The organism is Actinomadura verrucosospora (genome assembly GCF_039540335.1).
GTDB lineage: Bacteria > Actinomycetota > Actinomycetes > Streptosporangiales > Streptosporangiaceae > Spirillospora > Spirillospora verrucosospora.
On the sequence record NZ_BAABEV010000001.1, the window covers coordinates 164,948 to 220,396 of the forward strand.

At 71.0% G+C, this 55,449-nt stretch carries 53 protein-coding genes, 1 tRNA gene and 1 pseudogene (1 of these 55 running past the window's edge); 22 read left to right on the plus strand and 33 right to left on the minus strand.

Features of this window, described 5'->3' with window-relative positions; genetic code table 11:
- Positions 1-273: 273 nt before the first annotated feature.
- The gene (locus ABD944_RS00860) at positions 274-540 is read left to right on the plus strand and encodes a hypothetical protein (RefSeq protein WP_345171248.1); all 267 of its coding nucleotides are present in this window, start codon (positions 274-276) and stop codon (positions 538-540) included.
- Between the two features lie 209 nt (positions 541-749).
- On the opposite strand, the gene ABD944_RS00865 is transcribed toward ABD944_RS00860, so the two are convergent.
- Entirely contained in the window at positions 750-1,343 is a 594-nt protein-coding gene (locus tag ABD944_RS00865; RefSeq protein ID WP_345171250.1) for a pyridoxamine 5'-phosphate oxidase family protein, read from the minus strand.
- A gap of 289 nt (positions 1,344-1,632) precedes the next feature.
- Between ABD944_RS00865 and ABD944_RS00870 the strand changes: the two genes are divergently transcribed.
- Entirely contained in the window at positions 1,633-2,550 is a 918-nt protein-coding gene (locus ABD944_RS00870; protein WP_345171252.1) for a hypothetical protein, read from the plus strand.
- A gap of 319 nt (positions 2,551-2,869) precedes the next feature.
- On the opposite strand, the gene ABD944_RS00875 is transcribed toward ABD944_RS00870, so the two are convergent.
- Positions 2,870-3,013: a hypothetical protein gene (locus tag ABD944_RS00875; protein WP_345171254.1), complete on the minus strand. Its 144-nt coding sequence runs from the start codon at positions 3,011-3,013 to the stop codon at positions 2,870-2,872.
- 335 nt (positions 3,014-3,348) lie between these two features.
- Here ABD944_RS00875 and ABD944_RS00880 point away from each other — a divergent pair, with 335 nt between their 5' ends.
- Positions 3,349-4,059 carry a helix-turn-helix domain-containing protein gene (locus ABD944_RS00880; RefSeq protein ID WP_345171256.1) on the plus strand — a complete coding sequence of 237 codons (711 nt, stop codon included), beginning with the start codon at positions 3,349-3,351 and terminating at the stop codon, positions 4,057-4,059.
- Here ABD944_RS00880 and ABD944_RS00885 read toward each other — a convergent pair.
- Together ABD944_RS00885 and ABD944_RS00890 are read right to left on the minus strand one after the other, a co-directional pair.
- Positions 4,041-4,619, minus strand: a complete 579-nt coding sequence (locus ABD944_RS00885) for a dihydrofolate reductase family protein (RefSeq protein WP_345171258.1) — start codon at positions 4,617-4,619, stop codon at positions 4,041-4,043. The two genes, ABD944_RS00880 and ABD944_RS00885, sit on opposite strands and share 19 nt — an antisense overlap.
- A gap of 255 nt (positions 4,620-4,874) precedes the next feature.
- Positions 4,875-5,345 carry a nuclear transport factor 2 family protein gene (locus ABD944_RS00890; protein WP_345171260.1) on the minus strand — a complete coding sequence of 157 codons (471 nt, stop codon included), beginning with the start codon at positions 5,343-5,345 and terminating at the stop codon, positions 4,875-4,877.
- A gap of 245 nt (positions 5,346-5,590) precedes the next feature.
- Here ABD944_RS00890 and ABD944_RS00895 point away from each other — a divergent pair, with 245 nt between their 5' ends.
- Positions 5,591-6,115 (plus strand): hypothetical protein, encoded by a 525-nt coding sequence (locus tag ABD944_RS00895; protein ID WP_345171262.1) that lies wholly within the window; start codon positions 5,591-5,593, stop codon positions 6,113-6,115.
- A gap of 39 nt (positions 6,116-6,154) precedes the next feature.
- Here ABD944_RS00895 and ABD944_RS00900 read toward each other — a convergent pair whose 3' ends face one another.
- The 4 genes from ABD944_RS00900 to ABD944_RS00915 form a co-directional block, all read right to left on the minus strand.
- Entirely contained in the window at positions 6,155-6,607 is a 453-nt protein-coding gene (locus ABD944_RS00900; RefSeq protein WP_345171264.1) for a MerR family transcriptional regulator, read from the minus strand.
- Entirely contained in the window at positions 6,604-6,957 is a 354-nt protein-coding gene (locus tag ABD944_RS00905; protein WP_345171266.1) for a hypothetical protein, read from the minus strand. The genes ABD944_RS00900 and ABD944_RS00905 overlap by 4 nt, the downstream gene beginning before the upstream one ends.
- Positions 6,958-7,073: 116 nt before the next feature.
- A complete protein-coding gene (locus ABD944_RS00910; RefSeq protein ID WP_345171268.1) occupies positions 7,074-7,631 on the minus strand; it encodes a dihydrofolate reductase family protein in 558 nt (185 codons plus the stop codon).
- 228 nt (positions 7,632-7,859) lie between these two features.
- Positions 7,860-8,639 (minus strand): alpha/beta fold hydrolase, encoded by a 780-nt coding sequence (locus ABD944_RS00915; protein ID WP_345171270.1) that lies wholly within the window; start codon positions 8,637-8,639, stop codon positions 7,860-7,862.
- Between the two features lie 258 nt (positions 8,640-8,897).
- Between ABD944_RS00915 and ABD944_RS00920 the strand changes: the two genes are divergently transcribed.
- Positions 8,898-9,632 carry a class I SAM-dependent methyltransferase gene (locus ABD944_RS00920; protein ID WP_345171272.1) on the plus strand — a complete coding sequence of 245 codons (735 nt, stop codon included), beginning with the start codon at positions 8,898-8,900 and terminating at the stop codon, positions 9,630-9,632.
- A gap of 374 nt (positions 9,633-10,006) precedes the next feature.
- Here ABD944_RS00920 and ABD944_RS00925 read toward each other — a convergent pair whose 3' ends face one another.
- From ABD944_RS00925 to ABD944_RS00965, 9 genes are all read right to left on the minus strand, one after another.
- Positions 10,007-11,209, minus strand: coding sequence for a cation:proton antiporter (locus tag ABD944_RS00925; RefSeq protein ID WP_345171274.1), 1,203 nt, complete (start codon positions 11,207-11,209; stop codon positions 10,007-10,009).
- A gap of 449 nt (positions 11,210-11,658) precedes the next feature.
- Complete coding sequence (locus ABD944_RS00930) at positions 11,659-11,871, minus strand: hypothetical protein (protein ID WP_345171276.1); 213 nt, start codon at positions 11,869-11,871, stop codon at positions 11,659-11,661.
- A 584-nt stretch (positions 11,872-12,455) separates the two neighbouring features.
- Positions 12,456-12,842: a barstar family protein gene (locus tag ABD944_RS00935; RefSeq protein WP_345171278.1), complete on the minus strand. Its 387-nt coding sequence runs from the start codon at positions 12,840-12,842 to the stop codon at positions 12,456-12,458.
- A 285-nt stretch (positions 12,843-13,127) separates the two neighbouring features.
- Positions 13,128-13,712: a Uma2 family endonuclease gene (locus ABD944_RS00940; RefSeq protein ID WP_345171279.1), complete on the minus strand. Its 585-nt coding sequence runs from the start codon at positions 13,710-13,712 to the stop codon at positions 13,128-13,130.
- 471 nt (positions 13,713-14,183) lie between these two features.
- Positions 14,184-14,942: a methyltransferase domain-containing protein gene (locus ABD944_RS00945; protein WP_345171281.1), complete on the minus strand. Its 759-nt coding sequence runs from the start codon at positions 14,940-14,942 to the stop codon at positions 14,184-14,186.
- The gene (locus ABD944_RS00950; RefSeq protein ID WP_345171283.1) at positions 14,942-15,292 is read right to left on the minus strand and encodes an ArsR/SmtB family transcription factor; all 351 of its coding nucleotides are present in this window, start codon (positions 15,290-15,292) and stop codon (positions 14,942-14,944) included. The genes ABD944_RS00945 and ABD944_RS00950 overlap by 1 nt, the downstream gene beginning before the upstream one ends.
- 63 nt (positions 15,293-15,355) lie before the next feature.
- Entirely contained in the window at positions 15,356-15,775 is a 420-nt protein-coding gene (locus tag ABD944_RS00955; protein WP_345171286.1) for an arsenate reductase ArsC, read from the minus strand.
- Positions 15,772-16,848 carry an ACR3 family arsenite efflux transporter gene (gene arsB / locus ABD944_RS00960; protein ID WP_345171827.1) on the minus strand — a complete coding sequence of 359 codons (1,077 nt, stop codon included), beginning with the start codon at positions 16,846-16,848 and terminating at the stop codon, positions 15,772-15,774. Before arsB ends, ABD944_RS00955 begins: the two co-directional genes overlap by 4 nt.
- Positions 16,849-16,886: 38 nt before the next feature.
- Entirely contained in the window at positions 16,887-17,264 is a 378-nt protein-coding gene (locus tag ABD944_RS00965; RefSeq protein ID WP_345171288.1) for an ArsR/SmtB family transcription factor, read from the minus strand.
- A 139-nt stretch (positions 17,265-17,403) separates the two neighbouring features.
- Between ABD944_RS00965 and ABD944_RS00970 the strand changes: the two genes are divergently transcribed.
- A complete protein-coding gene (locus ABD944_RS00970; protein ID WP_345171290.1) occupies positions 17,404-17,916 on the plus strand; it encodes an ArsI/CadI family heavy metal resistance metalloenzyme in 513 nt (170 codons plus the stop codon).
- A gap of 810 nt (positions 17,917-18,726) precedes the next feature.
- Here the strand turns inward: ABD944_RS00970 and ABD944_RS00975 are convergent.
- Positions 18,727-18,797: transfer RNA gene (locus tag ABD944_RS00975), tRNA-Gly, on the minus strand.
- A gap of 82 nt (positions 18,798-18,879) precedes the next feature.
- Between ABD944_RS00975 and dcd the strand changes: the two genes are divergently transcribed.
- The 4 genes and pseudogenes from dcd to ABD944_RS00995 all read left to right on the plus strand — a co-directional run bounded on the left by dcd (position 18,880) and on the right by ABD944_RS00995 (position 22,734).
- Complete coding sequence (dcd, locus tag ABD944_RS00980; protein WP_345171292.1) at positions 18,880-19,455, plus strand: dCTP deaminase; 576 nt, start codon at positions 18,880-18,882, stop codon at positions 19,453-19,455.
- Between the two features lie 182 nt (positions 19,456-19,637).
- Entirely contained in the window at positions 19,638-20,882 is a 1,245-nt protein-coding gene (locus tag ABD944_RS00985) for a quaternary amine ABC transporter ATP-binding protein (RefSeq protein ID WP_345171295.1), read from the plus strand.
- A gap of 163 nt (positions 20,883-21,045) precedes the next feature.
- Positions 21,046-21,801 (plus strand): annotated as a pseudogene (locus tag ABD944_RS00990) (ABC transporter permease); the annotation flags it as partial.
- A 48-nt stretch (positions 21,802-21,849) separates the two neighbouring features.
- Positions 21,850-22,734, plus strand: coding sequence for a glycine betaine ABC transporter substrate-binding protein (locus ABD944_RS00995; protein ID WP_345171299.1), 885 nt, complete (start codon positions 21,850-21,852; stop codon positions 22,732-22,734).
- A 53-nt stretch (positions 22,735-22,787) separates the two neighbouring features.
- On the opposite strand, the gene ABD944_RS01000 is transcribed toward ABD944_RS00995, so the two are convergent.
- Positions 22,788-23,525 carry a ZIP family metal transporter gene (locus tag ABD944_RS01000; RefSeq protein ID WP_345171301.1) on the minus strand — a complete coding sequence of 246 codons (738 nt, stop codon included), beginning with the start codon at positions 23,523-23,525 and terminating at the stop codon, positions 22,788-22,790.
- Between the two features lie 121 nt (positions 23,526-23,646).
- Positions 23,647-25,794: a (Fe-S)-binding protein gene (locus ABD944_RS01005; RefSeq protein WP_345171303.1), complete on the minus strand. Its 2,148-nt coding sequence runs from the start codon at positions 25,792-25,794 to the stop codon at positions 23,647-23,649.
- A 274-nt stretch (positions 25,795-26,068) separates the two neighbouring features.
- Between ABD944_RS01005 and ABD944_RS01010 the strand changes: the two genes are divergently transcribed.
- A complete protein-coding gene (locus ABD944_RS01010) occupies positions 26,069-26,668 on the plus strand; it encodes a TIGR03086 family metal-binding protein (protein WP_345171305.1) in 600 nt (199 codons plus the stop codon).
- Here the strand turns inward: ABD944_RS01010 and ABD944_RS01015 are convergent.
- The 3 genes from ABD944_RS01015 to ABD944_RS01025 all read right to left on the minus strand — a co-directional run bounded on the left by ABD944_RS01015 (position 26,665) and on the right by ABD944_RS01025 (position 29,130).
- Positions 26,665-27,366 (minus strand): hypothetical protein, encoded by a 702-nt coding sequence (locus tag ABD944_RS01015; RefSeq protein WP_345171309.1) that lies wholly within the window; start codon positions 27,364-27,366, stop codon positions 26,665-26,667. The genes ABD944_RS01010 and ABD944_RS01015 overlap by 4 nt on opposite strands.
- A gap of 36 nt (positions 27,367-27,402) precedes the next feature.
- Positions 27,403-27,837: a hypothetical protein gene (locus tag ABD944_RS01020; RefSeq protein ID WP_345171311.1), complete on the minus strand. Its 435-nt coding sequence runs from the start codon at positions 27,835-27,837 to the stop codon at positions 27,403-27,405.
- Between the two features lie 84 nt (positions 27,838-27,921).
- Complete coding sequence (locus ABD944_RS01025; protein WP_345171313.1) at positions 27,922-29,130, minus strand: acetyl-CoA C-acetyltransferase; 1,209 nt, start codon at positions 29,128-29,130, stop codon at positions 27,922-27,924.
- Between the two features lie 160 nt (positions 29,131-29,290).
- Between ABD944_RS01025 and ABD944_RS01030 the strand changes: the two genes are divergently transcribed.
- The gene (locus ABD944_RS01030) at positions 29,291-30,832 is read left to right on the plus strand and encodes a 3-hydroxyacyl-CoA dehydrogenase (protein WP_345171315.1); all 1,542 of its coding nucleotides are present in this window, start codon (positions 29,291-29,293) and stop codon (positions 30,830-30,832) included.
- A 41-nt stretch (positions 30,833-30,873) separates the two neighbouring features.
- Here the strand turns inward: ABD944_RS01030 and ABD944_RS01035 are convergent, their stop codons facing one another.
- Positions 30,874-32,370 carry an MFS transporter gene (locus ABD944_RS01035; RefSeq protein ID WP_345171317.1) on the minus strand — a complete coding sequence of 499 codons (1,497 nt, stop codon included), beginning with the start codon at positions 32,368-32,370 and terminating at the stop codon, positions 30,874-30,876.
- A 109-nt stretch (positions 32,371-32,479) separates the two neighbouring features.
- Here ABD944_RS01035 and ABD944_RS01040 point away from each other — a divergent pair, with 109 nt between their 5' ends.
- A complete protein-coding gene (locus ABD944_RS01040; protein ID WP_345171320.1) occupies positions 32,480-33,193 on the plus strand; it encodes a TetR/AcrR family transcriptional regulator C-terminal domain-containing protein in 714 nt (237 codons plus the stop codon).
- 38 nt (positions 33,194-33,231) lie between these two features.
- Here the strand turns inward: ABD944_RS01040 and ABD944_RS01045 are convergent, their stop codons facing one another.
- From ABD944_RS01045 to ABD944_RS01055, 3 genes are all read right to left on the minus strand, one after another.
- Positions 33,232-34,464 carry a CU044_5270 family protein gene (locus ABD944_RS01045; RefSeq protein ID WP_345171322.1) on the minus strand — a complete coding sequence of 411 codons (1,233 nt, stop codon included), beginning with the start codon at positions 34,462-34,464 and terminating at the stop codon, positions 33,232-33,234.
- Positions 34,461-35,099: an RNA polymerase sigma factor gene (locus ABD944_RS01050; RefSeq protein ID WP_345171324.1), complete on the minus strand. Its 639-nt coding sequence runs from the start codon at positions 35,097-35,099 to the stop codon at positions 34,461-34,463. The genes ABD944_RS01045 and ABD944_RS01050 overlap by 4 nt, the downstream gene beginning before the upstream one ends.
- 67 nt (positions 35,100-35,166) lie before the next feature.
- On the minus strand, positions 35,167-38,577 hold the full coding sequence (locus ABD944_RS01055; protein ID WP_345171326.1) for a S8 family serine peptidase: 3,411 nt from the start codon (positions 38,575-38,577) through the stop codon (positions 35,167-35,169).
- 291 nt (positions 38,578-38,868) lie between these two features.
- Here ABD944_RS01055 and dnaK point away from each other — a divergent pair, with 291 nt between their 5' ends.
- From dnaK to clpB, 5 genes are all read left to right on the plus strand, one after another.
- Positions 38,869-40,734 carry a molecular chaperone DnaK gene (gene dnaK / locus ABD944_RS01060; RefSeq protein WP_345171328.1) on the plus strand — a complete coding sequence of 622 codons (1,866 nt, stop codon included), beginning with the start codon at positions 38,869-38,871 and terminating at the stop codon, positions 40,732-40,734.
- Positions 40,735-40,807: 73 nt separating this feature from the next.
- Positions 40,808-41,461: a nucleotide exchange factor GrpE gene (gene grpE / locus ABD944_RS01065; protein ID WP_345171330.1), complete on the plus strand. Its 654-nt coding sequence runs from the start codon at positions 40,808-40,810 to the stop codon at positions 41,459-41,461.
- Between the two features lie 84 nt (positions 41,462-41,545).
- The gene (gene dnaJ / locus ABD944_RS01070; RefSeq protein WP_345171332.1) at positions 41,546-42,715 is read left to right on the plus strand and encodes a molecular chaperone DnaJ; all 1,170 of its coding nucleotides are present in this window, start codon (positions 41,546-41,548) and stop codon (positions 42,713-42,715) included.
- A gap of 5 nt (positions 42,716-42,720) precedes the next feature.
- A complete protein-coding gene (locus tag ABD944_RS01075; RefSeq protein ID WP_345171334.1) occupies positions 42,721-43,167 on the plus strand; it encodes a heat shock protein transcriptional repressor HspR in 447 nt (148 codons plus the stop codon).
- 59 nt (positions 43,168-43,226) lie between these two features.
- Positions 43,227-45,824: an ATP-dependent chaperone ClpB gene (clpB, locus tag ABD944_RS01080; RefSeq protein WP_345171336.1), complete on the plus strand. Its 2,598-nt coding sequence runs from the start codon at positions 43,227-43,229 to the stop codon at positions 45,822-45,824.
- 51 nt (positions 45,825-45,875) lie between these two features.
- Here clpB and ABD944_RS01085 read toward each other — a convergent pair whose 3' ends face one another.
- From ABD944_RS01085 to ABD944_RS01110, 6 genes are all read right to left on the minus strand, one after another.
- Positions 45,876-46,247, minus strand: a complete 372-nt coding sequence (locus tag ABD944_RS01085; protein WP_345171338.1) for a hypothetical protein — start codon at positions 46,245-46,247, stop codon at positions 45,876-45,878.
- 64 nt (positions 46,248-46,311) lie between these two features.
- Positions 46,312-46,773, minus strand: a complete 462-nt coding sequence (locus tag ABD944_RS01090; protein WP_345171340.1) for a roadblock/LC7 domain-containing protein — start codon at positions 46,771-46,773, stop codon at positions 46,312-46,314.
- A 46-nt stretch (positions 46,774-46,819) separates the two neighbouring features.
- Positions 46,820-47,491: a hypothetical protein gene (locus ABD944_RS01095; protein ID WP_345171342.1), complete on the minus strand. Its 672-nt coding sequence runs from the start codon at positions 47,489-47,491 to the stop codon at positions 46,820-46,822.
- Position 47,492: 1 nt separating this feature from the next.
- Entirely contained in the window at positions 47,493-47,912 is a 420-nt protein-coding gene (locus ABD944_RS01100) for a hypothetical protein (protein WP_345171344.1), read from the minus strand.
- 165 nt (positions 47,913-48,077) lie between these two features.
- Positions 48,078-49,319 (minus strand): RNA polymerase sigma factor, encoded by a 1,242-nt coding sequence (locus ABD944_RS01105; protein ID WP_345171346.1) that lies wholly within the window; start codon positions 49,317-49,319, stop codon positions 48,078-48,080.
- Complete coding sequence (locus ABD944_RS01110) at positions 49,316-49,666, minus strand: YciI family protein (protein ID WP_345171348.1); 351 nt, start codon at positions 49,664-49,666, stop codon at positions 49,316-49,318. Before ABD944_RS01110 ends, ABD944_RS01105 begins: the two co-directional genes overlap by 4 nt.
- Positions 49,667-49,792: 126 nt before the next feature.
- Here ABD944_RS01110 and ABD944_RS01115 point away from each other — a divergent pair, with 126 nt between their 5' ends.
- From ABD944_RS01115 to ABD944_RS01130, 4 genes are all read left to right on the plus strand, one after another.
- Positions 49,793-50,779 (plus strand): NAD-dependent epimerase/dehydratase family protein, encoded by a 987-nt coding sequence (locus ABD944_RS01115; RefSeq protein WP_345171350.1) that lies wholly within the window; start codon positions 49,793-49,795, stop codon positions 50,777-50,779.
- Between the two features lie 68 nt (positions 50,780-50,847).
- A complete protein-coding gene (locus ABD944_RS01120) occupies positions 50,848-52,473 on the plus strand; it encodes a DUF7800 domain-containing protein (RefSeq protein ID WP_345171352.1) in 1,626 nt (541 codons plus the stop codon).
- 182 nt (positions 52,474-52,655) lie between these two features.
- Positions 52,656-53,999: a sigma-70 family RNA polymerase sigma factor gene (locus ABD944_RS01125; protein ID WP_345171354.1), complete on the plus strand. Its 1,344-nt coding sequence runs from the start codon at positions 52,656-52,658 to the stop codon at positions 53,997-53,999.
- A 276-nt stretch (positions 54,000-54,275) separates the two neighbouring features.
- Positions 54,276-55,449 carry the 5' portion of an NYN domain-containing protein gene (locus ABD944_RS01130; protein WP_345171356.1) on the plus strand. Its footprint extends 161 nt past the window's final position, so the window shows 1,174 of its 1,335 coding nt (coding positions 1-1,174); it begins with the start codon at positions 54,276-54,278; its stop codon lies off the right edge, out of view.

Below are 55,449 nucleotides of genomic sequence, written 5' to 3' on the forward strand. Positions count from 1 at the left end.
CAGTAGCCGACGCGCCTGCAAGGCGCGTGGTCCAGCGCCGCTAGTTCTTTCACAGTTCTCGAAATCGACCAGGTGGTGCCCGGCCGGCCGGAGCGAGGGGCGCCCCGCAGGCCCTGGCCCGACGGCGCGCGGCCACCGGCGACTTCACCTCCGGTTTGGTCGTCACAGTTGCCGTCACCGCCGAAAACCTGACGGTCTTCCCCAACGCACGTCCTAGGGGCGTGCGTCAAGGAAGACGCCTTCGAGGCGTAACTGCAACCGAAAGAGTCCGCCATGAACGTTGCACTCATCGTCCTTATCCTGCTGGGCTTCCTGGCAGGGGACGGCGTGAAGAAGAACGAGAAGGGCAAGAGGAACACGCGGGCCATCGCCCCGGCCCTCGCGGCCACCGCGATCTTCTGGGTCACGGGGATCCCCTTCGTCCCGCTCGTGCTCGCCGCCCTTGCGGGAGGTGCGGCAGGTCGGATCGTGAAGAAGGACGGGTGGGTCATCCTCCTGTCCATCGGCGCGGTCATCGTCGCTCTCTCGCTGGTCTCCTGACCAGCGGGAGGACCTCTGAGGACCAGTAGTCCCATGGTCCATTCCGGTCCGTGATCACCGCGGACCGGGCGTACCGGGTGTCCCGGCGGAGAGGCTTCGCGCCTCCTGCCGGGACATTTCGTCGTTAAGCCCGGCCACCACCTCAGCGCGGGCGTGCGCCGGGGTGTTCGGTGTACATCGCGATCGCCGGGAGACCGTCCGGCTCCGTCCTACTCGACCGAGGGAAGCGGTGGCAGCGGCAGGGGCAGCCCTGGCAGCCCGTCGATGCTGGCCGCGATGTGCTCCTTCTTCTGGAAGTAAGCGTCGAGCGACTCGTCGGTCTCGCGCGCGAAACGCGATGCGTGCAGCGGGCGGTCCTGTTCGTAGGTCATGAACGGGACGCCGTATCCGCAGGTGTCACGGATCTTCTCGGCGGTCACGACGATGATCGCTCGCAGGCCGTGCAGGGTCGGGTCGATGTCGGGGAAGTGGCCCATCAGCTCGGCCCAGCGCGCGTCGTCGCGGAAGATCGGCTCCCCGCGGCCGTGCACGCGCACGATGTTGGGCGGGCCGTCGAAGGCGCACCACATCAGGGTGATGCGGCCGTTCTCGCGCAGATGGGCGATGGTCTCGGCGTTGCTGCCGGCGAAATCGAGGTAGGCCACGGTGAGTTCGTCGAGCACGGCGAACGAGCCGTCGAGCCCCTTGGGCGAAAGGTTGACGGTTCCGTCGCCGGCCAGCGGCGCCGTCGCGGTGAAGAAGATGTGCTGCGACTCGATGAAGGTGCGCAGCCTGCCGTCTATCCGCTCATAACTCTTTCCCATGGATCGAGTATGACCGCACGGTGATCCTCCCCCTTGCCCGGCGTCCGTCCCTGTCACGGGGGACGGGGCAGCGAGGGCGCGCGTTCAGAAGTCCTCCCGGCGAACATTGCTGATCTTGGTCTGCCGGGGACTGTAGGGAGAAAGTGGCCCAAGCGGCCATGGACTCTCGACCAGGAAGTCCATGGCCTCGCTCGGCCATGGACTGTCCCGGCTAGGCCAGGACCAGGAGAATCAAATGAGAAGGACCAAATTGCCCACCCTTGCGGGCCCCCGGAAGGGTGCTTTCCTGATGGTGGGCTCGGTCGTAATCGTCGGGGTGGGCTTCGTGTTCACCCGGGTGCTGTCGGCCCCTCTCCAGGGGACGATGGGGATGACCGTCTTCGGCGGCGGCATCCTCGTCGCCATCGCGCTCGCGCGAGACGGCGTCCAGGGGCTGGACCCGCGCAGGCTGACTCCGCGTCAGCGGAGGGGCATGCTCCAGCACGCGCTGACCAGCTCGCTGATGAAGATCGGCGGGCCCATCGCGTTCGCCCACATCGGTGCGGGCCCCTACGCCAGCATCACCGCCCTGGGGAGCCTCCTCGCGGGGCTTCCCAAGACCACGTGGACGGGCCGGGCCCTTCGTGTCCCGATCTTCCTCGCCGTACTGATCTCGACCGGCGCCCTGATCGGCGTACAGAGCGTCAGCTATCTGGGGATCGGTGCCGCACTCGCCGCGGCGACGCATCCCTTCAACCTGCCGAGCCAGGCCAAACTGCTCGGCGACAAGCGCGACCAGGGTGTCGCACAGGCCAACGTCATCTGCATGCTGGTCGTCATCCCGGTGTGCTTCCCGTTGGCCGAGTACCTCGGGACTCCGGTCGGGACCTGGACATGGGGTCCCACCGAACTCGTCGCGATGCTGGGCGCGGGGCTGTTCGCAACGGCTCTCGCCGCCGTCATGCAGACGCGGGCAGGCATCTACCTGACCCGTGGCGGCATGGGGGTCTGGGCCGCGACGGCCCCGGCTCTCCAGCCGATGGTGGCCGTGGCCCTGGCGCCCGTCCTCCTCAGTCTGTTCGGCGTCGCGACGGTGATCCCGGATGCCATCCAGTGGGCGGCCTTCGGAATCGTCACCTCCACGTCCGCCATCACTGCACGGCTGGACGCGGAGGCGGCCGAGGCCGAGGCCGCACAGAAGGCGAAGGCACCGACAAGGCAGGAGTGATCCCGCCCTACCTGTTCTGGTGGCGCCACGACGACTCCGTCGCCGCGCCACCCGGATGACCGCAACACGAGAGCCCGGTCCCGCCGGGCTCTCACGTTTTCGCCCCGGACCTGAACGCCGGCGCGCGGTCTCGTCCATGACATCCGGGCCGCGGGAGCCCACGCGTTCAGGTACGTAGCGGGCATGACGGGCAGCGAACGAAAGAACCCCGCCCGCATGAGCAGTGCGCCTGCTCAGGCGGGACGGGGCTCTGGTCAGTGTCGACGAGCGGCCCCCCTTGGGGGAGGGCCGCCGACTTTACGGCCGAGAAGACCGCGACTCAGTTCTCCGGAAGGATGGCCTCGGAAGCCTCGATGGCCGCCGCCTCGGAGCCCTCTGGCGATGCCAGGACCTCCCGGTAAATCCGGTCACTCTCGTCGAGGCGCGCCAGTCGCGCCTGCTGCTCTTTCTCACTTTCGGACATACGCCCTCCTGGTTTGCGAATAAACCTGCGCGTTCGTGCTACAGGTCGCAGGAGACCGTCCGCGCTTGCGCGATCTCCGCACCCCTGCGGCGTGGTCCGTCGCTTCACGAAAGCGTGCAGATGGCCTCGGACGCGCTCGGAGCGCCTGTCGCAGGGGGCCCAAGCGAGCAGCCCCAGAACGGGCACGGCGTGAAGGGAAGGGATCGGGCACGTAGCGGGGCCCGGTGGTCGAGGAACGAGAGCGGTCGGCGTCAGCGATTCGTCGCTGACGCCGGCCGTTGTCGCGGGGAGCGGGTCGCGGAGATCGAACTGCCGACGCGACGTATGCTGCGCCCGTGAAGCTGCGCTTTGAGACGCGCCGGTCCGACTCGCCGTGGATCGACACCGTCTGGACCTGCGTGAATGAGCAGGTCCAGACGATGACGTCAGTCGCGGGGGTGCGCTGGGGCCTGGTGTTCTGGGAGCAGGACGGCCGGGCGTACACGGGGATCACCGGTCCCGGGACCCGGACCGGCACGGCGCCCGTGCCAGAAGGCGCGGCCTTCACGGGCATCGAGTTCGCCGTGGGCACCTCGTTGCGGGCCGTCCCCACGTCGACGCTGGTCAACGGCGGCATCGAGCTCCCCGACACCACGCGCCGGACGTTCCGGCTGGACGGCGGGCGCTGGGAGACGCCCGGACCCGACGACGCCGAGAACCTCGTCGGACGTCTCGTCCGGGCAGGGGTCGTGGTCCGTGACCCGCTCGTCGCCGAGGTGCTGCGGGGCCACCGCCCGGCCGTCTCGGGGCGAACGGTCGAACGCCGGTTCCGCGCCGTGACCGGGCTGACGCGGGGCGGCGTCCGGCAGATCGAACGGGCCCGCAGGGCGGCGGAGCTGCTGGCGCTCGGCGAACCGGTCGCCGACGTCGTCACCAAGCTCGGCTACTTCGACGAGTCGCACCTGGCCCGGGCGCTGCGCTCCTACGTCGGACGCACCGCCGGGCAGCTGCGCGAGGGCGCCGGCGGCGCGATCGCCCTCGACCTGGATCAGCGCTTGACGTCGTAGACGAGCTTCAGGATCCCGTTCGAGTAGCTCTCCGACTCCCGCAGCACCAGCATCTGCTTGTCGCGGTCGGCCCGGCCGAACAGGCTCTTCCCGGCACCGAGCAGCACGGGGAAGACGAGCAGGTTGTACTGGTCGACCAGACCCGCGTCCGACAGCCGCCGGGCCAGCTCCGCGCTCCCGTGGATGAAGATCGCGCCCCCTTCGCCCTCCTTGAGCGCGGCGACGTCCTCGGTCGAGCGCAGGATCGTCGTCGGGCCCCACCCGTCGACGAGGGCGTCATCGGACAGCGTGGTCGACACCACGTACTTGGGCAGTTCCTTGTAGTCGGCGTGGTCCTCCGAGCCGGGCCAGACCTGCGCGAACGCCTCGTAGCTGCGGCGGCCGAACATCAGCGCCGTCGTGTCGGCGAGCTCCTCGCCCTTCAACGACCAGGCTTCCGGGACGAACTCGAGGTCCTTGAACACCCATCCGCCGCTGCGGTGCTCCTCCCCCGGCCCGCCGCCAGGCGAGTCCACGACACCGTCGAGCGACATGAAACCGGTGTAGACCAGGTCACGCATTGTGTTGTCTCCTCATGTTCGGATGAGTCGCTGGGGCCACGCTAGTTCGTGACCGCGGCGGCCGTCTTGGACGGAAACGACAGCGGTCTCACCTTGGGGAACAGTGTGACGCCCCAGCCCCTCCGCGAAGGTCCTGGGCGCGACGGCCACTCCAGGCTCTCTGCCCATATGAGTCCGGCGGCCCGGCGGCGAGGCGTTTGTCTGGCGCCGCTCGCCCTGCGAATGATCAAGCCGCGAGTTCGGGGGTCACGTCCCTCACTCCGGTGTTCCGTGGTGCTCCCTGACGGCGGCGAGGACATCACCCAACTGACCACGTGCTCGGGCAGAACGCAGGTGGTCCAGGTAATCACGGGATTCGATGATCTTTCCGTCGCGGACCCGCATGACGAAGACCGCCGGAATGATGAACGGCTGACCGGTCTCCACCACAGTGCCCTCGTACCGGAACTCGGCCACGATGACCTCGGGATCTGCGGTCTCATGAACATTGATTCCGGCCGGACGACGGCGAAGCGCATGCCCTTTGTAGGTGCCAGGTGGCACGCCGATCCCAAAGTGCGCACGCAACTCTTCAGGCGATCGCAGCGGGGGCGCCGCGAGCGGATGGAAAGGGTGCTCTACGTGAGTCTGCTCGGCGTAGAGCTCGATCACGTCCTCCCAGCGTTCTTCGCAGACGCCGTGCACCAGCCTCAGAAAGACCTCGTGCGGAGTCAGGGGGTCGGGCATGAGACTTCTCCCATCAGAGATCGCCTTCGTCGGCCGCCCGCACGTCCACCGGTGGACGAGTGTGGACAGGGGCCTCAATGTAGTTCGCTGAGGAATTATTCGTCAAGGAACTACCCGTGCCCGCTCCTTCGGCGGCCCGGCTGCCTCCACCTCAGGCGCGCGGCCCCGAGCAATCGAACCCGCGCCGGCGGCGTAGGAAGTGCACACTCCGCACTACCGCAGCCGGGAATTGATATTGTCAAACGGTGTCATCATTCAGCGGCTGGGCCGTTATCGACCTGAAGGACGGGCGGGACTCCGAGGAATTCGCGCTAGCGCTCGCGGCCGCCCACCAGTCGGCCGTCGACGTCGCCACTCAAGGGTCGAGGGTTTTCGTTTTCTCCGACTTCGGCGTGACATTGTCGTCGGTGGTGGGAGACCTGCTGCCGGAGTGGGGTGTCCGGGCGATCGCGGCCTCCGATTTCGACGAACACGGCGTGATCAACGAGGTTCTCGGCCCCGACGGCGCGGCCGTGCACGTCGCCTCGATCGATGAGGAGGGCGATGGCCTTCCGGACAACGACACGGTGGAGAGCCGACGGGCTGCGGCCGCGCTGTTCGGCGCGGAGCCGTCCGCCCTCGACGAGGTGTCGGAGACCTGGAGCGACGAGGGCGCTCAACCGTCGGTGCTGGGCGTGCCTTATTTGAAATGGTGGACGGCCCTCGGCGCCCCCTGGCCGCACCCGTTCGAGTCGACCACGATCGACCCCCGGACGGCGTCCAGCTCCTGAACTGCGCCACCACTCAGGCGGCTGTCCTGAACTCGGACTTCACGGGCGATCCCCTTCGGGGCCGGGCCGGACGAGTTCCGCGAACGGCAACGGGCAGCATGGCTGGTCGGCGCACGTCATCAGGTCGTCGCACCCAGCATTGATCGCTTCGTGCAGAGCCGAACGGATGACCTCAAGGTCGGCCATACGCTCCTCGACCTCGATCACCTTGAGCCGTGCCCGCTCCCTCAAGCCGCCGTCGCGTCGCCCGTGCCGGTGCTGGGCCGCCTCCAACAATTCGGCGACCTCGTCCAGGCTGAATCCGAGCCGTTGCGCAGTCTTGATCACCCGCAGGACCGTGACCGCCTCGGCGGGATAGAGCCGATGCCCGCCCAAGGTCCGCTCGGGCTCGCCCAGCAGGCCGCGCCGCTCGTAGTAGCGCAGGGTCTGCAGGTTCACCCCGGCCGCCTCGGCGACCTGGCCGGATCGCAGTCCCTCGTACTGACCGCTCATCCCGTCCAGCCCACTGCCACGACTTCCGGCGGGGCGGTGCGCTCGGCCAAGGCCTGCATCCCGTCCAGCATCGGCCCCGCCTCCGGCGGCGCGGTCACCTCCACCCTCAGACCAGCTCCAGTGCGCTCGAACGCGAACCCCAGGAACGCACAGCACTGCTGTTCGGCCTCGAACACTTCGCGGAGTTGTGCCTCGCGCGCCTGGTCGGCGTCGAACATCAGGCACAACCGCAGCGGCTCACGTTCCACACCGGTCAGTGACTCGGCGAACAGCGACTCGAACTCTGCCAGCCGATCCACCATCTTGTTCGGCGACAGTGTGCACACGATCGGTACTTCAGAATCGGGCATCCCAGCTCCCTCATCACGGTGATTGCTGCCCCGGCGGGGCCACACCTCGACGGTAAGCCTGTATCCAGGTACAGGATGCAACCCCTATGAGGTGACTGAGCGTCGCCTGCTGGGCCCTACTTGTCGGCTGCCGCGTACACCAGTTCGAGGGTGCCGGACGGGAAGGCCGTGCTCTTCAGCAGGCGCAGGTTCGCGGGCTGCTCCAGCTCGGGGAACAGCGGAGCGCCCTTGCCGGTGGCGGCGGGCAGCACCCACAGCCGGTACTCGTCGACCACGCCGAGTTTGATCAGGGAGTGCAGGAACGCGGTGCCGCCGGCGGCGACGAGATCCTTGCCGGGCTCGGCCTTGAGCTTGGCGATCTCTTCCGCCGTGTCACCGCCGGCGATCCGGGTCTCGGGCCAGTCGTCGGCCGACTCCAGGGTGCGGGAGAACACGACCTTGGGAATCTCGTTCATGGCCTGGGCAGAGGGGTGGTCGGAGCCGGGCCAGTATCCGGCCATGATCTCGTAGGTGGTGCGGCCCATGAGGAAGGCCCCGGCCTCCCACAGCCGGCTGACGAAGTACTTCTCCTGCTCGGGATCGTCGATGCTCGTCATGACGTCCCTGATCCCGTTGTCCCCGTCAGCGCTCTTGCCGTCGAGTGAGACGTAGAAAGACAGAATCAACTTGCGCATCCGGTGCCTCCATGTGCTTCTTCCGCGCCGGGACGTTCTCAGCGTCCACCGCTCGGGTCGCTCGTGCTCAGTGGCCGACCATTCACACACTCAGACCGCCGGTCCCACCAGAACTCATCGCGCTCCGGGCGTGGAAACCTCTCACACTTTCGCCCACGGCGACGACGGAGGAGTTTCCGCAGGTGAAGAAGGTGGCGTTGTGAGGCTCCGCAGGCAACGACCGTCCTCTCACCCCGGCCCGCACCGCCAAAGGTCGCGCAGTGCGTCGTTGACCGTGCTGGGCTGTTGTACCTGCGGGTAGTAGCCGGGCACCTTCAGGTACCGGGCGCCGATCCGGTCGGAGATGAACTCCGCGGCGGCGATCAGCGGCTCGCCCGCATACCGGCGGTAGAGCTCGGGGGCGTCCTCCCAGGTACCCGAGATCACCAGCTTGGGCCACGGCGCGGCGGCGAGCCGGTCCAGCGGGATGTCGGCGTCCCAGCAAGGCCGCTCGCGCATCGCGGCGCGCACCGCCCGCAGGCGATCCGGCGTGGCCTCCGGCACGGGCATCCCGATGCCCTCGGTGGCCGCCCGCAGGTACTCCTCCGGGGTCATCTCCGGTGGCAGTCCCGCAGTGCTGGCGCGAGCGCGTTCCAGTGCCTCGTCCACCACCGGATGCCCGGCCGCGGGACGCAGGGTGCCGGGTTGGATCAACGTCAGCGACCGCACCAGGTCAGGTCGGCGCGCGGCGGCCAGCATCGCACCCGCACCGCCATAGGAGTGGGCCACCAGATGGGCCCCGTCCCCGAGCAGGGCGGTGATGTCGTCCGCGTCCACCTCATAGTCGCTGCCCTCGATGTCCGGGCTCGCCCCGTGACCGCGCCGATCCATCATGACCAGCCGGAACTCATCCTCCAGCGGCCGCTGATTGCCGAAGCCGTACACCTCGTCGGCGCCCCAACTGAAGATCCCGTGAACGAAGACCGCTGAGACCGCACCATCTCCCCACACCGTCGCCTGCACTGCCATTAACACCCCTCACCGCCAGACCATACGCCGCCATTTATCTAACCGTTTGAGTCCCACGAGACGGCCAGGCCCCGGGGGCGTGACAGAGAGCTTCACGCAGGCATGACCTCAGCCTGCGGGGGCTAGGGAGCCCGGCTTCGCGCACGATTGGTTGCCGCAACGGTGGTTGGGCGCACCGTGAGTGCTGAGAAATAACGGCGGTGGGCCAGTGTTTTGTAGCCACCCCCCGAGCGGCCGGTTCGTGGCAAAGTGGCGGGTATGCCTGGCGCGCGGTACGGGATGGATGCGCCCTACGGATTCGGCTTCGTGGGCTTGGTGGTGTTGGGGTTCTGGGTGACCGGGCTGGTGATGGCGGTCACCGCCGATCTGGCCGCCGCGCTGCCCGCGCTGGTCTCCGGCACGCTGCTGGCGGGGTGCCTGGCCCTGAGCCTGCACGCCACCCTGCGCGGCAAGTTCCTGGTCTGGCGGGACGTGCTGGACGAGCTGGACCTGCGTGGCGACGAACGGCTGCTCGACCTCGGCTGCGGACGCGGCGCCGTCCTGTTGGCCGCAGCCCGGCGCCTCCCGCAGGGCCGGGCGGTCGGCGTGGACCTGTGGCGCGGACTGCACCAGTCCGGCAACACCCCGGCGGCGACCCTGCGCAACGCCCAGGCCGAAGGGGTCGCCGACCGCGTCCATGTGCAAGGGGGTGACCTGCGCAAACTCCCGTACGCGGAGGGAAGCTTCGACCTGGTCGTGTCCAGCCTGACGGTGCACACCATCTTCAGCGCGGACGCCCGCGCCCAAGCGATCACCGAGGCGTACCGGGTGCTGCGGCCGGGCGGCCGCCTGCTGATCGCCGACCTGGCGCGGACCCCCCGCGAGTACGCCGCGGTGCTGGCCCGGCTGAACGCCCAGGACATCCGCGTGCGCGGCCTCGGCTGGCGCGTGTGGTGGGGCAGTCCGTGGGTCCCGACCCGCCTACTCACCGCCCGCAAACCAGCCACCCCCTGAACGCAGGTCATCCTCCGCCTCGGCGGCAGGACCACCATCATCGCCATCGCGGTGTCCACTTTGGGGAACTCGGAAATCGAACCCGCGCTGTCAGCTTGGGAAGCATGGCGCACCCGGTCGGCACCCTCACTGACCACCCCTAATGGCACGCTAATGGCACGGCACCCGTGCCGGGCCTGGGTTGTAGACGTCCTCGACGGCACATGCAGCACGTGTGCGCGACGCTCCGGGGTGCTTATTTGCGCGAACGGCGAACAAGGTGCGACAGACCGTTCGCGCGGATGAGCGCTCGGGCCCGCACGGGTCCAGGGGGCGGTTCGAGGCCGTCAGGGCAGCCGTCCCGCAGGGTGTGCCCAAGATCGGGATCTCCCACTTCAACTCGCGGCGCGGACGACGTGCAGCCGGCGGGCCACCGGGGTCGCGGTCAGGCCGTACAAGGTCACCGTTGCGACGATCACCAGGAAGGCGACGGGCAGGATCTTGGCGGCGCCGCCGATCCCCTGCGCGGCGAGTTGGACGGAGAATGTCGAGGCGGTGGCGGCTGCGACTATGCCGCGCGGATCCATCCAGCCGATGAAGCACCACTCGCCGGTCGTCAGGTCCGTTCCACGCGTGGACAGGTAGGCCAGGAGGGGTCTGACGATCAAGACCAAGGCGGCGACCAGCCCCAGGGCGGGGAGCGCCACATCGGCGACCGACCGTGGTGTGATCGTGGCCGAGATGGAGATGAAGAGCAGGCCGATGATCAGCTGGACGAGCGTCTCGGAAACGGGCCTGTGTTCGGGGAGGTCGAAACTCTTCAGGTTGGCCACCGCCAGTCCCATGATGACAGCCGCGAGCAGACCGGCGTCGTCGCGGGCGATGTCGCAGGCGGCCGCCACGACGACCACGACGGCGAGTTGCGCGGTGCTGGCGAGTACCTCGCCGAACCGGAGCCGTCGCATCAGCAGCCACAGCAATCCTGCCCCGATTACGCCGCCGCCCAGGCCGACTCCGATGCTGAGAACGAACTGCAGCACATGCTCGCCGGAGCCTAGACGGGCCCGTTGCACCACGCCGCCGAACACCACCGCGCCCAGGATGCCGCCGATCGGATCGACCAGTGAACCCTCCCACAGAAGGATTCGCCCCACCCGCTCCGCGGGCCGGACGAAGCCGAGCAGCGGGCCCACCACCGTCGGACCGGAGACGACCAGAATGGCCCCCAGCATTACCGCCGCGCCCGCCGACATACCGAGCAGCGGCACCGCGAGCAGCGCGGTGCAGGCCATCGTGAGCGGCACACCGAGCACGATCAGCCTGACCACAATGCGACGGGTATCTCCCCTGAGCTTCCGCATGTCCAGTCCCAGACCGGAGTCGTAAAGGATCAGCGCGACCGACAGTGACACCAAGGGCTCGAAGGTCGCTCCTAACAGCCGATGGGGATCGATGTCATCGGTCAGCGCACCCGCGACGAAACCGGTCGGGAGCAGGACGATCAAAGCAGGGATGCGCAACCAGCTCGCCAAGAGCTGGGAACCGACCGCGAGTGCGACGGTCAGCCCCAGCCCGAAAAGGAGCTGATCGGTTGTCATGGCGCCCCTTGGCCTCGCGTCCACCAGCGGAGACCCCACCCGACCCCGCCGCGGTCGCAATCCCGCGCTGTGGACTTGGCGATCCCTGTGCCCAGTGACCACACCAGTACCCGTGACGATCCGAAACTTGGCCGCGACTAAACGGAGTAGCGGCAGAACTTGCGCGGACACCCCGAAACGTGGATCCGAGGTGGCGAGTCATAGTGACGACCGGCCTCAGGGCCAGCCACCGACCGCTCCCAACCGGCTGCGGTGCCGTGAGCATCTCCAGCGCTGGCATCTCTCCCGTGCACCGTTGAGCCCAGATGAAGCGCCTGCGACCCCGCCCCGCTACCCAGCGCGTACTCCGATTGAGGCCCGGACGGCGCGAGACCCTGCTTACAAGCAAGATCGGCACTGTCCAGACCGTCCTCATCCATCCCCTGACCCGGGCCACGCTTGGTCCTCGTTCACCGATCGCTGTACGAGTCGTACGCGAGGTACTCACCGAACTCGTCCGGGAGCCATGTGGGAGTTCCCCATCGCCCGCCATGTTCCAGCGAACCCTTGTACTCGATCTCCAAAACGCTGCCATGCATATGGTCCATCATCCCGAGTCGCCGGTTCCTGCTGTAGAGGAAGAGCGAAACGCTGGTGTGAGGCTTCCCGTTGATGAGCTCCATCCCCAGCACTCCTTCCCAGCAAAACTGGAAGCCGTTGCCTTGTGGGGGCGAGCTACGGATGGGGCAGGAGAACGAGAACCCCTCGTCGTCCAGCAAACACTTATCCAAAGGCTCCGCAAGCGTAATCTCTTCCTGCAGAAGCGTGCTCAACTCCGTGACGAGCCGACTAATCCATCCCGGTCGGGGGTCATCTCTGCCGACCACCTGGTAAGCCTCCGATCCACTACTGAAGCTCAGGGCACCAACTGTAAGAGTTGGGCGGCGGCGGCCGGGCTGCGAGACGGGACCGGACGAAACAGGCCGCATGCCCGACGCGCCGAGGTGGGCGGCCGCCGACGACCGCGGGACGGGCCCCTTGAAGACTTAAGGAACTTCTCATCCGCCCCGGAGCGCGAGGTGTCAGGTCTCATGACCAGCGGGACAGATCGTTCTCAGGACCTGTGTGAAGTTGCTGGCCGCCGGGGCAAGGATCCCCCATCGCCCGGTTCAAAGCCCGCAAGCCAGAGGGGCCCAGGTAGCTCCGCAGCTCCGGCGGTTCTGCACCGTCGCCTCCGGCAATCAAGGCCACCGCAACACGATGACCGTCAACACAGGCGGAGCTTGCCGGGTTGTTCCTGCTCGAAGATCTCAATGAGCCAATCGAAGACCGTGGGGCCATGTTCTGCACGAGCGGCTTCGAGCTTCGCTCGGACCGATGGCCGGTTCGTCGGATGACAGCGCGCCAGTCTCAACTCCAACTGCCGCACCGTCTCGGCAAACCCCAGGCATCGCCGGCACAGTTCGTGATCACGCCACTCGACCACGAAGTCATCGTCATCGGGCGTTCCAAATCCGCCACGCAGGCAATCCGTGAAAGCGTCGACGTTCCGGCCGAAGTACCCGCCAGGGCCGTTCACCGATTCGCCCATGACCCGCCAGAAGTCCTCCAGATTCTGGATCTTCGTGCCGTCCACGACATAAACCACCGTCATCAGACGCACGATAGTCGACCTCGCAGTTCGGCCCTCACCGCAGTCCCTGCCGACCTCCGCCGCCGCACGCATCACGCTCAAGCCGCAGCATTATCCTCAACCCAACAGGATAAAGATCATCTAGTTGGAGCTCACCCACGTCTCGAGGCGGATCTGTCACACACCTCCTGAGCCCTGAAACCCCGGAGCGCGGGGCTGACCTCGGGCTTTGGCTGAGTGGAAGCCGCGCGGCAGCGATCATCGCTCGCCCAAGCGGCTGTCCTGGCTGCCACGCGCTACACGATGTCAGCGTTCGCGAACGGACTTGAGGTCGATGTCGAGGGCGAAGGGCTGAGTCGAGTTGATCCGGTCGTGGTGCACGCCGGTGGCGACGTATGCGCCGGTGGAGTCGTCCAGCTCATAGGTGTAGACCGCGAACGCTGGTGCGGTCTGGTCGGTCTCCACGCGCCAGTAGTGCCTGATGCCGGCTCCGGCGTACAAGGCCGGTTGCATCCGCCGGTCCTTACGCTTGGTCGACTGGAATACGACCTCGGCGACGAGGGTGACCGACTCGGCAAGGATGGGACGGTCATAGGGGTCGTGCTCGGTTGAGTACACGACGATGTCAGGGGCGATCTCGACCGGTTCTACCTCGTCGTCGTCCAGGAGCACATCCACATCCGTGTCCACCTGCCACGCGTCGGGAGCAGCGTCTTCGATGCGGGTCGCCAGGCGCCGCGCGATGCGCTGGTGGATCGGGCGGGGCCGTGGGCTCACGACAAGATCTCCGTGGATGAGGCTCACGCGTACTGGAAGGTCTTCGGGCAGCGCCTCGTAGTCCGCCCGGGTCCAGGTGTCACCGGACGGCAAGGGGAGCGTCATCGCGGGCATGGCTCCTGGTGCCTCCGGTCGGGTCGGTACGGATACTCACGCAGAGTACCTTCGGCACATCTCCCCAAGGCTTCGCCGTGGCAGCTGCCCCGGCGCCAGTCTCGGGCTTCGCCTTCGCCCAGGGGCGGGAAGGAGGCTGGCCATGAGGGGTGAGACGGTGGCGGGGACGGCCTCTGGTGCCGGTGGCCTAACTGCACGTTTAATTGCCCGGCGGCGTTCTGAGGCGAAAACGATCAAGTCCCAGGGACGGGGATCATGTCCCTGGGCTGGGCCTTCTGGGTGGAGCGGGTGACGGGAATCGAACCCGCGCTGTCGGCTTGGGGATAGTCCCGACCCTGCCTCTTGGTGCCCCTGACCTGGCGTAGCGCCGTACCGCAAGTGACCGTGAATGCCCTTCGATCACCCTGGTTAATGGCCCGCCGCCGCGGCCGCTGACCTGCGCCACGTCGCCTTGATCCGAACGGCGAGGGGCTAGCCGGCGGGCTTGGCGGCCTGGACGATGGCGGCGTGTAGCCCGTCCCCAGTGTCGGCAGTGGGGGTGATGGTGATGGTGGTGAACCCAGCGGCGCGCAGCTCGCGGCGGTACTCCTCGGCGCTGAGGGTGGAGGCGGCACATCCGATGCGCTGCTCTGCGGCGGCGCGCTCGTCGGGGTCGAGGCCGGGCTCGGCGATGATGTCGCTGACGCCGAATCGGCCGCCGGGACGCAGGACGCGGAAGGATTCGGCGAGGACGCGGGCCTTGTCGGTGGCGAGGTTGATGACGCAGTTGGAGATGACCACGTCCACGCTTCCGGCTGGTAGCGGGATGTCGTCGATGTGGCCGCGCAAGAAGTGGGCGTTGTCGGCTCCGGCCTGGGCGGCGTTGGCGCGGGCGAGGGTGAGCATGTCGTCGCTGGCGTCCAGGCCGTAGGCGGTTCCGGTCGGGCCCACGCGACGGGCCGACAACAGCACGTCCAGGCCGCCGCCTGAACCGAGGTCGAGCACGGTCTCACCGGGGTGCAACTCGGCGACGGCGAGGGGGTTGCCGCATCCCAGGCTCGCGCGTAGGGCGGCCTCGGGGACCTGGTCCTCGGCCTGGTAGGCGGCGGCGCCGAAGCAGGATTCGCCGCCCTCGTCGCTGTCGCCTCCGTCGTGCGGGGTGGCGCCGGCAAGGGCGGCTCGGGCGAGGCCCGAGTAGCGGGCAACGATCTCGTCGGTAGTGGGCGTGCCGGTGGTGTGGGCCTCGGGCATCACTCGTCTCCTTCGGGTGGGCAACTCGGCGCGGCCGGTGCGGGGCGTCCCATGACCAGGTCGGCGGCGGTGGGGAAGCACTCCACGCACGCGGTGTTGATCCGGTAGAAGCGCGAGGTGCCGTGCTGGTCGACCAGCACGAACCGGACTTCGGCCAGCACCTTGAGGTGCGCGGACACCGTCGACTGCCCGACGTGGACGGCGTCGACGATTTCTCCGACGTTCATCGGCCGTCCCTGCCGGGCGAGCAGGGACACGATCTGGACGCGCGTGGGGTCGGCGAGTGCCTTGAACCATGACGCGTACTCGGTGGCGGTCGGCCGGTCGAGCGGCCCTTTCTCCTTGTTCATCGTTCATCGACGATAGACGATGGAGTCGACGTGGGGAAGACCGGTGACCGATGCCGGGGGCGGTCAGGCGTCGGCGGGCAAGAGTTCGGCGAGCAGGGCGCGAACGCGGGTGTCGATCTCGTCGCGGATGGGCCGGACGTTCTCGATCGGCTGGCCGGCGGGGTCGTCAAGCTGCCAGTCGAGGTAGCGTTTGCCGGGGAACACGGGGCAGACGTCGCCGCAACCCATGGTGATGACCACATCGGCGGTCTGGACGGCTTCGCCGGTGAGGGGCTTGGGGAACTCCTTGGACAGGGCCAGGCCGAGTTCGGCCATCACCGCGCGGACGGCGGGGTTGATCTCGTCGGCAGGTGCGGACCCGGCCGAGCGGACGCGGACCCGTCCGGCGGCGTGATGGTCGAGCAAGGCGGCGGCCATCTGGGAGCGTCCGGCGTTGTGGACGCACACGAACAGCACCTCGGGCACCTCGGCGGCCTGGGTCATGGGGTCTCCTGCGGGGTGAGGCGGCGGCGCAGCGCCAGCGAGACGTACACCAGGCCCACCAGAACGGGGACCTCGATGAGAGGACCAACGACTCCGGCCAGGGCCTGACCGGAGGTGACACCGAACGTTGCGATCGCCACCGCGATGGCCAGCTCGAAGTTGTTGCCCGCGGCCGTGAACGCCAACGTCGCGGTGCGGGGGTAGCCGAGCCCGGCGGCGCGGCCGAGCGCGAAGGCTCCGGCCCACATGACCGCGAAGTAGACCAGCAGCGGCAGGGCGATCCGGGCGACGTCCCAGGGCCGGGAGGTGATCGCGTCGCCTTGGAGGGCGAACAGGACGACGATGGTGAACAGCAGCCCGTACAGCGCGGCCGGGCCGACGCGCGGCAGGAACCGTTCCTCGTACCAAGCCCGACCCCGCGTGCGCTCGCCGAGACGGCGCGACAGGTACCCGGCGACCAGCGGGACGCCGAGGAAGATGAGTACGCTGCGGGCGATGTCCCACGCCGAGACGTGAAGTTCCGTCTGGTCCAGGCCGAGCCATCCGGGCAGGATCCGCAGGTAGAACCAGCCGAACCCGGCGAACGCGATCACCTGGAAGACCGAGTTGAGCGCGACCAGGACGGCGGCGGCCTCCCGGTCTCCGCACGCCAGGTCGTTCCAGATGATCACCATGGCGATACAGCGGGCCAGTCCGACGATGATCAGTCCGGTGCGGTACTGCGGCAGGTCGGGCAGGAAGATCCACGCCAGGGCGAACATGACCGCCGGACCGATCACCCAGTTCGCCACCAGCGACGGGATCAACAGGCGCCGGTCTGCGGTCACGGTGCCGAGCCGGTCATAGCGGACCTTGGCCAGCACCGGGTACATCATCACCAGCAGGCCGAGTGCGATCGGCAGGGAGATCCCGTCGACCTTCACCGACTCCAACGCATCGTTCAGGCCGGGGACGGCGCGGCCGGCGAGCAGGCCGAGCGCCATGGCCGCGCCGATCCACACCGGCAAGAACCGGTCCAGCACCGACAGGCGGGCCGCTACGGCGTCCGCAGGCTGGGAGGCGGCGGGCTGCATCCCGGTGGGTGCGGCCTGGACGTCCGGTTCGGTGCCGGTCACGAAACAGCCGCGGTGACGCGCGGCCCGAGAATCGCCGACAGCCGCTCCAGGACCCCGGGATTGAGCCAGTAGTAGACCCACGTCCCGCGCCGCTCAGAATCGATCAACCCGGCCTGCTTGAGCACCTTCAGGTGATGGCTGATCGTCGGCGCCGTGAGGTCGAACGCGGCGGTCAGGTCGCACACGCACGCCTCGCCGCCCTCGTGGCAGGCGATCAACGACAGCAGGCGCAACCGGACCGGGTCGGCGATCGCTTTGAACAGCGGCGTCAGATCGGCCGCCTCAGCCTCACTCAAGGGCTCGCAGACCAGGGGCGCGCAGCACGCCCCCTCGGTGTCGACGGGGTTCAAGATCGGCAACTGCTGCTTAGACATACCTCTAATTTGACATCCATCTATGCACGGATGCAAACTCGGGCCACCGACTGCTTAGACAGACATCTAAACAGCGTTCACCGGGGCACCTGCCGACCGGCGACCGGCCGACACCGCCCACGACACGAGGAGGAACCGCATGTCCCGCGTCCAGCTCGCACTGCGCGTGTCCGACCTGGAAGGCTCGATCGCCTTCTACTCCAAGCTGTTCGACACCGAGCCGGCCAAGCTCCGGCCCGGCTACGCCAACTTCGCCATCACCGAGCCGCCGCTCAAGCTCGTCCTGATCGAAGGCGAGGGCGGCGAGCCGACCCGTATGGATCACCTCGGCGTCGAGGTCGAGGACGCCGGGCTCGTCACCGACGCGGCCAAGCGTCTGACGGACGCCGGACTCGTGACCCTGGAGGAGAACGACACCTCCTGCTGCTACGCGCTGCAGGACAAGGTCTGGGTTCATGGCCCCGGCGGCGAACCGTGGGAGGTCTACACGGTCAAGGCAGACGCTGACACCCTCGGCAAGAGCGCAGCCGACTCGACGGACGGCGACGCCTGCTGCGGCACCTCAGCATGCTGCACCCCCGACGAGCAGGCCCTCAACCCCACTCAGACTCCCGCTGAGGCCAAGGCCGCGTCCGGTTGCGCCTGCACCTGATCAACCGCCCAACGACCGTCCAGGGGCCGCGTGCTCGATCCGCGCGCGGCCTCTCCTCGTCCTCGGCGGGACCGCTGTAGTTCATCGGGCTTTTTCGCCATGGTTCGCACTATTGCCCAGCTCCGCGCGTGCTCTGACGAAGAACTGATCAGGGAACATGATCAGAAGGCGGGAAATACTTCGGTCGGCACTGCTTACTACGTCGACGAGCTGAACAGACGAGAGAACGCCCGGACGATTGAGTCGGCACACAAGCTGGCTCGTTGGACCTTGTACATGGCGACTGCCAGCATCGCGGCAGTTGTGATCTCTCTCGTTAAGTAGGGCTCGTTCGGGTGGGCGGACGGGCGACGCGGCGGGACCGGACGGGACAGGCCGCATGCCCGGTGCGCAGGGCTGACCTCAGGTGTTGGGTGACCAACCCTTCCCGTTGAGCGGGGCTCGCAAGGTCTCGGCCGGGGTCATGCATCTAAGGCCGGTGTCATCGTTAAGGCCGCTGCGCTTCCCACCCTCTCGGCAGTTGACTCCCACGGAAGTCCGCTGATTGCGCCGGGAGTGGATTTCGCCTCCCGGTCCGCAACTGCCTTCTCCCGCTCCTGGGCGCTGGGCAGACTTGGCGAGAGTCCGCCAAGACCGATCAGACCATCGCAAGCGGAGTCGACGCGCTCGTCCAGGCAGAGCAGGACGCAAGATAGCGACGGTTCAGCCGACCCCCGGGGCCGGTGACCTAATTGCACGGTGGCGTTCTGTGCCAGAAACGATCAAGGCCCAGGGGCGGGATCGTGTCCCTGCCTGGGCCTTCGCCTTGGGAGCGGGTGACGGGAATCGAACCCGCGCTGTCAGCTTGGGAAGCTGAAGTTCTACCATTGAACTACACCCGCGTCGGGCTGCCTTGGGGGTGCCCGTGCCCTGGTTACTGTACCGGATCGTCGGTGGGGGTGTGGCGTGGGATAGCTTTCTGGGGTGCTGCTCTCCGATCGCGACATCAGGGCCGAACTCGAGTCCGGGCGAGTGAAGATCGACCCGTTCGAGCCGGTCATGGTCCAGCCGTCCAGTGTGGACGTGCGGCTGGACCGGTACTTCCGGGTGTTCGAGAACCACCGCTATCCGCACATCGATCCCGCTGTGGAGCAGCCGGATCTGACGCGGCTGGTGGAGGTCGAGGCCGATGAGGCGTTCGTGCTGCATCCCGGGGAGTTCGTGCTGGCCTCGACGTACGAGGTGTTCGGGCTTCCCGAGGACCTCGCGGCGCGGCTGGAGGGGAAGAGCTCGCTGGGGCGGCTGGGGCTGCTCACGCACTCGACCGCGGGGTGGATCGATCCAGGGTTCAACGGGCACGTGACGCTGGAGCTGTCGAACGTGGCGACGCTGCCGATCAAGTTGTGGCCGGGGATGAAGATCGGGCAGATGTGCCTGTTCCGGACGAGCTCGCCGGCGGAGTACCCCTACGGGTCGGCGAAGTACGGGTCGCGGTACCAGTACCAGCGGGGGCCGACGCCGTCGCGGTCGTACCAGAACTTTCACCGCACGAAAGTGTAGTCAGTTCGTTACCCGGGCGTGACGGAAGTCACCAAAAGATGAAACATGTTCTCTGGACGGGTAGTTTCGGGCGACGCACAGGCATGGCGTCTGGTTGACAGCCTCTTCAGGTGAGGTCCGGGCGCCTGGACGGACGAGGCGACCCGTTTCCGCGCAGCGACGTGGAAACCCGGAAGGAGATCGTGTCAGTACTCCGCGCGGAAAGCGTCACCAAACTCTTCGGCCGTAGGACGGCGGAGGCTCAGCGGAAACTCGGGGCGGGCGCCGATCTGTCGGCGGTCCGCGAGCTCGGGGTCACACCGGCGGTGGTGGACGCCACGTTCGAGGTCCGGCAGGGCGAGATCTTCGTGGTCATGGGCCTGTCCGGGTCGGGGAAGTCGACCCTCATCCGGATGCTGAACGGGTTGCTCGGCGCCACGTCCGGCCGTGTCGAGATCGACGGTCAGGACATCGCGAAGCTGTCTCCGAAGGCGCTGCGCGCGCTTCGGCAGAACAAGGTCAGCATGGTCTTCCAGCACTTCGCGCTGTTCCCCCATCGGACGGTTCTGGCCAATGCCGCCTACGGGCTCGAGGTCCGCGGCGTTCCCAAGGAAGAACGGGAGAAGACCGCCAGGGAGTTCCTGGCTCTGGTGGGACTCGAAGGCTGGGAGAACAAGCTTCCCGGTGAGTTGTCGGGCGGAATGAAGCAGCGGGTGGGGCTCGCCCGCGCGCTCGCTTCGGGGACCGACATCATCCTGATGGACGAGGCGTTCAGCGCCCTGGACCCGCTGATCCGCCGGGAGGTCCAGGACCTGCTCCTGGACCTGCAGAACCGGTTCGGCAAGACGATCGTCTTCATCACCCACGACCTGAACGAGGCCATGCGCATCGGCGACCGCATCGCGGTGATGCGGGAGGGCCGGATCGTGCAGATCGGGACGGCCGAGGAGATCCTCACCGATCCCGCCAACGACTATGTCGCCCAGTTCGTCGCCGATGTGGACCGTACCAAAGTGCTGACGGCGGCCTCGGTGATGGAGAAGCCGCTGGTCACGGTGCCGGCGTCGACCGGGCCCCGGACGGCCCTGAGGACGATGCGCGAGCAGCAGACCTCGGCGGCGTTCGTGGTCGGGCGGGACCGCAGGCTCGTCGGACGGGTGCGGGCCACGGTCATCGCGGACGCGGTGCGCGACGGCGTCCAGACGCTGGACGGCCTGATCGACCCCGAGGATCCGGAGCCCGTGGCGCCGGACACGCCGGTCGCGGACCTGTTCGTCCGCGTCGCCGAGAGCGACCTGCCGGTGCCGGTCGCGGACGAGAAGGGCACGCTGCTCGGCGTGATCCCCCGGGTGACGCTGCTGGCGGCGCTCGGCGCGATCAACTCCCATGTGGAGGAGATGGTCGAGGAACCGGAGCCGGTGCTGACGAAGGAGGGCGGCGATGAGTGACGCGGCGATGAAGCTGCCCCGGATCCCGGTCGGCGAGTGGTTCGACGGCCTGGTGAGCTGGTGCACCGACAACCTGTCGTGGCTGTTCGACGGGATCGGGTCGGCGATCGAGGCGTCGGTGGACGGGCTGACGAGCGTCCTGAACGTCCTGCCGCCGCTGGGGCTGACGCTGGTGCTGGCCGTGATCGCGCTGGTGCTGAGCGGCTGGAGGCTGGCCCTGTTCACGGTCCTCGGGTTCGCGCTGGTCGACAGCATGGAGCTGTGGGAGCCGGCGATGGACTCGCTGGCCCTGGTGCTGGTGTCGGCGGTGGTGTCGACCGTGGTGGCGATCCCGATCGGCGTCGCGGCGGCGCGCAGCGACGTGGTCAGCCGGATCGTCCGGCCGGTCCTGGACTTCATGCAGACGATGCCGGCGTTCGTGTACCTGATTCCGGCGATCTTCTTCTTCAGCATCGGCTCGGTGCCCGGCGTGGTGGCGACGGTGATCTTCGCGATGCCGCCGGGGGTGCGGCTGACCGAGCTCGGCATCCGCGGTGTGGACCCGGAGATGGTCGAGGCGGGCGAGGCGTTCGGCACGCCGCCGGGCCGGATCCTGACCCGGATCCAGATCCCGCTCGCGATGCCGTCGATCATGGCCGGGGTCAACCAGCTGATCATGCTGTCGCTGTCCATGGTCGTCATCGCCGGGATGGTGGGGGCGGGCGGCCTCGGCGGCGAGGTGCTGGAGGGCATCAACCGGGTGGACGTCGCCAAGGGCTTCGAGGGCGGCATCGCCGTCGTGGTCCTCGCGATCTACCTGGACCGCCTGACCGGCGCCCTGGGCGACGGGCCGGGGATGCTGCGCGCGCTGTTCTCGCGCCGCCGGGCCGCCGCGCCCGCTCCGGCCGCCGTGGCCTCCGCCGCGAGCACGTCCGGCTGACCTCCCCCGCTCCCCTGCTTCACCATGCAAGCCGACGAAAGGATGCGCATGCGCTCCAAGTTCAAGGGCCTGACGGTCGCCGCGCTGACGCTGACGCTCGGGCTGGGCGCCGCGGCGTGCGGCGGTTCCGACTCCGGGGGTGGGAACGACAAGGAGATCACCATCGGCGTGGTCTCGGGCTGGGCCGAGGGCGAGGCCGCCACGGCCCTGTGGAAACGGCTCCTGACCGACAAGGGCTACAAGGTGGAGGTCAAGAACCTCGACACGGGACCGCTCTACGCGGGCATGTCGAAGGGCGACGTCGACCTGTTCGTGGACGCCTGGCTCCCGGGCACGCACGAGGACTACTGGAAGCAGTACGGCGACAAGCTGGAGAAGGTCGGCGTCTGGTACGACTCGGCGCCGCTGACCATCGCCGTGCCGAACTACTCCCCGCTGAAGACGCTCGACGACCTGAAGGGCAAGGGCGGCCAGTACGGCGGCAAGATCGTCGGGATCGAGAAGAGCTCCGGCCTGTACCGGGTGTCGCAGGAGAACATGCTCCCGGCGTACGGTCTGAAGGACGAGTACAAGGTGACGACGTCCTCCACGGCGGCGATGCTGACCGAGCTGAAGAAGGCCGTCGACGCCAAGAAGGACATCGTCGTCACGCTGTGGCGCCCGCACTGGGCGTACACGAAGTACCCCATCCGCGACCTGCAGGACCCGAAGGGCGCGATGGGCAAGCCGGACGGCATCAACACCATCGCCCGCAAGGACTTCGGCAAGGACCAGCCCGAGGTCACCGGCTGGCTGAAGAAGTTCAGGATGGACGACAAGCAGCTCGGCTCCCTCGAGGACCTGATGGAGAACCAGTACAAGGGCAAGCCCGACCAGGCCGTCGACGCGTGGCTCAAGACGAACCAGAGCTACGCCACGTCGCTGACCGGCTGACGCCGGGAACGTTCCCAGAGAGAAGGCCGTCCGGGTTTCCGGGCGGCCTTCTCTCAGCTCGCGAGCCCGACGCTGAGCAGCACGGCGAGGAGCCCGAGCCCGGTGGCGGCCAGGGTCATGACCCGCGGGTGGACGCTGTGCGCCTCGGGCAGGATCTCGGCGGCGGCCAGGTACAGCAGGACGCCGGCGAAGACGCCGAGGTAGGGGCCGAGGACGGCGTCCGGGACGGTGGCCAGCATGCCGACGGCGGCCCCGGCGACGGGGGCGGCGGCGTCGGCGAGCAGCAGCAGGACGGCGGGGCGCCGGTCGCCGCGGTACAGCGAGGCGGCGGTGAAGGTGTTGAACCCGTCCGCGAAGTCGTGGGTCACGACGGCGAGCGCGACGAAGACGCCGGTCTCGGTGCCGGTCTGGAAGCCGAAGCCGATGCTGAGGCCGTCCACCAGGCTGTGCAGGACGAGGGCGGACGCGGCGAGCAGCCCGCCGGAGCCCGAGCCGCGGGCGTGCTCGTGCGGGGCGTACTCCTCCTCGTGGGCGCGGTGGATCGCGACCGCCTGCTCGACGACGTGCAGGAGCACGAACCCGGCCGCGAAGCCGATCATGGGCGCGGGGACGCCGAAGGGGCGGTGGCGGGTCAGCGCCAGCGACTCGGGGAGCAGGTCGAACGCGACGACGCCGAGCATGAGCCCGCCGGCGAGGCCGAGGACGAGGTGCCGGTGGTCGCGGACCCGCATCGCGGTGAGGCCGCCCGCGAGCGTCATCAGGAACGCGAGGAGGGACGCGAGCACGGCCATCCCCAGGTCTTACCAGCGAGCCCGCCCCCTCAACCGCGGCGGGAGCGCGGAACGGCCCGCCGGAGCGCGGAACGGCCCCGCCCCCGCCTGAGCGGGAACGGGGCCGTCGGAGCAGGCGCCCCTACTCGGCGGCGACCGCCTCCTTCTCGGGGGCGGTGCCCTCGCCCTTGATGGAGCGGATCAGGAGCTGGGAGACGTCGACGACCTCCAGCGACTCCTTGGCGTCGCCCGCGTTCTTCTTCTCGTTGATGGCGTCGCCCAGCATGACCAGGCAGAACGGGCACGCGGTGGAGACGGTGTCGGGGTTGGTCTCCAGCGCCTCGTCCACGCGCTCGGTGTTGATGCGCTTGCCGATGCGCTCCTCCATCCACATCCGGGCGCCGCCGGCGCCGCAGCAGAAGCCGCGGTCCTTGTGCCGGTGCATCTCCTGCGTCCGGACGCCGGGGACGGTCGCCATGATGTCGCGCGGCTGCTTGTAGACCTTGTTGTGGCGGCCGAGGAAGCAGGGGTCGTGGTAGGTGATGTTCTCCTCGATCGGCGTGACCGGGGTGAGCTTGCCCTCCTCGACCAGGTGCGCGAGCAGCTGGGTGTGGTGGACGACCTCGTAGTTCCCGCCGATCTGCGGGTACTCGTTGGCCAGGGTGTTGAAGCAGTGCGGGCAGGTCGCGACGATCTTCTTGACGCCCGCGTCGTTCAGCGTCTCGACGTTCTGCTGGCCGAGCATCTGGAAGACGAACTCCATGCCGAGGCGGCGGGCCGGGTCGCCGGTGCACGCCTCCATGGGGCCGAGAACGGCGAACTTGACGCCCGCGATGTGCAGGAGCTCGGCGACGGCCTTGGTGGTCTTCTTGGCGCGGTCCTCCAGGGCGCCGGCGCAGCCGACCCAGAACAGGTACTCGGTGTCCTCGGAGACCTTGTCGTCGACGACGTCGACCTCGAAGTCGAGCTCCTCGATCCATTCGAGGCGCTTCATCTCGGACATCCCCCACGGGTTGCCCTTGTTCTCCAGGTTCTTCAGCATGACGCCGGCCTCGGAGGGGAACGAGGACTCGATCATGACCTGGAAGCGGCGCATGTCCAGGATGTGGTCGATGTGCTCGATGTCGACCGGGCACTGCTCGACGCACGCGCCGCAGTTGGTGCAGGACCACAGGACGTCGGGGTGGATGACGCCGTCGTCGCCGACGAGGGCCTTGTCGACCTCCATGGCGAGCTTCTGCTCGTCGGTGAACCCGTTGCGGGCCTCTTCCGACGCGGTGAAGTAGGGCGCCTTGGCCAGGGCGTGGTCGCGCAGCTCCAGGACGAGCATCTTGGGCGACAGCGGCTTGCCGGTGTTCCAGGCGGGGCACTGCGACTGGCAGCGACCGCACTCGGTGCAGGTCGCCATGTCGAGGAAGCCCTTCCAGGTGAAGTCCTCGATCTTGCCGCGACCGAAGACGTCCTCGTCGGGGTCGGCCTCCTCGAAGTCGAGCGGCTTGCCGCCCGACATCATCGGCTGCGCGGCGCCGAGGCCGTCGGGGCGGCGCTTGAACATGACGTTCAGCGGTGCCAGGAAGATGTGCAGGTGCTTGGAGTGGACGACGAAGACCAGGAAGATCAGCGCGACGGCGATGTGCAACAGCAGGCCGACCGACTCCAGGACCTCCAGCGTGTGGTCGCTCAGCCCGTCGAACAGGTGGCCGACCAGGTAGGAGAAGTAGGCGCCCTTGCCATAGGGCAGGTTGCCGCTGGCCCACTCCACGCCGCGGAAGAAGAACATCGTCCAGATCACGTTGAAGATCATGAACAGCGTCATCCAGGCGCCGGACAGGTGCGAGCCCTTGAACCGGGACTTGCGGCCGATGCGCTTGGGCGAGTTCTTGATCCGGATCGCGGTGAAGACGAGCAGGCCCGCGGTGCAGGCGAGGGCGATCGTGTCCTGGACGAATCCGATCGGCGGCCAGGTCTGCAGGCCGGGGATCTTGGCGTCCAGCCCGAACAGCAGCGCGACGGCCGCCTCCAGGTAGACGGTGATCAGCAGGATGAACGCCCACATGACCGCGGCGTGCGAGACGCCGGCGAGGGTCCATTTCAGCAGCTTGCGCTGGCCGAGCACCTCGACGGCCTGGCCCTCGACGGCCTTGGCGGGCTCACGCCTGACCTGAAGGGTCCGCTGGGGATCGGGCTGCCCGCTCTTGGCGATCGCGTACAGGAACAGCACTCGCCTCCCGGCGAGCGCCAGCGCGACCGCCGCTCCGGCGAGCCCGATGACCAATGTGATCCAGAACACTGTTCCGTCCTCCTGGGGTACGGGCGATGGCAGCCAGCGTAGGGCTCGCGTCGGACTGCTCTCCATCCGGGGCCCGAATACTACTCGGTAGTAGCTTACGCGTCACATCCCCTGGTCAGAACAGCCCGCGCCGACGTCGGGACCGCCGAGTCCTTCGATCTTGATTCTTACCCGTGTGGCGATGAGTATCCGGCGGGTTCCGAGTCCATATCACCGAGCGGGGCGCGTCCACCGGCGTCCCGTCCAGCGGTATGCGAGACGGAAGGATGCACCTATGACCTCGACTCCCGACCTCGGCCCCGCCGCCCGGCGGATGGCCGCCCTGCTCGCGGACGTGCGCGACTCCCAGCTCACGGGACCCACGCCCAACGGCGGCATGCCGCTCGGCGCCCTCATCGACCATGTGGACGGCCTGGTCCTGGCCTTCACCTGGGCGGCGGCGAAGGACTTCCCGGAGGGCCCGTCGCAGCCGCCGTCCGCCGACGCCGCCCGGCTCGCCCCGGGCTGGCGCACCCGCATCCCCGAGCGGCTCGACGCGCTGACCGCGGCCTGGCGCTCCCCGGAGGCGTGGCAGGGCATGACCCAGGCCGGCGGCGTCGACCTGCCCGGCGACCAGGCCGGCTTCGTCGCGATGAACGAGCTGGTCGTGCACGGCTGGGACGTCTCCCGCGCCATCGGCCGGTCCTACGACGCCGGGGCGGACGAGATCGAGGCGTGCCTGGGCTTCGTCGCCCCGGCCGTCGAGCAGAGCGGCGGCCAGGGCGTCCCGGGCCTGTTCGGCCCCGCCGTCGAGGTGGGCGATGACGCGTCCGCGCTCGACCGCCTCCTCGCCCTGACCGGCCGCGACCCGTCCTGGACGGCGGAGCGCGGCTAGCTCTCCGAGGGCTCCGAGACGTGCACGAGGAGGTCGTGGACGAAGTAGGCCTTCATCGGGCGTCCGCCGAGCTCGAACGGCACGACGTGGTAGTACATGTTCGGGTACTGCGTGGGCTCCCAGCCGAAGAACGCCTCGGCCTCCGTCCGCAGGACCGCCCAGGGGCGCATGTCGTCGGCCGACCGCATCGGCTCGCCCGACCTGCGGACGAACCGCTTGTCGACGACGTAGTCGCCGACCTCGGTGTCCATGCTGCTGTGCTCCAGCCAGAAGTCGGGCCAGAGCGGGAGGGCGAACCGGTGCCGGGAGGGGCCGCCGCTGACCGGCTCGCCCAGGATCACCGCCATGTCCTTGATCTTCAGCAGGTCCGGGCTCCTCCACTCGGCGGCCTCCTCCACCAGGGCCTCCGGCGGGTCGTCGTAGGGCGCCGGCAGTTCCGGGAGGGACGGGCTGACACCGCGCATCTCGTTGAGGAGGGACAGCTGGTAGCCCTCCACGGTCGACGAGCGCGAGGGCCGGGGCTCGGGGTCGGCGAAGCGCTCGCACGACCAGCACCACCAGGGCGCGGGCGGGCCCATGCAGCCGCCGGTGTAGTAGATCTCGCGGCGCTCGTGACGCCGGTACGGCGTGTCGTCGGCGGGCATGCCGTACTCGACCGGGACCAGCGGACCGTCACACTGTTCGCACTTCGGACTCATGCCACCTCAGACGCCACCGGCGGCCCGTGTGTTCGATCAGATGATCCCGCTGGTGTAGATCTTCGTGTAGGACTGGCTGCCGACGAAGGGGTTGTTGACGGCCCACAGGTAGCCGTTCTGGTATTCCGGCACGTCGAAGTCGCACATCACCCAACCGCCCGCCTCACCGCGGTTGTTGAAGCACTCCCGGTACCACGACGAGGACGGTTCGTTGTCCTGGAGCGTTCCGGCGGCGGACGCTCCGTTCGCCGCGGTGTCCTTCACCCACACCTTGTCCCCGTACTCGGCGAAGCACGCCTTCGCGCCGCTGGTCGACACGCACCAGACGCTGGAGCCGTCCGCCGCCGGCGGCGCGCCGCTCGGCGTGCCCGTCGCGGCCGACGCCACGCCCGCCGTCAGGGCCGCCGTCCCGGCCGTGACGAGCACCGCCGTCGCGGGAACCACCGTCAGTGCGCGCAACAACCTGTTCATGCGATTCCCCTCGCTACCTGGCGAATTTCATCGATCTCGTGATGACTCGCGACATCCAACCACGAGGGTGATCGGGGGTCCCGGTCAGGCGCGCTCGAAGATCGCGGCGAGGCCCTGGCCTCCGCCGATGCACATGGTCTCCAGGCCGTAGCGGGCGCCCCGGCGGTCCATCTCGCGGGCGAGGGTCGCGAGGATGCGGGCGCCGGTCGCGCCGACGGGGTGCCCGAGGGAGATGCCGGAGCCGTGCACGTTGACGCGGTCCCAGTCGGCGTCCTTCAGGCCCCACTCGCGGGCGACGGCGAGGACCTGCGCGGCGAACGCCTCGTTCAGCTCGACGAGGTCGATGTCGGCGAGGGTGAGGCCGGCGGCGTCCAGGGCCCTGGCGGCGGCGGGGACGGGGCCGATGCCCATCGTCTCGGGCGGCACCCCGGCGCGGCCCCAGGAGACGAGCCGGACGAGGGGCCGCAGGCCCAGGTCGGCGGCGCGTTCGGGCGTGGTGACCACGCAGGCGGCGGCCGCGTCGTTCTGGCCGCTGGAGTTGCCGGCCGTGACCGTGGCCTCGGGGTCCGCCTTGCCGAGGACGGGACGCAGCTTCGCCAGCCCCTCGACCGTGGTGCCGGGGCGCGGGTGCTCGTCGGCGTCGACGACCGTGTCGCCCTTCCGCGACCGGACGGTCACCGGGACGATCTCCTCGGCGAAGACCCCCGACCGCTGGGCGGCGACCGCACGCTCGTGGGACCGGGCGGCCAGCTCGTCCTGCTCGCGGCGCCCGATCCCGTACTCGCGGCGCAGGTTCTCGGCGGTCTCCAGCATCCCGCCGGGAACGGGATGGCGGACGCCGCCGGCGGTGACGCGTCCCCGCGCGAGCGCGTCGTGCAGTTCGAGGGACGGCCCGCGCACGCCCCAGCGCGCCGCGGTCGTGTAGAACGGCGCGCCGCTCATGCTCTCCGCGCCGCCCGCGATGATCACATCGCTGACCCCGGTCTGGATCTGCATGGCGGCGTTCAGGACGGCCTGGAGCCCGGACCCGCACCGCCGGTCGAGCTGGGCGCCGCCGACCGTGACCGGGAGCCCGGCGTCCAGCGCGGCCACGCGCCCGATGGCGGGGGCGTCGGAGGTGGGGTAGCAGTGCCCGAGGATCACCTCGTCGACCGCGTCCCCGGGCAGGCCGGTCCGCTCGACCAGGGCGCGGACGACGGCGGCGGCGAGCTCGGCGGCCGTGACGGTGCTGAGCGCTCCACCGAACCGGCCGATGGGGGTCCGCAGTGGCTCGCAGATCACCGCGTCGCGCATGGTGGTCTCCTCGGGACGGGGGCGCGGGCACTTCGCAGGGTACGGCCCGTCGCCGGGAGGCGGCGTCCGGGCTTCCGCGCGGTGGAGTTGAATGCTGGGTACCCATGGCGGTGGCGAACCGGGACGTGGGCCAGAGGGCTGGGCGAGTGCGGGAGGCGACGTGGAGCAGTGGGCGGGCCGGGCGGCGACGATCAGGGTGATCGGCGCAGGGGCGATGGGGCGCGGGATCGCGCAGCTCGCCGCGGCGGGCGGGCTGACGGTGGAGCTGGCCGACATCCGGACGCAGGCCGTGATGGAGGCGGCCGAGCACGTCGGGGCCATGTTCGACAGGCTCGCCGCGAAGGGGCGCATGACGGCGGCCGACGCGGAGGCGGCGAAGGGGCGGCTCCGGCCGGTCGGCGAGCCGCTCACCCCGTTCCAGGACTGCGACCTCGTCGTGGAGGCCGTCCGGGAGGACATGGAGACCAAGCGGGAACTGTTCAGGTCGCTGGAGAAGGTCTGCCCGGAGCACACCGTCTTCGCGACCAACACCAGTTCGCTGCCGGTGACGGCGATCGCCGCCGCGCTGGACGACCCGTCCCGGGTGGCGGGGCTGCACTTCTTCAATCCGGTGCCGCTGATGAAGCTCGTCGAGGTGATCCCGGGGGCGCGCACGGCCGAGTGGATCCCGGACGCGCTCGCCGACCTCGTGAGGCGTCTCGGTCACACTCCGGTGCTCGCGCCCGACGCGCCGGGGTTCCTCGTCAACCACGCTGGGCGCGGCCTGGTGACGGAGGCGCTGCAGATCCTCTCCGAGGGCGTCGCCGAGCCCGTGGACATCGACCGCATCGCGCGGGACGTCCTCGGCCTGAAGATGGGGCCGTGCGAACTTCTGGACCTGACCGGGATGGACGTGTCGCACCCGGTGATGGAGTCCATCTGGACGGGCTTCTACACCGAGCCGCGGTTCCGTCCGTCCAGGATCGGCAGGGCGCGCCTGGAGGCGGGGCTTCTCGGACGCAAGACCGGCGAGGGCTTCTACAAGTACGTGGACGGGGTGAAGCAGGAGCCCGCCGAGCCCGGCGCCCCGGCCGTCGACTTCCGGCCCGTCTGGTTCCAGGAACCGCAGCACCGCGAGACGCTGGGGATGCTGCTGTCCGAGGCCGGGGTGGAGGTCGAGGCCGGTGACGAGCCGTCCGAGGAGGCCGTTCTGCTGGTCGACGCCGCGACGGACATGAGCGTCGCGGCCCAGGTCGGCAACGGCCTCCCCGGGGAGCGGACCCTCGGGATCGACGGGTTCTTCGGGTTCTTCGGCCGGATCACCCTCACCGTGCAGCCCGCGCTCGACCCGGACGCGGGCCGCGCGGCGCTCGCCGCCCTCCTCGCCACGGGACGGCCGGTGACCGTCGTGCGGGACGCGCCCGTCGCCGTCGCGCCGCGGCTGCTGGCGTCGATCGTCAACGTAGGCTGCGGCATCGCCGAGCAGCGGCTGGCCGTTCCCGCCGACGTCGACACCGCCGTCCGGCTCGGGCTCGGCTACCCGCGCGGGCCGCTGGAGTGGGGCGACCACGTGGGCGCCGGGCGCGTCCTCGACGTCCTGGAGCAGATGCACGAGGCGACCGGCGACCCGCGTTACCGTCCGAGCGGCTGGCTGACCGAACGCGTCGCGCTCGGCCTGCCGCTCACCGAGACGGGCACCGCCCCGTCCGACCTGCTCGCCTAGCGCCTCAACCGGTCGGCTCGACCGGACAGGCGGGAGCCTCTTCACGCGGGCTCGGCGACCTTCCCGGCGGGCGCGGGCGCGGGGCGGCGGGCGCGCACGACGAAGGCGGCGAACAGGGCGGCGGCCAGCATCGCGGCGCACGCGGCGAACGAGGCGGCCGACACCGCGTGGGCGAAGGCGTCGCGCGCGGCGCGGGCGAGGCCGGGGTCGCCGGTCGCCAGGGCCTCGCCCAGCGAATGGCGCGCCGCCGCGGGCGCGGCGCCGGGCAGGTCGCGGGCGTAGACGGCGGAGACGACGCTGCCGAGGACGGCGACGCCGAGCGCGCTGCCGAGCTCCTGACCGGCGTCGTTCACCGCCGAGCCGACCCCGGCCTCCTCGGGCGGGACGGCGGCCATGAGGGTGCTGTAGGCGGGCGGTGTGCCGAGCCCGGCGCCGAAGCCGAGGACGGCGAGCCCGACCGCGAGCACGGCGTAGCCGTCGTCCGGCTCCGCCAGGCCGAGGGCCAGGAAACCGGCCGCGGTGACGGAGAAGCCGGCGACGAGGGCGGGACGGGCGCCGAACCGGGACTCCAGCGACGCGCCGACGCCGTTGCCGACGCCCGCGGAGACGGCGACCGGAAGCAGCGCCAGCCCGGCCTCGAGCGGGCCGTAGCCGTGCACCGACTGGAGCAGCTGGGTCAGGGCGAACAGCGTCCCGGCCAGCGCGAAGCCGAACAGCGCGATCATGACGGCGGCCCCGGAGAAGTCGCGGTCGCGCAGCAGGCGCAGGTCGAGCATCGGCTCGGGGTTGCGGTGCTGCCAGGCGGCGAACAGGGCGAGCGCGGCGGCGCCGGCGGCCAGCCCGCCGAGCGTGCGGGCGCCGGTCCAGCCGTGCGCGGGGCCGGAGATGACCGCCCACACCAGCGCCGACATGCCCGCGGTGGACAGCGCGGCGCCGGGCACGTCGGGGCGGCGGCGCGGCCCGCGCGACTCGGGGACGAGGAGCAGCAGCCCGGCGACGGCGGCCGCGGCGACGGGCACGTTCACCAGGAAGACCGAGCCCCACCAGAAGTGCTCCAGCAGGAACCCGCCGAGCGTCGGCCCGGCGGCGAGCCCGACCATGGACGTCGCGCCCCAGATCGCGAACGCCTTCGCGCGCTCGTCCGGGCCGAACACCTGCGCCATGATCGACAGGGTCCCCGGCATGAGGAGCGCGCCTCCCACGCCCATCAGCGCCCGCATCGCGACGAGCTCGCCGGGGGATCCCGCGAAGGCCGCGAGCAGCGACCCGGCGCCGAAGAGCGCGAAGCCAGCCAGCATCGCGCGGCGGCGCCCGTGCCGGTCGCCGAGGGCGCCCGCCGTGATCAGCAGGCCGGCGAACGCCAGCGAGTAGGCGTCGATCACCCACTGGACGTCGGACGTGGTGGCGTCCAGGTCCCGCAGGAGGGACGGGATCGCCACGTTGAGGATCGTGTTGTCGACCACGACGACGAACAGGCTGAGGCACAGCACGCCGAGGATCTGCCAGCGCCGCGGATGCGGGGCGATGGGCTCGTCCATGACCACTCCAGGTTTCTCGTACAGCGTTCGATGCGACTCGCACACCGTACGACCTCACTCGTACAGTGTTCAAGTCCCGGTACTCTGTACGGGAGCGAGGAGGGCACGCATGGCCGAGGAGAGCAGGGCGCCGTCCGTCTGGGTGCGGCCGGAACGCGCGCGGCGGGGCCGGCCCGCCCTCGGCCGGACGCAGATCGTCGACGCCGCGCTCGACCTGCTCGACGCCGAGGGGCTGGACGGCCTCAGCATGCGCCGCCTCGGCACCCGCCTGAACGCGGGGGCGACCTCGGTCTACTGGCACGTCGCGAACAAGGACGAGCTGCTGGAGCTCGCCCTCGACCGGGTCATGGCCGAGGTGGCGGTCCCGGCCGGGGACGGCTGGCGGGCCGCCGCGACCGGCTACGCGCGCAGCCTCCGCGCGATGATCCACCGGCACCCGTGGACGGTGACGCTGTTCGGCGGCCGCCCGATGATCGGCCCGAACGCGACCCGCGTCCTGGACGAGGTGCTCGCCGCGTTCGGCTCCGCCGGGTTCACCGGCTTCGACCTGGAGTACGCCTGGTCGGCGGTGGTCGACTACGTCATCGGCGCGGCCGGCAGCGAGGCGAGCTGGCAGCGCGCCCAGCCCGGCACGTCCGCCGCCGACTGGGTCGAGAACCTCGGCCCCTACCTGGACCGGCTGGACGAGGAGCGCCCCGGGCTCGCGTCGCACATCCGCGAGATCTGGATGAAGGAGACCGGCGACGTCCTGGAGGGCCGCTTCGCGTTCGGGCTCGCCTGCGTCCTCGACGGCCTCGAAGCGCGCAGGCCCCCCGCCCGGTAGCGGGCGGGGGGCCTGCGCGCGACCCGGTCGAGGACGGATCAGAAGGGCAACTCCGCGGGCGGCTTCGGCTTGGCGTCGGTCCAGCCCGCCGAGCGGACGGCCTGGTACTCGATGACGAAGCCCGGCTTCATCCGCGCGTACGGGCCCCCCGGCCGGGTCAGCACGTACTGCCGGGACAGCAGCGCGCCGGTCCGCTCGTCGAAGACGATCGTCTGGCGGGCGCGGTAGGTCCCCTGCTCGGCCTTCGGCGTTCCGTACTCCGCGGTGATCGTGACATCGCGCTCCCCGGCCGCCAGCGCGACGCCCCGGCGGCCCAGCGGGTCCGTGACGTGGCCGATCGCGTGGATGCCCGGCTGCGCGGCCAGCGCCTTCATCAGGCCCGCCCGCACCTTCGGCGGGAGCGGGGTGCCGAGCAGCGCCGACACCCGCATGATCTTGAGGGTCGCGGTCTGGGCGGGGCCCATGCGCAGCGCCTCGGCCATCGCCTTCTTGGATTTCGGGTTCAGGCCCGCGGCCCGCCCCATCGCGTCGTCGTCGAGGAACATCGCGGCGAGCCTGGCCGGGTCGGTCGGCAGGTTCCGCAGCTCCTCAACCGACTTGTCCAGGAACACCCCGCCGCCCTCCGGGTCGACGCCGACCTCGGGGCCCTCCGACCGCCACTTCGTCGCCTTGGTGCTGTAGGTGTAGTAGTGGTCGTTGGACCAGACGCGGATGTTCGACGGTGACCCGGCCTTGCGCCACAGCGCCTCGTCCGCCGGGGTCTGCGGACGCGCCGGCAGGTCGCGGCTGTAGTACGCCTCGCCCATCCCCTTCTTCGCGCCGGTCCAGTTGAACGTCTCGTCGTGCGCGCCGAAGATCGCGTACGTTCCCGTCCGCGCCCGCACCACGTAGGCCTGACCGCTGAGCCTCTCCGCGGACCAGTAGTTGCCCGTCGGCTGCTCGGCGGCCCTGTCCGCCGCCACCAGCACCGCCTGCCTGCCCAGGTCGACGGAGGCGGGCGGCGCGTCCGGCGGCGAACCCGGGGAGCCCTGGCCGGTGGCCACGATGGCGACGGCCGCCGCCGCCCCGGCCGCGACGAGCCCCGCGCCCAGGTGGAGCGGCCGGCCGAAGCGCCGCCGCCCCGCCCTGGAGGGCCGGAGGTGCCTCCCGCCCGGCGCCATCGCCTCCTCCAGCCGGGCCAGCGCCCGCGCCGACGCCTCCGCCGACGGGGGCGGCGGCTCCCCCAGCAGCCGCCGGACCCGGGCCGTCTCGTTCATGTCGATCTCGTTCACGCGGGCGTCTCCTCAACGATCAGCGCGGGATGGGTTCCGCCGAGCGACTCCCTCAGGCGGCGCCGGGCGCGGTGCAGGCGGGACGCGACGGTGCCCGTCTTGAGGCCGAGCGCCTGGCCGACCTCCTCGTAGGTCAGGTCGGCCAGGGCCACCAGCAGCAGGACGTCGCGGTCGCCGCGCGGCAGCCGGGCCAGCGCGTCGGCGAGGTCCGCGCCCGCCCCGCCGGCGGTGACGCGCGCCGTGACCCGGTCCTCGTGGCCGTCCTGGACGTGCTCGGCGGGGGTGCGCGCCAGCGCCCGGTACCGGCGGCCCTCCGCGCGCCGGTGCAGCCCGATCAGCCGCGTCGCGATCCCGTACAGCCACGGGCGGACCGTCCCCCGGTCGGGGTCGAAACGGCCGCGCTTGTTGAACGCGGCGAGAAAGGTCTCGGCGGCGATGTCGTCCGCCGCGTCGACGCCGAGGCGCCGCGCCGCGTACCCGTGGATCGCGGAGAAGTGCCGGTGGAAGATCTCCGCGAACGCGGCGGGCTCGCGCCGCGACCGGACGATCGCCGCCGCGTCCGAGGCGTCGGAGCCGGACGCGCCCGGCTCCGCACCGGACCGGGACCCGGGGTCCGGCGGGTGGTGGTGGGCCATGGAGTGATCCTCGTCGTCGGGGGGAGTGCTCGGTCACCCCGCTCTCAACCGATCCCCCGATCACCCTTCACGCGCACGCGCCCCCCGCCCGGACGACCGGACGAGGGGCGCGTTCGGCCCTTTCGCGGCGCGGCTCCCGGACGCGGTAGGCGCGGATGACGCGCTGGTCGACGCCGCTGCCGCCCGCGTCCTGCGCGGTGACGCGCAGCGAGACGGCCTGCCCCTTGACGGGCGCCGGGAGCGGCGCGGCGAACCGCCCGCCGCCGAGCGGCCTCACCTGGACGTCCTGCCAGGTCCCGCCGTCGTCAACGGACGTCCGGAAGCGCAGCCCGGTGACCTCGGCCTGGCCGGAGCCCGCCATCCGCGCGACGGTGAACACGGCGGGCTCACCGGACGGCTGGTTGCGCAGGTCGAGGTTCAGGTCGTAGTCGACGAGCAGGAGCGGGAGGTTGGCGCTCCTGCCGCCGCGCGGCTCGCGGGAGCGGAACGTCCAGGACGTCGACGTGCGGGTCGACACCGGGAGGATCGCCGACGCGTCGTTGTCGTACGTCAGCCGGTAGTCCGCCTCGCCGGACGGGACGGTGAACTCCCCGAACGGGCCGTCCTTCTCGCCCACCTCCTGGTCGCCGGCGAACAGCGCCATGTGCCCCTTCACCTCGTGCATGGCGCAGTCGAACCCGTCCGGGCGGGTCTGGAGGTCGACGAGCGCGACGCGCATGCTCTGCCCGGTGCGGGCAGCGGGGTACCGGGCGCAGCCGCTGGGCGTGACGCCGGTGCCCGAGTAGGGTCCGGGGCGCAACGGCTGGAGGCCCCAGCGGGCGGAGACCCGCTCGCCCGGCTCCAGCTTGCCGAAGGGCCCTTGGTCCACCCAGAACTCCTCACCGAACTTGACGAACCCCTCGTCGCCCCACAGCATGCCGGGGACGGTCGAGACGTAGTCGGTCCGGGACGTCCCGGGCTTGACGTCGCCGGCCGCGTCGAAGGTCAGCAGGCCCTCCGGGCTGATGCCGTAGCGCTTCTCGCTCATGGGGATGCCCGGGTCCCCGTCGAAGGCGGCGAACTCCTGGTCGACGCGGGCCATCCGCTTGAGCTCGGCGCCGGTGACCACGTGCGTCGGGTCGGCGGGGATTCCGCCGCCCAGCGGGTGGACGACGTCGTAGACCGTGCCGGGCGCGGTCAGCCGGTGGTTGGTGTACGCGCTGAACGTCCCGGTCTGGACGCCGCCCATCGGCTGGGCGTACACGGGCGCGTTCGCGGGATCGAAGGAATAGGCGCTGAACCACCACAGCCCCTGGCCGGCGTCGCGGACCATGTCCGCGGACATCATCGTCTGCTCGGTCTCGACGCCCTCGACGCGCGCGCCGACCCGCACGGCGGCGGCGCCGTCGAGCGTGACGGTCGCGGGCCCTCCGACGACCACCTCGGGGTCGCCGGCGAGGGCCGAACGCCAGTCGCCGAAGTCGTCCACGTTGCCGAGGACCGCGTAGCGGCCGTCGGGGACGCGGACCTTCGCCGTTCCGGTGGCGTCGACCCACTCGGAGAACAGCGCCATGTCGGCCAGATCGACCACCGTCGCGGAGGCGGAGAAGTTCGCGGGGTCGGTGCCGGGCAGCGGCGTGGCCCTGATCGTGAGGTCGTGCGACGGGGGCTCGACGTAGAACGTCACGGGCGTTTCGAGGACGGCGCCGCCGCCCTTCGCCGTCACCACGGCCGTGTACAGGCCGGGACGGTCGGCGAGTTCGGCCGCGTTCACGGTCAGCGGGGCCTCGCCGGCGCCGCCCGCCGGGACGTCCACGGCCGCCGGGACGCTCGCCGCGCCGTCCGCCGCGTGCCCGCGGCGGTCGACGACCTTCACGCTCAACCGCAGGCGGACGGGGCCGGACGACTGGGACGTCCAGCCGAGCTTCGTCGACAGCGCGCCGTGCTCGGGGAACCGGGACGTGCCGAGATCGACGATGCTCTGCGCGGCGAGGACGGGGCTCTTCGCGGCCTCCCCGACGTCGAGGCGTCCGGCGCCGCGCTCGTAGGCGTCGCCGCCGGTCACGGGGTCGGCCGTCCCGACGAGGGCGGCCTTGAGGCGGGCCGGCCCCCAGTCCGGGTGCCTCGCCGCGAGCAGCGCGGCGGCGCCGGCGACGTGCGGCGTGGCCATCGACGTCCCGGACGACTTCGTGTAGGCCGCCCCGGTCGGGGTGCCCATGGCGGTGCCCTCGGCGCGGGCCGCGACGATGTCGACGCCCGGCGCGACGATCTCCGGTTTGGCGGCGTGGCCGCGCGGCCCCCGGCTGGAGAACTCCGCGAGCCGGTCGCGGGCGTCGACCGCCCCGACGGTCAGCGCGGCGTCGGCCGTGCCGGGCGAACCGACCGACCCGACCAGGCCGTCGTTGCCCGCCGCGACGACGAACAGCGTCCCGTGCCGCTTCGTCAGGTCGTTCAGGGCCAGCGAGAGGGGGTCCGCGCCGTCGGTGGGGGCGCCGCCGAGGCTCATGTTGACGACGTCGGCGCGCGGCGCCGCCCACTCCATTCCGGCGATCACGCTGGAGTCGGTGCCGGAGCCCTCGTCGTCGAGGACCTTGCCGATCAGCAGGTCCGCGTCCGGGGCGACGCCCTTGCGCCGCCCGTCCGAGGCGGCGCCCGTCCCGGCGACGGTCGAGGCGACGTGCGTGCCGTGCCCGAACCGGTCGGCGGTGCCGGCCGACTCGGAGAAGTTCCTCGTCTCGGCGATGCGTCCCTTGAGGTCGGGGTGCCCGGCGTCAACGCCCGTGTCCAGGACGGCGACCTTCGCGCCCTTGCCGGTGTATCCGGCGCGCCAGGCCTCCGGCGCGCCGACCTGCCGCAGGTTGCGGTCGAGCCGCCCGGCGGCGGGGGCGGTCGGGGCGGTGTTCGCCTTGACCTTGCCGTCCAGCCAGATGTGCCGGATCCCGTCCGTCGCCTTCAGGGAGGGGCCTCGCATCCCGGCCAGCGTCCTGCCGAGGGCGCTCGCGTCGCTCTTGGGCTGCCGCACGGCGACGGCGCCGATGCTCGGCAGGTCCCGCGTCTTGTCGAGCGTCCCTCCGAGCGCCGACAGGGAGCGCGCGTCCTTGTCGCGCTGGACGATCAGCGGCAGGTCCTTGCTGCGGGCGTCGTCGTAGCCCTGCGCGACCAGGGCGGTCACGTCGAACAGCTCGGGGTCGATCAGCCGGCCGACCAGCCCGGCGACGTCGATCGGGACGACCACGACGTGCCCGTCCGGGCGGATCTCCTTGCGGAACGCGCGCTTCTCCCGCCCGGGTGCGGGGGTCACCGAGACGAGCGGGGGCCTGCCCCTGACCGTCCGGACGGCGACCACGTCCCCGGTCAGCAGGGTCACCTTCCAGGAACCGCGGGTGTCCAGGCCGCCCGAGGGGCTCGGCGCGGCGTGCGCGGGCGGCGGGACGGCGGCCAGCGCCCCGGCCGCCGTCAGGAGGCCGAGCAGGGCCCGGCTCCGGCGTCTGTGGGTCATCGAGTCTCCTCTGCCATCGCCGTCCCGCGATGGGACGGTCGATGTTGATCACCCGCAGAGGCCGATCGAGTTCACGGCCGGCGCGGGCGCCCGCGGGACCGCGCCGGGAACCGGAATAGGGCGCTCACTCGTCCTGTTGTAGAGGTCGTCAGCAAAGTTGAGTCCGGCCGACTCAAGTCATTTGACAAGGATGAGATCGCCGGGCAACCTAGCGGGCAGAAGACTCAACCGGCCGCGCCTCGGGGGCGACCGGGGCTGCGATACCACCGGATACGACGGAGGACGAGAAACATGGCACGTGCGGTCGGCATCGACCTCGGGACGACCAACTCGGTCGTCGCGATCCTGGAGGGCGGCGAGCCCACCGTCATCGCGAACGCGGAGGGGTCGCGGACCACGCCGTCCGTCGTCGCCTTCGCCAAGAACGGCGAGGTCCTGGTCGGCGAGGTCGCCAAGCGCCAGGCGGTGACCAACGTCGACAGGACGATCCGGTCGGTCAAGCGCGAGATGGGCACCGACTGGAAGACCAAGATCGACGACAAGGACTTCAACCCGCAGCAGATCAGCGCGTTCGTGCTGCAGAAGCTCAAGCGGGACGCCGAGTCCTACCTGGGCGAGACGGTCACCGACGCGGTCATCACCGTCCCCGCCTACTTCTCCGACCACCAGCGCCAGGCCACCAAGGAGGCCGGCCAGATCGCGGGCCTGAACGTCCTGCGCATCATCAACGAGCCGACCTCGGCGGCGCTGGCCTACCACCTGGAGAAGGAGAACGAGGCCACCATCCTGGTGTTCGACCTCGGCGGCGGCACGTTCGACGTGTCCCTGCTGGAGGTCGGCGACGGCGTGGTCGAGGTGAAGGCCACCAGCGGCGACAACCACCTGGGCGGCGACGACTGGGACAACAAGGTCGTCGACTGGCTGGTCGAGCGCTTCAAGAACGCCAACGGCGTCGACCTGTCCAAGGACAAGATGGCGCTGCAGCGGCTCCGCGAGGCCGCGGAGAAGGCCAAGATCGAGCTGTCCGGCTCGTCCGAGACGCAGATCAACCTGCCCTACATCACCGCGTCCGCCGAGGGCCCGCTGCACCTGGACGAGAAGCTCACCCGCGCCGAGTTCCAGCGGATGACCTCCGACCTCCTGGAGCGCACCAAGGCGCCGTTCCAGCAGGTGCTGAAGGACGCCGGCATCTCGGTGAGCGAGATCAACCAGGTCGTCCTGGTCGGCGGCTCCACCCGGATGCCCGCGGTCTCCGAGCTGGTCAAGGAGCTGACCGGCGGCAAGGAGCCGAACAAGGGCGTCAACCCCGACGAGGTCGTCGCGATCGGCGCCAGCCTCCAGGCCGGCGTGCTCAAGGGCGAGGTCAAGGACGTCCTGCTGCTGGACGTGACCCCGCTGAGCCTCGGCATCGAGACCAAGGGCGGCATCTTCACCAAGATCATCGAGCGGAACACCACGATCCCGACCAAGCGGTCGGAGACGTTCACCACCGCCGACGACAACCAGCCGTCCGTGGAGATCCAGGTCTACCAGGGCGAGCGCGAGATCGCCGCGTACAACAAGAAGCTCGGCACCTTCCAGCTCACCGGTCTGCCGCCGGCGCCGCGCGGCGTCCCGCAGATCGAGGTCACCTTCGACATCGACGCCAACGGCATCGTGAACGTCAGCGCGAAGGACCAGGGCACCGGCCGCGAGCAGTCGATGGTCATCACGGGCGGCAGCGCGCTGCCCAAGGACGACATCGAGAAGATGATGCGCGACGCCGAGCAGTACGCCGAGGAGGACCGCCGGCGCAAGGAGGAGGCCGAGGTCCGCAACCAGGCCGACACCCTCGCGTACTCGACCGAGAAGTTCCTGCGGGAGAACGACGAGAAGGTCCCCGCGGAGCTGAAGACCGAGGTGAACGACGCGGTCGCCGAGGTCAAGAAGGCCCTGGAGGGCACCGACGTCGACGCGATCAAGGGCAGCGCCGAGAAGCTCGCGCAGGTGAGCCAGAAGATGGGCGCCGCGATGTACGCGCAGAACCCCGAGGGCGCCCAGGCCGGCGCCGAGGACCACGGGCCGACGGCCGGCGCCCAGGGCGGCCAGCCGCAGGACGACGAGGTCGTCGACGCCGAGATCGTCGACGAGGACAAGCCGAAGGAGGAGGGCCGATGACCGCAGCGAAGCGAGGATCTTCGGCCCTCCACCCCGGGGGTCTGGGGGGCGTCCCCCAGAAGGGTGGTGCGTCGTGACGTCCTCTCCCAACGGGGGCGAGGAGAAGGAGGGCCCGGTGATCCGCGACAAGCGGCGCATCGATCCCGAGACGGGGGAGGTCCGGGCGCAGGCGGGGGAGACCCCCGCGGCCCCGGAGGCCCCGGTGGACGGGGCCGGCGCCAAGGCCACGGGCGAGGAGGACTCCTCGCTGAAGACCCAGCTGGCGGAGCGGCTCGCCGACCTCCAGCGCCTGAAGGCGGAGTACGACAACTACCGCAAGCGCGTCGAGCGCGACCGGGTCGCCGTCCGCGAGCAGGCCCTCGGGCAGGTGCTGTCCGAGCTGCTCCCGGTGCTGGACGACATCGGCCGCGCCCGGGAGCACGAGGAGCTCACCGGCGGCTTCAAGTCCGTCGCGGAGAGCCTCGAGGCGGTCACCGGCAAGCTCGGCCTGGAGCGGTACGGGGAGAAGGGCGAGCCCTTCGACCCGGTCGTGCACGAGGCGCTGATGCACTCGCACTCGGCCGAGGTGACCGAGACGAGCGTCACCGACGTCCTGCAGCCCGGCTACCGGATCGGCGAGCGGGTCCTGCGGCCCGCCCGCGTGGCGGTGGCCGACCCCGCTCCGGACTCCGGAGCCGGGGAGTCCGGCGGCGGGCCGGACGAGGCGGACGACGAAACGAGCGAATGATCCCCACGGGGCCCGCCCGCGAGGGCGGGCCCCGCAGGGGCCCGAAGACATGTGGCATGTGGCGATAGCAGAAGGCGGGGCGCCGTGAGCACCAAGGACTACCTGGAGAAGGACTACTACAAGGTCCTCGGTGTCGCGAAGTCGGCCTCGCAGGAGGAGATCAAGAAGTCCTACCGGAAGCTGGCGCGCAAGTACCACCCGGACGCCAACAAGGGCGACGCCGAGGCCGAGGACCGCTTCAAGGAGGTCTCGGAGGCCTACGACGTCCTGTCGGACGAGAAGCGCCGCAAGGAGTACGACGCGGTGCGCTCGATGCCGGGCGGCTTCCGCGGCCAGCAGGGCGGCGGATTCGGGTTCGACCTCGGCGACCTGTTCGGCCAGACCGGCGGGACGCAGCCGGGCGGCGCCGGAGAGCGCATCGGCGACCTGTTCGGCGGCCTGTTCGGCGGCCGCGGCGGCGGTGGCACCCGCACGGCGGGGACGCGGCGCGCGCGGCGCGGCGCGGACGTCGAGACCGAGGTGACCCTGTCGTTCGGCCGCGCGATGAACGGCGTCACCGTTCCGATCAAGCTGACCAGCGAGGCGGCCTGCGACGGCTGCCGCGGGACGGGCGCCAAGGCCGGCACCGTGCCGCGGGTGTGCCCGAGCTGCGAGGGCACCGGGCACGAGACCCGCAACCTCGGCAACTTCGGCTTCCAGGAGCCGTGCAAGGAGTGCCGCGGACGGGGCCTCGTCGTGGACGACCCGTGCCCGATCTGCCACGGCAGCGGCCGCGCGACCGGCACGCGGACCATCCAGGCCCGCATCCCGGCGGGCGTCGCGGACGGGCAGAAGATCCGGCTGAAGGGCAAGGGCGCGCCCGGCGAGAACGGCGGCCCGGCCGGCGACCTGTACGTGAACATCAAGGTGCTGCCGCACCAGGTGTTCGGGCGCAGCGGCGACAACCTGACGCTGACCGTCCCGGTGACGTTCCCCGAGGCGGCGCTCGGCGGCGAGATCCGGGTGCCGACCTTCCAGGGGCAGCCCGTCACGCTGAAGCTGCCCGAGGGCACCCCGAACGGCCGCAAGTTCCGCGTGAAGGGCCGGGGTGCGCCGCGGCGCGACGGCACGAAGGGCGACCTGCTGGTCACGGTCGACGTGCACGTCCCGCAGAAGCTCGACGAGCAGGCGCGCGAGGCGCTCGACCGGCTCCGGACGGCGGGCGCCGGCGAGGACCTGCGCGCGGACCTCCTCCAGCAGGCCAGACAGGAGTGATCTTCATGGATCCCTTCGGCGACGACACTCCGGTCTACGTGATCTCCGTGGCGGCGCAGCTGTCCGGACTGCACCCGCAGACGCTGCGCACCTACGACCGGATGGGCCTGGTGTCCCCCGGCCGGACGGCGGGCCGGGGACGCCGCTACTCGATGCGGGACATCGTGATGCTCCGGGAGATCCAGCGGCTCTCCCAGGAGGAGGGCGTCAACCTGTCCGGCATCAAGCACATCCTGGAGCTGCAGCGCGACAACGTGCGGCTCCGCGAGGAGCTCGGCAAGGCGCACGCGGCGCTGGAGGACCTCGCGAACGAACTCGAATCGACCCGGGCGGTCGCGGCGCGGCTCGCGCAGCAGCGGCGGCACGGGGAGCCGGGCGGCACTCCCGGCGCCGACCTCGTGCCCATCAGGCGCACGAGCGTCGTGGTGTGGCACGAGCGCGACTCGGACTGAACAAAGGCAGTGTCGGGGGTCTGGGGGTTGCCCCGGAAGGAAGAGCACGGGGTGGGGCGATGGACTACAAGCTGACGCAGAAGAGCCAGGAGGCGCTGTCGATCGCGGTCCGCAGGGCGGCGGCCGAGGGGCACCCCGAGGTGGACCCGCAGCACCTGCTGGTGGCCCTGATCGGGCTGCCGGACGGGACGGCGGTGCCGCTGCTGGAGGCGGTCGGCGCCGACTGGCAGGTGATCCGGCGGCGGGCGGAGGAGCAGCTCGCGGCGATGCCGAAGGCGCAGGGGTCGACGGTGGCGACGCCGCGGCTGTCCGGCCAGCTCCAGCGGTCGGTCAACACGGCGGCCAACCGGGCGCAGCAGCTGGAGGACGAGTACGTCTCGACCGAGCACCTGCTGGTCGGGCTGGCGGCGGACGGCGGTCCGGCGGCGGGCCTGCTGAAGGAGTTCGGCGCGACGCCCGAGGCGCTGCTGGAGGCGTTCGAGAAGGTGCGCGGCCACGCCCGCGTCACCAGCGAGAACCCCGAGGGCACCTACCAGTCGCTGGAGAAGTACGGCGTCGACCTGACGGCGGCGGCCCGCGACGGCCGGCTCGACCCGGTCATCGGCCGCGACCCGGAGATCCGCCGGGTGATCCAGGTGCTGTCGCGCCGGACGAAGAACAACCCGGTGCTGATCGGCGAGCCCGGCGTCGGCAAGACGGCCGTGGTGGAGGGCCTGGCCCAGCGGATCATCGCGGGCGACGTCCCCGAGTCGCTGCGCGGCAAGCGGCTGGTCTCGCTGGACCTCGGCGCGATGGTCGCGGGCGCGAAGTACCGCGGCGAGTTCGAGGAGCGGCTGAAGGCCGTCCTCAACGAGATCAGGAAGAGCGAGGGGCAGGTCGTCACGTTCATCGACGAGCTGCACACCGTCGTCGGGGCGGGCGCGGCCGAGGGCGCGATGGACGCCGGCAACATGCTGAAGCCGATGCTGGCCCGCGGCGAGCTGCGGATGATCGGCGCGACGACGCTGGACGAGTACCGGGAGCGGATCGAGAAGGACGCCGCCCTGGAGCGCCGGTTCCAGCAGGTGTTCGTCGGGGAGCCGACCGTCGAGGACACGATCGCGATCCTGCGCGGGCTGAAGGGCCGGTACGAGGCGCACCACAAGGTGCAGATCAACGACTCGGCGATGGTGGCGGCGGCGACGCTGTCCGACCGCTACATCACCTCCCGGTTCCTGCCGGACAAGGCGATCGACCTGGTGGACGAGGCCGCGTCCCGGCTGCGCATGGAGATCGACTCCCGGCCGGTCGAGGTCGACGAGCTGCAGCGCGCCGTCGACCGGCTGAAGATGGAGCAGATGAACCTGGAGAAGGAGACCGACGAGGCGTCCCGGCAGCGCCTCGAACGGCTCCGCGCCGACCTCGCCGACCGGCAGGAGCAGCTGAGCGGCCTGAACGCCCGCTGGGAGCGGGAGAAGGCGGAGCTGAACCGGGTCGGCGAGATCAAGGAGCGGATCGACCAGCTGCGCGGCGAGGCCGCGCGGGCCGAGCGCGACGGCGACCTGGAGACGTCCTCGCGGCTCGTCTACGGCGAGATCCCGGCGCTGGAGAAGCAGCTGGAGGAGGCGTCGGAGGCGACCGAGACCCGCGACACGATGGTCAAGGAGGAGGTCGGCCCGGACGACGTCGCCGACGTGGTCGCGTCCTGGACGGGCATCCCGGCGGGGCGGCTGCTCGAAGGCGAGACCGCGAAGCTGCTGCGCATGGAGGACGAGCTCGGCAGGCGGCTGATCGGCCAGGAGACCGCGGTCCGCACGGTGTCGGACGCGGTGCGCCGCGCCCGCGCGGGCATCTCCGACCCCGACCGGCCGACCGGCTCGTTCCTGTTCCTCGGCCCGACGGGCGTCGGCAAGACGGAGCTGGCGAAGGCCCTCGCGGAGTTCCTGTTCGACGACGAGCGGGCGATGACCCGCATCGACATGAGCGAGTACTCCGAGAAGCACAGCGTCGCCCGCCTGGTCGGCGCGCCGCCCGGATACATCGGCTACGAGGAGGGCGGCCAGCTCACCGAGGCCGTCCGGCGCCGCCCGTACTCGGTGGTCCTGCTGGACGAGGTGGAGAAGGCGCACCCGGAGGTCTTCGACATCCTGCTGCAGGTGCTGGACGACGGCCGCCTCACCGACGGCCAGGGCCGCACGGTCGACTTCCGCAACACGATCCTGATCCTCACCTCCAACATCGGGTCGCAGTTCCTCGTCGACCCGACGCTGGAGAACGGGGCCAAGCGGGAGGCGGTGTGGAACGCCGTCCGGAACTCGTTCAAGCCGGAGTTCCTCAACCGCCTGGACGACGTGATCCTGTTCGACGCCCTGTCGACCGACGAGCTGACCCGGATCGTCGACCTCCAGGTGGACCGGCTGGCCGACCGCCTCGCCGACCGGCAGCTCACGCTGCGGGTCACGCCCGCGGCCCGCGAGTGGCTGGCGCTGACCGGCTACGACCCGCTGTACGGCGCGCGGCCGCTGCGCCGGCTGGTGCAGACGGCGATCGGCGACCAGCTCGCCCGCGAGCTGCTGTCCGGCGAGGTCCGCGACGGCGACGAGGTGGTCGTCGACCTCGACGAGGCCGCCGACCGCCTGACCGTCCAGCCGTCGAGCGGCCTGAAGATGACGAAGTGACCGCGGAAGGCGGCCCGGGGGGTTCTCTCCCCGGGCCGCCTTCGCGTTCCGTCAGACCTCGAGGTTCTCCTCGATCTCGCGGAGGCGGTGGCGGGCGAGCGCCAGGTTGCCGCGGGCGCGGTCGAGCGCCATGTAGAGGAACAGCCCCTTGCCCTTGCGGCCGGTGACCGGCCGGATGACGTGGTACTGGCTGGAGATGCTGATGAGGATGTCCTCGATCTCCTCCTTGATGCCGAGCTGGTCCATCGTGCGGAGCTTGGCGCGCACCACCTCGGTGTTCCCGGCGGCCGCGACCTGCAGGTCGAGGGCCTTGGAACTGCCGAGCTGGCCGAGGGCCATCCCGCTGTTGTAGTCGACGACGGCGACGCCGATGGCCCCGTCGATCGTCATCATGTCCTTGAGCGCGAGATCGAGGTTGGACATGGTGCTCCCTTTCCTTGTCGTGTGCGCTTCGTTGTCGTGCGCTTCGTTGCGTGGCGCCGCGCCGTCAGGGGCGGCGCGCGCCCGTGAGGTGGGCGGCGATGGCGCGGGCGGCGGGCCGCGACTCCAGGTGGAGGCGGCCCACGTTGACGTCCGGGTCGGCGAGGACGGTGAGGGACGCGGTGGGTCCGGCGGCGTAGATGACCACGTAGCCGTCCACGCCGCGGATCACGACCTCGTGGAAGGCGCCGCCGTGCGCGGTCTGCGCGATCCGGTGGGCGAGGGACAGGCCCGTCGCCGTCACGGCCGCCATGCCGGCGGGCTCGACGGCCCCGGGCAGGTCGTGCGCGATGAGCAGCCCGTCCACCGAGGCCACGAGGCTCCCGTCGAGCCGCGGGACACGGGTCCGCAGCGACCTCAGCTCCGCCGCCACCGCCTGCTCCGTCGCGCGCACCGCCGCGGCCCCCGCGGCCGGTGCGCCCGGCGTGCCCGGTGCGCCCGCCGGGCCGGCCCCCGCTCGTTTCGCCACCTTCGCCAGCCTTTCGATCAAGTGAGCCACTCGGTCCCCAGCACGGTCAGCCGAACTCCACCAGCGCCGCGTGGAGCCGGACGAGCAGGTCGTGGTCCGCGGGCGCCCAGTCGGCGGGGACCTCCTCGCGGACGGGCGGGGCGCCGGGCCCGTCCGGCGGGCCGGTCCGCACCAGCGACGCCGCGGCGAGCCCCCGCACGGCGAGCAGGCACGCGAACACCGTCCGCCCGAGCTCGCGGGCCAGTTGGGCGGGGGTGCGCCTGTCGTCGGCGTTGAGCAGGATCTCCGCCTGGAGGCCGGTCAGGATGACGCGCTGCCTCCGGACGCGCCGGACCGGCACCACCGGCGCGACGTCGACGCTCCCGTCGGGCCAGGCGGCGTCGAGGAGGGCGCGGCGGCGGCGCTGCTCGTGGACGAGCGTCGCCACGGTGACCCGCCGGGGGCCGCCGCTCGGCGGTCCCTCGGTGAACGCCGGCTCGGCCCGCGAGGCGAGGAGGAGGCAGGCGGCGTCGAACATCGCCAGCAGACCGGCCAGTTCCCGGTCGGGCCCGTCCGGGAGGTCGCCGAGGCCCGGCGTGTGCCGGCTCTCGGCGAGGGTGACGGCCCCGCGGTCGACGTGGAACGCGCCGTCGCCGCCCACCCGCAGCAGGCCGGTGGCCTTCTCCCGTTCCAGGGCCGCCAGGGCCCCGGCGACCCATCCCGCGTTCGCGTCCGCCATGTCATCCGCCCGTGATCTCGCCGAGGAGATCGCGCACGCGGAGCCGGGCGAGCGCGATGTTGCCCCTTTCCCGGTCGAGCAGTAAATGGACGAACAGATGTCCGTCGAGATTCGCTCCGGTAAGGGCCAGCAAATGATATCCGTCCGTTCCGCAGACAATGATTTCCTCGACGTCGTCCCCCGCCGCGGTGGCGCTGAGCGCCGGCGACGCCAGCACCGCCCGCACCACGTCGGTCGCGCCGGCGGCGTCCTCGTGCTGGTCGAGGACGTCCTCCCGGCCGGCCGCCGCCACGGCGAGCCCGCTGGCGCAGTCGACCAGCGTGACCCGCCGCGCCCCCGGAATGGTCATCATCGACGCGAGGCACCCGTCAATGCCCAAGCCCATTTCCCCACCGAATGAGAGTTGCAAGGACTCGACCATAGCCAGAACATTGCCGCTCGCAAGACTTATCCGCAATTTTCCCTAGACAATCATGTATGGGGTATAAATACCGCCCGGTATGACGGGCGGTCAGGGTCGGTGCGAGGCGTCGCCCCCGGAATCGGTTCCCACCACCCCGCCGGTTGGGGGTCGTCCGCAACCGCGTCAGCCCGTGCGCCGGACCTCGCCGAGCCGACGGGCCAGGTACCGGCGGTCGGCGTCGGCGCGGGCCAGTGCGAGCGCCTCCCGGTAGGCCGCGGCGGCCTCCTCCGACCGGCCGAGGCGGCGCAGGAGGTCCGCGCGGGTGGCGTGGAACAGGTGGTAGCCGTCCAAGCCCTCGATGCGGTCGGCCAGCGCCAGGCCCGCCAGGGGCCCGTCCGCCATCGCCACCGCGACGGCCCGGTTGAGCCGGACGACGGGCCCGGACACCATCGCTTCGAGCCTTCCGTACAGGGCGGCGATCTGCGGCCAGTCGGTCTCGCCCGCCGTGCGCGCGGCGCCGTGGCACGCGGCGATGGCCGCCTGCACCTGGTAGGGGCCGGGTTCGCCCCGGCGGAGGGCCTCGTCCACGAGCGCGGCGCCCTCGGCGATCGCCGCGCGGTCCCAGCGGCTCCGGTCCTGGTCCTCCAGGGCGACCAGGTCGCCGGCCCCGTCCGTCCGCGCGGCGTGCCGCGAGTGCTGGAGCAGCAGGAGCGCGAGCAGCCCGGCGACCTCCGGGTCGTCCGGGGCCAGGCCGCGCAGGAGCCGGGCGAGGCGGATCGCCTCCGCGCACAGGCCGGCGCGCACCGGGTCGGCGCCCTCGGTCGCCGCGTACCCCTCGTTGAACAGCAGGTACACGACGCCGAGGACCGCCGCCGTACGCTCCGGCAGCAGGTGCGCGGGCGGCACCCGGTACGGGATGCCCGCCTGGCGGATCTTCCGCTTGGCCCGGACGAGGCGCTGCGCCATCGCGGGCTCGGCGACCAGGAACGCCCGCGCGATCTCCCCGGTGGTCAGGCCGAGGACCGTGCGCAGCGTGAGCGCCACGCGGGCCTCGACCGGCAGCGCCGGATGGCAGCAGGTGAAGACCAGCCGGAGCCGGTCGTCGGGCAGGCCGCCCGGGTCCGGCCCCTCCTCCGCGTCCGCCATCGTCCCCAGCTCCCTGAGCTTCGCGGTCTCCGTCGCGCCGCGCCGGATCCGGTTCAGCGCGTGGTTGCGGGCCGTCGTGGTCAGCCAGGCGCCCGGCCGGCGCGGCACCCCGTCGTCCGGCCATCGTTCGAGGGCGCGCGCGAACGCCTCCTGGGCGCACTCCTCGGCGAGGTCCCAGTCGCCCGTCATGCGGATGAGGGTCGCGACGACCCGGCCCCACTCCTCGCGGAAGGCCGCCGCGACCGCACGTCCCGCGTCCGTCACTCCTGTCTCCGTCACTCCTCCCCGAACGGCCAGAGGGGCCGCACCTCGATCGAACCGCGCCGCGCCGACGGGTGCCGGGAGGCGACGTCGAGCGCCTCCTCCAGGTCGGCGCAGTCGATCAGGTCGAAGCCGAGGATCTGCTCCTTGGTCTCGGCGAACGGCCCGTCCGACAGCAGCGTCTCGCCGTCCCGCACGCGCACGGTGGTCGCGGTGTCGGTGAGGCGCAGCCGGTCGCCGAACCTCCGGACGCCGCGGCCGTCCATCTCCTTCACCCACGCCTCGGTGTCGGCGATCATCGCGTCCTGCTCGGCGGGGCTCATCTCCTGCTCCTCGACCCCGCAGATCAGCATCAGGTAGTGCATCGTTCCTCCTCCTGTAGGTGGTGACCCTCGCCGGCTCCGAAACTCGTCGCCGGGGGCCGTCACTCTGTCGACACTCGGGCCCACCCGATTTCGACACCCGGCCGGTACGGAAGGCAGAGTTCTTCCATGAGGCTTCTGATGCTGGGCGGGACGGAGTTCGTCGGACGGGCGATCACCGAAGAGGCTCTTGCCCGCGGCTGGGACGTCACGGTCTTCCACAGAGGGCGCCACGAGCCGCCCCAGGGAGTCGTCTCGCTGCACGGCGACCGCACCGCGGAGGGCGGTCTCAAGGCGCTTGAGGACGGAGAGTGGGACGCCGTCATCGACACCTGGTCCGCCGCACCGTTCGTCGTCCGGAATACAGCGCGCCTGCTCGATGGACGCGTCACGCGGTACGCCTACATCTCCAGCCGCTCGGTGTACCGGTATCCGGAACCGTCCGGGCTCGGCGAAGAAGCCGAGGTCGTGGACGGCTCCCCAGACGACGGCGACGTCGACTACGCGGAGGCGAAGCGCGGAGGGGAACTCGCGGCGCTCGACGTCTACGGGGACAACGCCCTCCTGGTCCGGGCGGGCCTCATCCTGGGCCCGTACGAGAACATCGGGCGGCTGCCCTGGTGGCTGACGCGCATGGCACGGGGCGGCGACGTCCTGGCGCCCGGCCCGCGCGACGCCGGCCTGCAGTACATCGACGTGCGGGACCTCGCCGTCTGGACCCTGGACGCCGTCGAACGCGGGCTCGGCGGCCCCTACGACCTGGTCAGCCCACCCGGCCACACCACGATGGAGGAACTGCTCCAGTCCTGCGTCGACGTGACGGGGGCGGAGGCGAATCTCGTCTGGACGGCCCCCGAAGCGATTCTGGAAGCGGGCATCGAACCGTGGACCGACCTTCCCGTCTGGCTCCCGCCCGGAGAGGCGTACGACACCCTGCACCGGGGCGATGTCGGCAAGGCTCTCGCCGCGGGGCTGCGGTGCAGGCCCGTCCAGGAGACGGTCGCGGACACCTGGGCCTGGCTCCGGTCGATAGGCGGCAGCGCTCCGCAGCGTCCCGACCGTCCCGTGGTCGGTCTGCCCCCCGAGAAGGAGGCCGAGGTCCTGGGCTCCCGCTGACCTCCGGTGCGGGCGCGGGCCGGCCGCGCTGTGGACACATCGGCGCCCGTCCGCTAGAGAGGCGTTCTATGACCGCTTTGGTACTCGGCCCCCACCTCCGGCACGTGAGTCACCGCACCGCGACGATCTGGGTGGAGACCGATCGTCCGTGCGAGGTCAGGGTCGTCAACCGGGAGCATGGGGTGGACGCCGCCGCCCGCACCTTCACGGCGCACGGCCACCACTACGCCGTCGTCGAGATCGACGGGCTGGAGCCGGGGGCGCGGATCCCGTACGAGGTGGAGGCGGACGGCGAGACCGTCTGGCCCGAGGCCAGCGCCGGGTTCCCTCCGTCCCACATCAGGACGCTGCGCGAGCACGGCGAGCTGCGCATCTCCTTCGGCTCCTGCCGCCGCTCGCCCGGGACCGTGGAGGAGTACGGGCACGACGCCCTCACCGCGTTCGCCGACAGGCTCCGGACCGGCGGGGAGGACGCCGTCTGGCCGGACGTCCTGCTCATGGTCGGCGACCAGGTGTACGCCGACGAGCTGACCCCCCAGATGCGCGAGTTCATCAGCGGCCGCCGCGCCCCCGGCTCGCCACCGGACGACGAGGTCGCCGACTACGAGGACTACACCCAGCTCTACAAGCTCGCCTGGCACGACGACCCGGCCGTCCGGTGGCTGCTGTCCACCGTCCCCACCTTCACGATCTTCGATGACCACGACATCCGCGACGACTGGAACACCTCGTACACCTGGCGCCGGGAGATGTGGTCCCAGCCCTGGTGGAAGGCGCGCATCACCGGCGGCATCGGGTCGTACTGGATCTACCAGCACCTCGGGAACATGTCGCCTCAGGACCGGGCGTCCGACCCCGTCTTCGCGGCCGTCCGGGCCGCCTCCGACGAGACCGGCGACGCGGGCGCCGTCCTCGACGCGTTCGCCGAGAAGGCCGACAAGCAGCCCGAGACCACGCGCTGGAGCTACGCCCACGACTGGGCCGGCACGCGCCTGATCGTCGTCGACAGCCGGTGCTCCCGCCTCCTCACCGACGACCGGCGCGGCATGCTCGACGACGAGGAGTTCGACTGGCTGGACGGCCAGTGCCAGGGCGGCATGGACCACCTCCTCATCGCCAGCTCGCTCCCCTTCCTGCTTCCCATGGCCATCCACCACGCCGAGTCGTGGAACGAGGCCGTGGCCGAGGGCGCGTGGGGCAGGCGCGGCGCGGCGGTCGGCGAGAAGATCCGCCAGGCCGCCGACCTGGAGCACTGGGCCGCGTTCGAGAGGTCGTTCCGCGCCGTCGCCGCCGGCGTCGTCGCCGTCGGCCGCGGGGAGCGCGGACCCGCGCCGGCGAGCATCTCGTTCCTGTCCGGCGACATCCACTACTCCTATCTGGCGCGGATCACCACGCCCGCCACCCAGTCGAAGATCACCCAGATCGTCTGCTCGCCCCTGCGCAACCCGCTGGAGGGCAAGTTCCGGTGGGCGAACCGCATCGCCTACTCGCGGGCCGCCGGCCGGCCGTTCCGCGTCCTGGCGAGGCTGGCGAAGGTGCCCGCGCCGCCGATCCGGTGGCGGATGACGAACGGCCCCTGGTTCGACAACGCCATCGCCACCGTCGAGCTGTCCGGAAGCGCCTGCGGCGTGCGGTGGGAGACGCCCGGGACCAGCGGCACGATGTCCGAGATGGGGCGCACCGAGATCACGTGACGGACGGGTGCGTTCGTTTCACCCCCTCGATGAAACGAACGCACCCGCCGCGTGGACGACCCCGCCCAGACGCCGTCCACACCCCTCCAACGGCGCCGTGTCCCGGCTATGACGCGGCTCCCGCAGATATCTGTGACCAAAATGAGCGACAACAGGTGGTCAATCAGTCACAATGAGCAAGCATGGGACCAGGGGACGAGGTGGCGGCGCCCGGCGGCGCCGAGCCGAGCGATGCCGCACTCATCTCCCGGACCCGCGAGGGCGACGACGCCGCCTACGGCACGCTCTACCAGCGGCACCTGCCCGCCGCGCGCGGGCTCGCCGGCCATCTGGCCGGGCGCGACGCCGCCGAGGACGCCGTCCAGGACGCGTTCGCCAAGGTCCTCTCCGTGCTCAGGCGCGGCGGCGGGCCCGACTCCGGCTTCCGGCCCTACCTGCTCACGGCCGTCCGGCGGACGGTCTACGACCGGCAGCGCGCCGACCGGCGCGTCCACCACACCGGCGACATCGAGGCGTACGAGGTCGAGGAGCCTTTCGACGACCCCGCGGTCGAGAGGCTGGAACGCTCGATGGTCGCGCGGGCCTTCCTGTCGCTGCCCGAGCGGTGGCAGACCGTCCTCTGGCACACCGAGGTCGAGGACGAGAAGCCCGCCGACGTCGCCCCGATCCTCGGCCTGACCGCGAACGGCGCCGCCGCGCTCGCCTACCGGGCCCGCGAGGGGCTGCGGCAGGCCTACCTCCAGATGCACCTCGACGGCCTCGACCCCGGCGACGCGTGCCGTCCCGTCCTGGACAAGCTCGGCGCCTACGTTCGCGACGCGCTGCCGGGCCGCGACTCCCGCCGGGTCGGGCGCCATCTGGACGGCTGCAAGCGCTGCAAGGGCCTCCACACGGAACTGGCGCAGGTGAACACGGCACTGCGCGACGTCATCGGGCCGCTCGTCCTGGGCTCGGCGGGCACCGCCTACCTGGCGTCCAAGGGCGGCTTCCTCCTGTGGGCACGGCATCTGCCCAAAGGCCGGCAGCAGGTGCTCGCGGGGTCCGTGGTGGCCGCCGCCTGCGCGGTGGCGCTCGCCCTGACGCTCGTGTCCGACGACCGGCCCGTCCCCCCGCCTCGCACACCGCCGCCCGCCGCCGCCGAGCCGGTCGCCCCGCCCGCCGTCCGGCCGCCCGCCGCGAAACCGCCCGCGGTCAGGCCGCCGGCGGCGAAGCCGCTCGCGAAGAAGCAGGCCCCCGTCCGGCCGGCGGCCGCACCCCGGGCCACGCCGCCCCGCCCGGCGCCGAAGCCTCGGGTGAGACCGCCGCACGTCGGCAGGCCCTCCGAGTCCGCCCCGGCCCCGCCCAGTCCCGTCGAACGCCCTGGAGGCCTGCTGGTCCACATCGAAGTGCGGGTGCCGCTGCTGCCGGTCGAGGTGCGCGTCCACCTGGACCTCGACACGCCAGGCGGCGACATCCGCTTCATACGGCACCGCGCCGCCTCCCACGGCGATGCCCGCGGTCACGGCCGCCCTCCCGGGTTGAAGTGAGGGTCGCGGGCACGCCTGCACTGACCCCGCCATCTGATTCTTCCCGTAAAGATCCTTCGGAAGGGCCGGACGGAGCCTGAAGGGCTGGTAGCGTCCGCCGCGGCTCCCGAATCCTTGTTACCGAGGAGTCGCCAACCGGCGGCTTGCCATGAAAGAGTGGCGAATCGCCGTAACGGCCTACCGGGCAGACGGGCTTCACTACGCTATAAGCGCCCGGGGTCGCTACGCCGAAATGGGCACGCTGTGAGCTCCCGTGTTGAGGAAGGGCGGTGCCGCATGGATCGCTGCGCCCTGTTCGTGGACGCCGGCTACCTGCTGGCGGACGGTGCCATGGCGGTACACGGCACGCGCCATCGCGAGACCGTCTCGTGGGACTTCGGCGGCCTCCTGCAACTCCTCGGCAACCTCGCCAGGGAGCGCACCGGCATGCCGCTGCTGCGCTGCTACTGGTACGAGGCGACGGTCGAGGGGCGCCGCAACCCCGAGCACGACGCGCTGGCCGACCTGCCGGGCCTCAAGCTGCGGCTCGGCCGCATCCGCCCCGGCCGCCGCGAGGGCGTCGACACCGAGATCCACCGCGACCTGATGGCCCTGGCCCGCAACTCGGCGCTCGCCGACGCCGTCCTGGTCAGCGGCGACGAGGACCTCGCCCAGGTCGTCGCGGACGCGCAGGACCTCGGCGTCCGCGTCACGGTCGTGCACGTCGCCGTCGACGGCAACTGGACGATCTCCCGGGTGCTGCGCCAGGAGTGCGACGACCTCATCGAGATCGGCTCCAGCCACCTGCGCCCCTATGTCAACCTGCTCACCGGCGTCGACGGGGGCTCCTCGCTCGGGACGAGCCCGCTGTCCAACGGGCACGGAAGCACGAACGGGCACGCCTCCTCGCTCGGCCCGCTCCAGAGCCCCGCCGGCAACGGGCCGCCGCCCGCGTCCCCGCTGAGCATCCCGCCCGCGACCCCGGCCCCCGCGCCCGCCCCTCCGCCGGCCCCGGCGGTCCGCGACCTCGGCCCGGCCATGACCGGCGGGCTGGGCGGCGGGTCCTCCCCGACCGGCGGGCACGGCATCGGCACCGGGCCCATGCCGCTGCCCGGCGGCACGGGCGGCGGGCTCGCCGGATCGTCCTACGGCACCGGCGGGCTGCCGCTCCCGCCGAATCCCGCCCCGGCCGGGCCGTCCTCGACGCAGGCCCCGTCTCCGCCCGCGCCGCCGGCCCCCAGCCCGCAGTACACCTCGTCCCCCATCCCGGCGCCCTCCCCGCCGCCTCCCCCGCAGACGCTCCAGCCGCAGCCGTCGCCGTCCGGCGGCCAGCACGGCCCCTACACCGGCCCGCAGCAGATCTCCCCCGTCCCGGTGCAGCAGACCCCGACCCTCTCGGACGCCGTCAAGGCCGCCCACCAGGAAGGCCAGGACTTCGGCGAGTCCGTCGCCCGCGACGCCCCCGCGCTGT

Coding starts and splice junctions, on each gene's coding strand:
- ABD944_RS00860 (WP_345171248.1), top strand. CDS start 274: ATGAACGTTGCACTCATCGTCCTTATCCTGCTGGGCTTCCTGGCAGGG.
- ABD944_RS00865 (WP_345171250.1), bottom strand. CDS start 1,343: ATGGGAAAGAGTTATGAGCGGATAGACGGCAGGCTGCGCACCTTCATC.
- ABD944_RS00870 (WP_345171252.1), top strand. CDS start 1,633: ATGGTGGGCTCGGTCGTAATCGTCGGGGTGGGCTTCGTGTTCACCCGG.
- ABD944_RS00875 (WP_345171254.1), bottom strand. CDS start 3,013: ATGTCCGAAAGTGAGAAAGAGCAGCAGGCGCGACTGGCGCGCCTCGAC.
- ABD944_RS00885 (WP_345171258.1), bottom strand. CDS start 4,619: ATGCGTGACCTGGTCTACACCGGTTTCATGTCGCTCGACGGTGTCGTG.
- ABD944_RS00890 (WP_345171260.1), bottom strand. CDS start 5,345: ATGCCCGACCCCCTGACTCCGCACGAGGTCTTTCTGAGGCTGGTGCAC.
- ABD944_RS00900 (WP_345171264.1), bottom strand. CDS start 6,607: ATGAGCGGTCAGTACGAGGGACTGCGATCCGGCCAGGTCGCCGAGGCG.
- ABD944_RS00905 (WP_345171266.1), bottom strand. CDS start 6,957: ATGCCCGATTCTGAAGTACCGATCGTGTGCACACTGTCGCCGAACAAG.
- ABD944_RS00910 (WP_345171268.1), bottom strand. CDS start 7,631: ATGCGCAAGTTGATTCTGTCTTTCTACGTCTCACTCGACGGCAAGAGC.
- ABD944_RS00915 (WP_345171270.1), bottom strand. CDS start 8,639: ATGGCAGTGCAGGCGACGGTGTGGGGAGATGGTGCGGTCTCAGCGGTC.
- ABD944_RS00920 (WP_345171272.1), top strand. CDS start 8,898: ATGCCTGGCGCGCGGTACGGGATGGATGCGCCCTACGGATTCGGCTTC.
- ABD944_RS00925 (WP_345171274.1), bottom strand. CDS start 11,209: ATGACAACCGATCAGCTCCTTTTCGGGCTGGGGCTGACCGTCGCACTC.
- ABD944_RS00930 (WP_345171276.1), bottom strand. CDS start 11,871: ATGGAGCTCATCAACGGGAAGCCTCACACCAGCGTTTCGCTCTTCCTC.
- ABD944_RS00935 (WP_345171278.1), bottom strand. CDS start 12,842: ATGACGGTGGTTTATGTCGTGGACGGCACGAAGATCCAGAATCTGGAG.
- ABD944_RS00940 (WP_345171279.1), bottom strand. CDS start 13,712: ATGCCCGCGATGACGCTCCCCTTGCCGTCCGGTGACACCTGGACCCGG.
- ABD944_RS00945 (WP_345171281.1), bottom strand. CDS start 14,942: ATGCCCGAGGCCCACACCACCGGCACGCCCACTACCGACGAGATCGTT.
- ABD944_RS00950 (WP_345171283.1), bottom strand. CDS start 15,292: ATGAACAAGGAGAAAGGGCCGCTCGACCGGCCGACCGCCACCGAGTAC.
- ABD944_RS00955 (WP_345171286.1), bottom strand. CDS start 15,775: ATGACCCAGGCCGCCGAGGTGCCCGAGGTGCTGTTCGTGTGCGTCCAC.
- arsB (WP_345171827.1), bottom strand. CDS start 16,848: ATGCAGCCCGCCGCCTCCCAGCCTGCGGACGCCGTAGCGGCCCGCCTG.
- ABD944_RS00965 (WP_345171288.1), bottom strand. CDS start 17,264: ATGTCTAAGCAGCAGTTGCCGATCTTGAACCCCGTCGACACCGAGGGG.
- ABD944_RS00970 (WP_345171290.1), top strand. CDS start 17,404: ATGTCCCGCGTCCAGCTCGCACTGCGCGTGTCCGACCTGGAAGGCTCG.
- ABD944_RS00995 (WP_345171299.1), top strand. CDS start 21,850: ATGCGCTCCAAGTTCAAGGGCCTGACGGTCGCCGCGCTGACGCTGACG.
- ABD944_RS01000 (WP_345171301.1), bottom strand. CDS start 23,525: ATGGCCGTGCTCGCGTCCCTCCTCGCGTTCCTGATGACGCTCGCGGGC.
- ABD944_RS01010 (WP_345171305.1), top strand. CDS start 26,069: ATGACCTCGACTCCCGACCTCGGCCCCGCCGCCCGGCGGATGGCCGCC.
- ABD944_RS01015 (WP_345171309.1), bottom strand. CDS start 27,366: ATGAGTCCGAAGTGCGAACAGTGTGACGGTCCGCTGGTCCCGGTCGAG.
- ABD944_RS01020 (WP_345171311.1), bottom strand. CDS start 27,837: ATGAACAGGTTGTTGCGCGCACTGACGGTGGTTCCCGCGACGGCGGTG.
- ABD944_RS01025 (WP_345171313.1), bottom strand. CDS start 29,130: ATGCGCGACGCGGTGATCTGCGAGCCACTGCGGACCCCCATCGGCCGG.
- ABD944_RS01035 (WP_345171317.1), bottom strand. CDS start 32,370: ATGGACGAGCCCATCGCCCCGCATCCGCGGCGCTGGCAGATCCTCGGC.
- ABD944_RS01040 (WP_345171320.1), top strand. CDS start 32,480: ATGGCCGAGGAGAGCAGGGCGCCGTCCGTCTGGGTGCGGCCGGAACGC.
- ABD944_RS01050 (WP_345171324.1), bottom strand. CDS start 35,099: ATGGCCCACCACCACCCGCCGGACCCCGGGTCCCGGTCCGGTGCGGAG.
- ABD944_RS01055 (WP_345171326.1), bottom strand. CDS start 38,577: ATGACCCACAGACGCCGGAGCCGGGCCCTGCTCGGCCTCCTGACGGCG.
- dnaK (WP_345171328.1), top strand. CDS start 38,869: ATGGCACGTGCGGTCGGCATCGACCTCGGGACGACCAACTCGGTCGTC.
- ABD944_RS01075 (WP_345171334.1), top strand. CDS start 42,721: ATGGATCCCTTCGGCGACGACACTCCGGTCTACGTGATCTCCGTGGCG.
- clpB (WP_345171336.1), top strand. CDS start 43,227: ATGGACTACAAGCTGACGCAGAAGAGCCAGGAGGCGCTGTCGATCGCG.
- ABD944_RS01085 (WP_345171338.1), bottom strand. CDS start 46,247: ATGTCCAACCTCGATCTCGCGCTCAAGGACATGATGACGATCGACGGG.
- ABD944_RS01095 (WP_345171342.1), bottom strand. CDS start 47,491: ATGGCGGACGCGAACGCGGGATGGGTCGCCGGGGCCCTGGCGGCCCTG.
- ABD944_RS01100 (WP_345171344.1), bottom strand. CDS start 47,912: ATGGTCGAGTCCTTGCAACTCTCATTCGGTGGGGAAATGGGCTTGGGC.
- ABD944_RS01110 (WP_345171348.1), bottom strand. CDS start 49,666: ATGCACTACCTGATGCTGATCTGCGGGGTCGAGGAGCAGGAGATGAGC.
- ABD944_RS01115 (WP_345171350.1), top strand. CDS start 49,793: ATGAGGCTTCTGATGCTGGGCGGGACGGAGTTCGTCGGACGGGCGATC.
- ABD944_RS01120 (WP_345171352.1), top strand. CDS start 50,848: ATGACCGCTTTGGTACTCGGCCCCCACCTCCGGCACGTGAGTCACCGC.
- ABD944_RS01125 (WP_345171354.1), top strand. CDS start 52,656: ATGGGACCAGGGGACGAGGTGGCGGCGCCCGGCGGCGCCGAGCCGAGC.